The organism is Kitasatospora sp. NPDC096204 (assembly GCF_044763205.1).
Classification (GTDB): Bacteria; Actinomycetota; Actinomycetes; order Streptomycetales; family Streptomycetaceae; genus Kitasatospora.
On sequence record NZ_JBIWFT010000049.1, the window covers coordinates 1 to 56,318 of the forward strand.

A 56,318-nucleotide genomic window follows, 5' to 3' on the forward strand; every position below is an offset into this window, starting at 1 on the left:
CCTAGAGAAACGGCTCTCAGGCGCCCTCACCCATGTCCGCCCAGGTCAGACCCCAGATTCGTGACTCTAGGCCGCTGAATTACGCGGAACGCAGGGCGGGCGGCGGCGCTGATTGATGCGGCCCACGATCCGGGCGCCGGTGGCGTGGACAGCGGCGAGGAAGTCGTTGCCGTCGAACCCGCGATCCCACAGCACCAGCATGCTGGGGCCCAGATGGTGAAGCAGCCGGGTGGCGTAGGCAGTCTCGCCCACCCCGGTGGGGCCGAACACCGCGCCGATCACCGAGCGGGTTCCGGTCTCGACCAGCGTCATCAACTCGATCTGGGGATAGCCTCGGTGCGGGCAGCCCCCGAGCCAGGCCCGGTTGCGCTCGCTGTCGGGTGTCTTGATGGAACTGCAGCCGTCGAAGGAGACCGTGTGATAGGGGCCGAACCGCGCTCCGGGGGTGCGAGGTTGGGCCAGCGCTCCGGCCACTACCTCGAACAGGACCTTCATCGGGGCGCAGCCGATTCGGCGTCGAAGATCGCGCAGACCCTTGGCGGTCGGTGTCGGGTGCAGGCCGTCGAGGGCCGCGGTCATCTTGGCCCACACCAGTTCGTATCCGACCTCCGGGAACAGGCACATCGCGAGGAGGAAGTACACCCCGACCCGCGAGGGCAGGTCCCGCAGCCTCCGCTGGACCGCACGGGTCTCCTCCAGGACGGCGTCCACCAGCTCGAAGGGCAGCAAAGGGGTCAGGCCCCCGAGGTGCCCGGCAGCGAAACGCCCTGCGGCCAGGGTGATTTCCCGCGTGAGGGTGGTCAGGGCAGGTGGCGAGGCAGAATGGACAGACAACGCGGCTCCACGGGCAGGGCGTCTTGGTCGACACCTGCTCCAACGGGGCCGCGTTGCTTGTGTTCCGCGCACTGCGGTGTACCTCGACCCTTGCCTTGCACCCCGGCCGAAATCCTTAACTACCCGGCCTTGGAAGTTCCACCCTGGGGCTGGACACCGAGGACACCTACTGGTCGCACTGAGCCGAGACCCGACTTCGAGGCCGGGTCACCCCCGCGAGTGCGGGGCCGACAGCACATCAGCAGGTGCGGGCAGTCCGCGCGCGGGAGGCGTGCAGCCGTTCGCTGACGAGTTCCGGGCGAGGCCGTTCGCGCTCCTGCTCCCGCAGATCGTCCCCGTCCGAAACGGCCGCGTGGACGTGGCCGACCCGGCCCGAGTACTACTTCCACGGGCGGCGTCCCGGAGGCCACGGTCCGGTTGCTCGACGGAGTTCCCCGCCAGCTGTCGTTCGGTTCGTCCTGCGCGATCCGGAAGGAGCCCGTCAGGCTGACCGGTTCGCCGTCCGCGAGCGGCACGATGGTGATCGACACCGGCGCGTCCGGCCGGCTCTGGTTCGCCATCGACCCGGCGGGGCGACTCCGGTAGGTCACCAACAGCGCCCGCAGGACGCCCGTCCCGGGGCTGTCCGGCCGGTCGCGGCCGGACAGCCCGGTGTCGTTGACCCGATCCACGGGCCGGTCGGGCCGAGGTGCTCGGACAGCGCCTTTCGGGCGCGCTGTTACGCCGTTCCGGCGCAGTTGGTGAACGTCGGCCGGGTGCGGGCGCTGTAGATGCTCGCGCCGCCGTTGACGTCGTACTTGAGGGGCACGGTGATGGTGTCGTCGGCGGTCCACGGGAAACCCTGGGCGTCGAACGTCCAGGTTCCGGTGGCCTTGGTGGCCAGTTCGGACAGCGTGACCCACCCGTACTGGCGCGGGGGCACGCTCACGGTCAGCTTGTTGCCCATCTCCTGCTTGAGGTCCACCGTGGTCGCGCCGTTGACCTCGGCGGTGACTTCGAGCTGGAGCTTGGCGAGACCGATGTCGCCACCGACGCTCAGGCTTCCCCCGAGCTTGAAGCCGATGGTGTTGGTCCACCCCGTGGTGGTGCTCAGCGAGAACTCCCACGGGATCGTGGTGGAGGTGTCGTTGAACCAGATCGGGGAGACGCACGCCTCCGGCAGCGTGAACGGCGGTGTCTGGCTGGTCGTGGACCACGAGCAGGTCGAGGTGTCCTTGTTGCACCGGGCGGCCGCGTAGTCCACGGCGGTGTTCCACGCCGTCTGGTAGACCTCGGTGGGCAGCGTCCACTGCTGGTACGGCGTGTTGTCGCAGCGGTAGGTGTACACCCAGTTGTCGGTGCCGGGAGGTATCTGGACGGTCAGGCAGGAGTTGTCGCCGACCTGGCGGATCCTGAACGCCTTCTGTGCCGATCCGCCGACCGGTTGGAAGTACCACTGCTCGGACGCGCGTCCGTCACAGGGCTGTTGCCGCAGTTGGTAGCGGGCGGTGGTCAGGTCCATGCACTTGCCGGTGGTGGTGTTCACGATGGCGAAGCCCGAGCCGAGGCTGGTGCCCGTGTTGATCCGCCACGTCGTGGCGGACCCCGGCGCCGGGTTGACGGAGACGGGCGCGTTGTCGTCGTAGCTGCCGTTCTGGACGTCCAGCAGTCTTCCGTTGCTGACGTTGGTGAACGTCAGCTGGATCAGTGCGGTGACCGACTCGCGGCTCTCCTCGCGTGCGGCTGCAGGGGACACCATGATCCCCACCGCCGCGCACAACACCGCTGCGATGACGGTGGCCCTCCTCCAGAAGCTCCGTCTCGGCCTTGATGGTTCGGTTGTCACCGGTGCGTTCCTTTCGTAGCGCGTGTGTCAAGTGAACGGTCGTCCGACTCGCAGTCACGATCGAGGGGAGTCAGGCGCTCTTCGCGGTGGACTGCCGGGTCTCTACGGCCTGTGCCCGGGAGAATTGACCTTGTTCGAAAGGTTGTCCTTGCCTCCGAGTTCGGCGATGAGAGAGGCTTCCTCCTTCTCGCGAGCTCCCTTGCCACCCGGTACGTGGACGAGCAGGACGTCGTCCCCCTTCTCCGTCCTGCCGTCTCTGGCGTGCTCGCCCAGTCGACGGTCGAAGTTGTTGGTCTGTCCCACGTACATGCGCCCTTGCGGGTCCGCTCTGTCCTTGAACGCGTAGACACCCTCTTGCGGCAGGCTGCAACTGTTGTTGTGCACCAGGACGGGGGTGGGCCCTGCCAGTACGTAGTAGGTGTGGACGTGGCCGATGGTGAGGTTGTAGACGGTCTGGCCGTCGACGTCACCGCGATCGTGAACGCTGGTGACGGTCACGCCGTCGACGCCGCGTCCGCTGCGGATGCGGTCGCCGAGTCTCAGGTCCCCTGCGTCGGTCCAGCCCAGGCCGTCCACCCAGAAGGGGTGGTTGGCGGTCGCGGTGATCGTGGTCCCGGGGGTCCGGGCGTCGAGACCGATCTCGATGAGGTGTTTCGTGCCGTGGCCGACGATGACGTCTGTGACGGGTTCGTCCAGGGTCGCGCCGGTGGCGGGGTCGGTGGCTTGGACCCGGTCGCCGACCTGGATGACGCTGATCGGTTTGGTCGAGCCGTCGGCCATCACCACAGGGGTCTCCGTGGAGAAGGAGTTGCACTTCTCTGCGGCTTGCACGGCTTTGCCTACCGTCGAGGCTTCCTTTCCGGCGGTTCTGGCGAGAGTGCCGGCGAGCTTGCCACCGGGGATGGCACCGAGCGCGTCCATGGCGGCTTCCTTGTAGTGTCCTTGCGCCAGCTGCCCGGCCGCGGCTGCGCCGGAGGCGACCGTTCCGATCGGGCCTGGCACGTAGGCCACGACTTCCGCCGCTTTGGTGGCGGTGGAGACGACGGACTTCCAGCCGAAGGTACCGGCGAGGTCCAAGCCGTTGACCGGGTCCGCGTTGACGTAGTCGTAGTCGTTGGCCGATCCGCCCGCGACGGGGTCGACCTGGAGGAAGCGGCCGAGTACCGGCAGGTAGACGCGGGCGCCCATCTCGATGGCCTGGTGGTCGGCCAGGTGTTCCACCGGCCGTTCGTGCTGGCCCAGCCATCCGAAGTCCATCCCGCCGGCGGCGGTGGCGGGGATCGGGACGTCGGTGAAGGAGCCGGTGGCGGGGTCGATGTTCTGGCCGTAGGGGTCGTAGAGGCGGATGTCACCGGTGCGGGTGGCGGCCCCGTCCGCGGTGAACAGCACATCGCCGTGGATGTCGGGGTAGGACCAGTTGGTGCCGGCGTCCCGGTCGTAGTTCTTGGTCAGCAGCACGCCGCCGGGCAGTGCCACGATCCGCTGGAGCAGTCCGCCGTCCTTGCTGAGGATGAGGTCCGCGTCGTCGTGCCTGGAGCTGTAGGAGTAGCGGGTGGTCCCGTTCTTCGACACGTCCGTGGCACCGGTGACCGTGCGGGCGGTCAGTCTGTCGGCCGGGTCCCGGGTGTACGAGATCGTGGTCCCGGACGCGGTCGTGGTCTGGACGTGCCGTTTGGCGGCGTCGTAACCCAGGGTGTCGCCCCCGGCTTTGACCGTGTCGCCGAGGTTGTCGTAGCCGAATGACAGTGCGGTGCCGCCGCTGGTGGACGTCAGCCGGTCGGCACCGTCGTAGCAGTAGCTGGTGGCGACCGCCGGGGCACCGTTGAGGCTGTCGGTGGACGCGGTGCGATTGGTGTTCAGCCCGGCGGCCTTCGCCGTCCCGCAGCCGTCGGTCGGGTCGAACCGGTAGGTGAGCTGGTGGTGCGGGACGCTCGCCGCGACGAGCCGGCCCACCGTGTCATAGGTGTAGGCGTAGGTCGCGACGGACTTCCCGTCCGCGGTCACCACGTCGTCGGTGACACGGTTGTCACGGGACCGGGTGACCGTGTCGACGACCGTGGACGTGGCAGTCCTCCACGTCAACGCCGTTGCTTTGCCCGTGCTGTTGCGCATCAGCGAGTCCAGGCGGGATCCGTTGCCGTAGGCGACACCGACCAGTTCGGTGGCGGCGTCGTAGGCGGGCGTGGCGACGGTGGCCCCGTCCACCTTGACGTCGGTCAACTGGTTGGCGTCGTTCCAGGCGTACGCCACGGTGCTGGACACGCCCTTGACGGTGGTGGTGTCACTGACCAGCCGCCCGACCTGGTCGTACGTGGAGGTCGAGGTGACGCCGTTGGCGTCGGTGTAGCGGACCTCCTGGCCGAGGAGGTCGATCCCCGTGGTGATCGACCCGTTCTCGTCGGTCGTCTTCGAGATCAGCGGATCACCGCCGACCGCCCAGTCCGTGACGACCGTACGACCCGGCTTGCCCCCGTAGGCGGGAACGCTCTTCCTGACCACCCGTCCACGTGCGTCGTAGCTGTTGCAGGCCCACGGCTCGTCGTTGACGCGCTGGGCCACCACGCGGCCTGCCTCGTCGTACACCGTCTCGCCGGTGAGGGTCGGCCCGTTGCCTGGTTTGGCTGCGGTGGTGGTCTTGGCCATGCCGCCCTGGTTGGCGGCCGTCGTGCTCGGATCACAGGGGTTGGCACGGGTCTCGGAGTCGCCGTAGTAGACGGTCGTGGTGCGCTTGTCGGGGTCGGTGACGTCGCCGGCGGGCATGGCCGAGGCGAGTTTGCGCAGATAGCTCTCGCCGGGCCGCTCGTAGCTGGAGCGGGCGGTGAGGTCGAGCCCGCCGGGATCAGCCGTTGTGGAGACGGCGAGCCCGTACACCGGGTCGATTCCCGCCGCCGGATCGGAGAAGCCGGTAGCGGTGCGCCTGGACGGCGCCCGTTCCTTGTCGCCGCCGGAGGTGTCCTCGGTGGTCGTGCTGGTCGCCCAGCCGTAGCGGGGGGCGAGGTTCGTCCCGGGCACCGGGACCGGCGCGTCGGCGCCGGGCGGGGTCCAGGTGAAGGCCAGCGCGCCGGTCGTCCCGTAGCGGTTGTAGTAGTCGACCCTGACCCGGTGCCGACTGCCGGCCGTGGTGTTGGTGTACTTGCCGGTGACCGCGGTGGCGGGCTTGTCGCTCCAGCTGTCGACGGTCAGAACGTCGTCGACCCAGAGACGGACGCCGTCGACCGCGGTGAACCCGAGGCCGTAGTCCCCGGTCGCGGGGAACCGGACCTCGCCGGTGAACCGGCCCGACCAGCCACCGGTGTTGGCCACCGGCGGGCTCGCTCCCCACGACCGGGCCAGCGATCCGTCAGCGGAGCCGACCCCGGTGGCAAAAACCTTCGGAACACCCGCCAGCTCCGGGTTGTCGTAGAAGGCGGCCGACAGCCCCGTCAGCCCCTCGTCGTAGCTGGTGTGGCTGTGCGGCACCTTCGCCGCACACGCGGCCGTCGGGGTCGGTCCGCTGAAGCAGGACGCCGGTGCGGGCCCGTACTTGTCGACCGGGCGGTCGGCGTGGTCGTACACCGTGGTGGAGCGTCGGCCGGCACTGTCGACCGCGGCGGTGGCCTGGTCCTTGGCGTTCCACTCCGCGGAGATGCTCGCCCCGGTGACGTCGGTGGTGACCAGGGTGCGGCCGGCGTCGTCGTAGGTCACGGTGCGCGAACGGGTCGAGTCGTACACCCCGGCCAGCGCCACGGTGGCCTGCTTGCGGTCGAGGTAGTACTGGTAGAAGTGCTCGGCCCGCAGCCCGCTCGACCGGCCGTCCGGAGCCGGTGCCAGCACCTGAACCGCGCGCAGGGCGGGCGGGTCCTGGGGCTGTTCGACCACGGAGTCGTAGCCGATCACCGTGCAGGCGGCGGCGGTGTCGCCGGTGTTGGTGCACCCGTTCGCCGCGGACGGGGCCTGGCGGGCCACCCAGTCGTAGGCCAGACTGCCGCGGAGGGTGGCCAGCGGCCCGATGCTGTCCAGGGCTTTCTGCTTCTCCTCCTCGTTGTCGCCGGCCTGGTCGTAGCGCTCCTTGGCCGAGGCCCGGCCGACGTAGTCGAAGTCCTGCATGGCCGCGCCGGGATTCTCGATCCGGGCCAGGGTGCCCATCTGGTACCACAGCCGGGTCTCGCTGCCGTCCCAGTAGCGGATCCGGCACAGCATCTGCGCCGGGGCCGGGTCCGAGCCCGGCGGGCGGGGCACCCCGCCGTAACAGCTGTCGCCGCCGTCGGTGTTGTAGAACAGCTGGTGCGACCGGCCGGAGACCGGGTCCTTGATCCGGGTCAGCCGGGGCGGCGTCCCGCTGTAGACGTACTGCAGGGCCGCGGGCTTCGTGCCGTCCAGCACCGACTCCACGGCGGCCAGCGTGCCGTCGGGGTTGAACAGCGATACCGTGTCGCCCTCGGTGACCGAGATCCGGCCCGCGCCGTCGAAGGCGAGCACACCGTCCTCCCCGACCGGGGGCGTGTAGCCGCCCGTGGAGGCCTTGGCCCAGGTGTGCTTGCCGCCGGCGGCATCGGTGAGCACGACCGAGCCGTCCAGCATCTCGGCGTGGCTGTAGCCGCTGGACTGCGCCGACAGCGTCCACCCCGGCGGCAGCGACTCCGAGTCCGAGGAGAACAGCCATTCCGTCGGCACGATCCGCGGTTCGAGATTGTGGCTGCGCTGGTCGTCGGCGCCGATGCTGCTCTTGGCCCACAGCACCATGCGGGGGCGCTGGTCGGAGTGGTGGTACAACTCGACGCGGACGGGCACCAGCTGACCGGCTTTCAGCGTGACCTCCTGGGCCCTGTGCGGGCCGGGCAGCAGGAAGTCGTCGCCGGGATCGCCGGGGTCGGGGTTGTCGTAGACCAGCTTGTCGCCCAGCCAGACCCGCGCACCGTCGGTGTGCGCGCCCGCGAACCGGAAGTCCCCGGTCACCGGGGCCTTGAACTGCCCCTCCCAGCGCACGACGAACCAGTTCTTGTCCAGCGCGGGCGGCATCGGGTTGTCCCGCCACGGCAGGTTGTCCGGGTTGCCGGTCCACGCGATGCCCCAGTCCAGGTTGACCTGGGACTCGCCGCGCACCATCACCGGGGTCGCGTCCGGGGCGCCCGCGTGCCGCGAGTCGTTGAAGTACGAGGCGCGCACGCCGTGCGGGGCGCCCTGCCGGGAGTTGTACGCGAGGTTCACCCCGGCCGGTCCGCCGACGGTCTGGAACGAGGGCCCGGCGGCCTCGACGTGTGCGTTGCCGTTGAACAGGTTCACCGTCACCGGCCCCAGGTGGTCGGTCGGTGCCGGCCCCGGATCGCCCACCCGCTGGTTGACCGTGAAGTGCCCGACCCACTGCGGCGCCGTCGCCGTCGTCGCGCCGGGCGTCGAGGTGGCGGCCGTCCAGGTGTAGCGGCCGCCGTCGTGCAGCACGTGCTTGGGGACCGTCCACTGCGGCTGGTCGAGGCACCCGGAGTCCACCACGCTGCCCGAGCGGCCGTCGAACCCGGTGGAGACCTTGAAGCAGTACAGGACACCGTCGCCGACCGCGGCCACCTGCAACACCGGCGTCTCCGTGCCCACCACCGCACCGTCGACCGGGGAGACCGGACTGGTCTGCGGTGCCGGTTCTGCGCCGGACACCGGCCTCCGCGCGTCGGACCGGGTGTGCTCACCGGTCGCCAGGGGCTTGAAGTCGGCCGTCGGCTGCTCGGGTTCGGCCTGCGGTAGCCGCTTGCCCGCTGACGGCACCGACAGGATCGGCAGATCCCTCGGCACCGTCTTCGACGCCGCCGGCGCGGAGGCCGCCGACCCGGAGGCCGCCGGCACCGCTTCCGCCTGCGTCAGCGAGACCAGCAGCGCCATCGCCGGCGCGAACACGATCATCCGTAACCACGATCGCGCGGATGTCCGCGCTCTGCCGTTACCCCGGGACAAGACCCCTCCAACACTGTCGGCGTCCACCGGAACCCGCGGCCGACAGGCCGCGCGTCCTCCCACGCCCGCACCCGGTGGGTCGTTGGTCCGCCCGGGCAACGAACGACTGAGATGTTCCGCGACCTGACGGCCCGGGGGAGCGGATTCCGTAGACCTTGGCCGGAATCCCCGTACCGTCGGGCGCGCCACCGAACGCTCCCCCGGCGGACCGGCCACCATCACCGCACCGTTCCCGTCAGGGACATGTCCAAAATCGCGCGCTCCGGCCCGTGGAAGCGGAGCCGCCCACCGACCGCCGTCGGCACCACCCCGACTTGGCTTGAACCGCACGGCGGTTGCGCCGCCTGACGCCGTTGCGCTCCGTGGTCCGGATGAAGGCGCCCACGAAGGTCGGGTCGGCCCCGCCTGCGCGGGGGTGACCCGGTGGCCGGCAGCAGGTCGAGTTCGGGCAGGATGTCGGCCCCGCCAGCGCGGAGGCGGGCGAAGACGTCGGCGGTCGTGGGCTACCTGGCATTCGGCCCATCGGGCCTGCCCTCAAAGGGCGATCCCTGCCCGTTCCTGCCGCGGCACCGGCCCGAAATGGCTATGCACACGGTATGAGAATCACCTGCCGCGCCGCTCTCGGCGTCCTGTTGATGACCGCTGCCGCCTTGGCCCTGCCCGTCGGCCCGGCCGCCGCAGCCACCGGAAACCTCTACCTCAACAACGAAGAGGTCTACAGGAACCCCTCCGGCTGCTACCCCCTGGAGGACTCCAGCATCGTCGACAACAACACCGACACGGCCGTGACCGTCTACTCGGGTCCGGACTGCAACGGAGACGAGCTCGGCCGCATCAGCGCCGGTGACGATGAACTCACCACCGGCGCCCAGAGCCTCTACATCCCCTGAATCCCTGCCCCGATCTCGCCGTCAGCCCCGGACCGGCCGGGAAGTGGCGGTCGGGGCGTGGCTAGCGGCCCTGGCACCCCAGACAGCGACCCCGGGAATCGGCCTGCCCGTGCGAAGGTGACCCGTTCCCGGACCATCGCGGCGAGCGGTCGGTCGCGCTGCTCATCGCCGTCGAGTCCGCGCCTCCCGCATGGAGGTGGCCCGATCGGGCTCAGCCGTTTCGTCTCCGAGATCGGGTCCACTTCGCCGGCGCGGGAGGTGACCCTGGCGGTGGGGGGTGTGGCTATTGCGTGTCGGTGGCGATCACGGTCCATGCCTTGGCGGAGGTGTCGTCCAGTCGCAGGTCGAAGGTGAAGGCCATCGGCCCGCGCTTGCGCGCGTCACCGCGCAGTACCTGTTCGGTGCGGCGGTCGACTTCGTAGTAGACGCCCAGCGCGTCGACCGCGACGCGGAAGACGACCGGGTCGCGTGAGACCAGCGAGCGCACCGTGACCGACGTGACGGCGGCCTCGCGCAGGACGGTCCGACGGGCCGTGCGGACGGGGGTGAAGTCCAGGCTGCCGTCGTTCATGACCCACTCCTCGAGGAACCGCTCGACGGCGACCTCGAGGACCGCCCTGTCGAAGCGGCCGTCGAGGACGCTCAGATCGCCGGCGGCGGTGTCGGCGTCCGTGCTCCACGAGATGTTGGTGAGGGAGAGGATGTCGCTCGCCCCGGTGACAGTGCTCTTCTGCGCGACCTCGAGCACCGCGTCCCGGGCGACCTCCTTCTGGTCCCAGCCGTCGGTCTCGATGGCGCTGCTCAGATGGTGCGCCCCCTCGGCGGCCTGCTCGACCGAGGACACGATCCACTCGCCGGCCGCGCTCTTGCGCAGCGTCCAGTACTCGACCGGACGCGTCGAGCCGTCCTTGCGCACGGCCTGCCCGCCGTCGCCGCGGCGAACGTGGTCGCGGAGCGTCGCGGTGATCCGGAAGGTGACGGTGTCGTTCACCTCACCCGCCCGGTTGGCGACGTCGACCAGCTCGACCACCGGACCGTCGACGATCTCCACGACGTTGACCTCGCCACGCGACTCGTAGTCGCGCAGCTCCTCGGCCCACTTGCCGTACAGCACCGGGGACAGGATCCGCTGCAGCGTGGCGTGATCGTGTCCGGTCCAGGCCCGCTGGGCCGTCTCGTACAGCCACACCGCGCGGCGCTCGAGCGCCGCGCGGTCGAAGGTCGCATCGGTGTCGGCGATGGCATCGACCCGGGCCGAGACCCGGGCAGCGCGCTCGCGGGCCTGCGCGTCCGCGCGGTGCGCCGTACGGTCCGAGACCGTGTTCAGTTCGCCTGCCAGCGCCGCCTTGCGCCGCCGGGACCTGAGCCACAGGATCAGCAGGACCACGGCCACGATCACCAGCACGGCGACGAGCCCACCGCCACCGGCTCCGAAACCACTCCCGAAGCCGAATCCGAAACCGCCGCCGGTCGACCCGTGGAAGCCGCCACCGCCATGACTGCCACCGCCCCCGCCACCCCCGAACCCATGACCGCCACCCCCACCGCGGGCATAAGCAACCGTCGGGCCGCTCAGCGCGACTGCTCCCGCGACCACACATATCCACCGACGGACGAGCACCGGACCTCCTACCAGAACCGCAGACCTTCCAGGCGGGCAAGCGTACAAGTCGGGGGTACGCGGGAAACTTCGAGACCAACGGACCACCTCGGGAGGAGTGCGCTCCGCCCGCGCCGGGTAGGGCTGGCGAGCCCGCGGGAATCCTGGTGCTCGCCCGCACGGCAGCCCCCTACCGGGGCCCGGCGCCCACTGCGCCGCACTGCGCCCGGCCCTGGCAGCGCTGATCGACGGACTGGTGTCCCGGGCCGTGGCCGAGCGGTAGCGGCACCCGAGCAGTAGCCGAGGCCGGGCGGCAGCGGGCGGGCGGGCGGGCGGGTCAGCGCCCGGGCGGCGCGGCCGCGGAGAGTTCGGCGAGGAGGGCGCGCACCCGGTCCGCCCCCGGAAGGCCGTGTTCCCGCTGGAGGGCGAGGGCCTCCCGGCAGGCCAGCCGGGCCGACTCCGGGTCGCCCAGGGCCTGCCGGGCCTCGGCGAGGGCGGTGAGGGTGTCCGCCGTGCCGGAGTGGTCTCCCAGGTAGCGGAAGTGACCGAGGGCCCGCTCGTAGCAGCGGACCGCCTCGCCGGGCCGGGCCGAGCCCAGGTAGACGAAGCCCAGGCTGTCCCAGGTGTAGGCCTGGCCGGTGCGGTTGCCGACCTCCTGGAACAGCGCCAGGGCCCGTTCGCAGTCCGTCAGCGCGCCTTCGTGGTCGCCCAGCTGGGCCCGGTACCAGCCGATCGCGTTGTGGGCGCTGGCCTGCCCCGCTCGGTGCCCGGCCGCCCGGTAGTGGGCCAGGGTCCGCTCGGCGTGGTCGAGCGCCCCGCGGTGGTCGCCGGCCCGCTGCAGGACGAAGGCGACGGTGCGGTGGGTGTGCGCCAGGCCGGGGTCGTCACCCAGCGCCGCGTACCGCTCCAGCGCCAGGTCGAGCTGCGCCCGCGCCTCGTCGGTCCGACCGGTCCAGGCCAGCGCGAGGCCGAGGCCGTGGTGGCTGTGCGCCCGCCCCGCCGGATCCCCGGCGCGGCGGGCCGACTCCAGGGCGGTCCGCGCGGTGGCCACCCAGGCCCGCCAGTGGCCCACCCGCTGCAGGTAGGTGGCCATCGACCAGGCCAGTTGCCAGGCGTGGCCGTCGAAGCCGGACCGCGCGGCCTGCCGGACGGCGTCGAGCAGCACGGCCGACCGCGCGGCGAACCAGGCCTGGGCCTCCTCCTGGCCGGCCAGCCGCTCGGGGGCGGCGCGGGGCGGGCGGAGCACGATCGGGTCGCGGTGCGGGTCCAGCAGGCGGTCGGCCGCACAGGCGGTGTGCAGGTAGTGGTCGAGGACCCGCCCGAGGGCCGTGTGCCGGTCCCGCTCAGGGTCCTCGGCGAGGGCGCGTTCGGTGGCGTAGGCGCGCAGCAGGTCGTGGAACTGGTAGCGGCCCGGGGCGTGCTGGTGCAGCAGGTTGGCGGCGGTCAGCTCGGCGAGCGCCGACCGGGCGCCGTGCTCCGGCAGGCCGGCGATCGCCGCGGCGGCCGGCGCGCCGACGTCGGGGCCGGGGTGCAGGCCGAGCAGCCGGAACAGCCGCGCGGACACCGGGGACAGCGCCCGGTAGGACCAGGAGAAGACCGTCGCCAGGTCGGTGTGCCGGCCGTCCCCGGTGGACAGCGCCGCGATCCGGTGCCGCTCCTGCGCGAGCTCCTCGGCGAGGGCGGACAGCGGCAGGTGCGCGGCGGTGGCCGCGCGGGCGGCGGCGATGCTCAGGGCCAGCGGCAGCCGGGCGCACCGCTCGACCACGGCGGCCACCGCCTCCGGCTCGGCGTCGACACGCTCCGGGCCGAGCAGGCCCGCCAGCAGCTCCCGCGACCCGTCCGCGTCCAACAGGCCGAGGGTCAGCTGCCGGACGTACCCGTCGACGAGCAGGCCGGGCAGCTGCCGCCGGCTGGTCACGATGACCAGGCAGCTCGTGGTGCCGGGCAGCAGTGCCCTCACCTGGTCGGCGTCGTGGGCGTTGTCCAGGACCAGCAGCAGCCGCCGGTCCGCGACCAGGGTGCGGTACAGCCCGCTCTGGGCGTCCACGGTGGCCGGAATGCGCTCCGCCGGGACGCCGAGCCCCTCCAGCAGACCCCGGACGGCCTCCTCCGGGGACATCGGTGTGCCGCTGGGGTCGAAGCCGCGCAGGTTCACGTACAGCTGCCCGTCCGGGAAGCGCTCGCGCACCCGCCGGGCCCAGGACAGCGCGAGCGTGGTCTTGCCGATGCCCGCGCTGCCGGCGATCGACGCGACGGCCACCGCCGCGCCGTCCTGACCGGTCGCGTCGAGGTGCCGGTCCAGCGCCTCCAGCTCGCGGGCGCGGCCCACCAGGCGCCGTACCGGCAGGGGAAGTTGGCTCGGAGTGGTGGGCAGCGGCCCGGGGGTGGGAGCGGCCGGAGCGGGAACGGCAGAAGTGGGAGGAGTGGGCGTGCCGGGCGCCCGGGCGGCCGGGGCCAGCTCCGGGTCGGCCTCCAGGATCCGCTGGTGCAGCCGCCGCAGCGGAGCGCCGGGATCGATGCCCAGGTCGTCGGTGAGCCGCGCCCGGGCGGACCGGTAGTGGTCGAGGGCTTCCGCCACCCGCCCGCAGCGGTACAGGGCGAGCATCAGCTGCCCGCACAGCCGCTCGTCCAAGGGGTGCTCCCCGGCCCGCGCCCGCAGCCCGGCGAGCTGCTCCCGGTGCCGGCCGCGGCGCAACGCGACGTCGGTGCGGTCCAGTTCGGCGGCGAGCCGCTCCTGCGACAGGGCCGGACGCAGGGTGTCCAGCCAGGGCGACTCCAGGGTGCCGAAGGGCTCACCGCGCCACAGTCCGAGCGCCTGCTCGTACAGGTCGGCGGCCCGTTCGTCGTCGGCGGTGAGACGCGCCCGGTCGACCAGCTCCCGGAAGCGGTACAGGTCGACGTCCGAGGGGGCCGCGGTCAACACGTAGCCGTCGGGCCCGCGGACGATCGTCGGGCCGGTGCCGCCCCCGGTGAGGGCGCCGCGCAGGCGGGACAGGTAGCCGTAGAGGGTGTCGCGGGCACGGCGGGGCGGATGGTCGCTCCACACCAGGTGGACGAGTCGGTCGACGGGGAGCGGACGCTCCAGCCGGACCAGCAGGGCGGCCAGCACGCACCGCTGCCGGGCGTGCCCGAGGTCGACCGGCCGGCCGCCGACGACCGCCTCGACACCGCCCAGCAACCGGAACTCCACCACCGCGCCCCCTCGCGTACCCACCCGTTCAGGCTGGCACGAACTCCCCACGTGGCCAAGCGGATTGCAGATCTGCTGCAGGTTCCTCCCAGGTCGCCCTCCCAGGATGGTGCTCACCGCGGCGGCCACCGCCCGACCAGGGACGGCGGGCCGGCGCGGCCGACTCGACCCACGCCCGGGCACGGCCCCGGGCCGACGGAAGGACACCTGTGATGCGAGCACTTCCCACCCGCACCCGCGTCTCCCGGCGCGCCGCCCTGCTGGTGGCGAGCGCGGCCCTGGCCACGGGGTTCGCCGGGACGACCACGACGACGGCCACCGCCGCTCCGGCTCCGCTGGCGGGGACCTGCACCTTCGACAGCCCGATCCCGGCGCAGGTCGCCTACACCGGCGATGTCAAGATCGAGCTGCGCTACAGCACCACCACCCGCTGCGCCTGGGGCCGCATCACGAACGCCACCCCGGGCGACTCGGTGTGGACCCACCGCTCCTACGACGGCGGGAACTCCTTCGAGCGGCTGGACATCGCGACGGTCCAGTACGGCTCGGACACCCACACCGCCTCGCGGTACGACGGCGGGGTGCTGATGCGCGCCTGCGCGCTGAACCACCGCACGGGGCTGACCAACTGCACGAAGTGGTACTGAGCGGCGGGCTCCCCGTCACGCTCCGCCCGGCGCGGGGGGATCGAGGCGGAGCGTGACGGTGCCCGCCCACCGGCCCCGCCGGGCGTCGGGGCTTCCGGCGCCCGGCGGGTCGCGGGGCGAAGCCCGTGCGGTCATCGGCGGTCCTGCCGCCTCCGTCAGCTCTCCCGGGCCGACGATGATCAGACCGGTGCGGTACTCGGGCAGGTCCGGCAGGAAGGCCCAGGCGAGGGAGAACATCACCACCGGGCCGACCAGCCAGTTGATCACCAGTGAGGAGACCATCGGCCTGCGGTCGCCGGTGACGGCGTCGAGGCGGTCGTAGCGGACCTTCGCCAGCAGCGGGTACATCATGACCAGCGGGCCGAGCGCGATCGGCAGGGAGATCCCGCCGATCTCGACCTTGGCCGGCGCGTCGTTCAGGCCGGGGATCAGACGTCCGAGCCCGAGGCCGACGGCCATCGCGGCGAGGATCCACACCGCGAGGTAGCGGTCCGGGAAGGAGAGCCTGCGGACCGGTCCGGCCCCGGGGCGGCCCGGCGGAGCGGTGGTCCGGCCTCGGCGCGGTCCGGCGGGGCGGTGGTCCTGGTCGGGCTCACCGGCAGGACCTCTTCGTGTCGGCATTGGCTCGGGCGGTGGCGGCGAGGTCGGCGAACCCGCCCGACAGGGCCTCCAGGGCCTCCGGCCTGAGCCGGTAGTACGTGAACCGCCCGCACGGCTCGGTGTCCACCAGGCCGGCCTCGCGCAGCACCTTCAGGTGGTTGGAGAGGTTGGTCTGGCGGGCGCCGGTCTCCTCCACCAGGTGCGTGGTGCACAGGGTCTCGCGGGCCAGCAGGGTCACGATCCGGAGCCTGAGCGGGTCGGCCAGCACCCGCAACAGTTCAGCGTCGACTGATATCAGCATGAACTGATATTTTCACGTCAGCCGAGACCGGTGCCAGCGAGACCTGCCCCAGCGAGACCCGAGCACCAGAACGAAGGAACACCCACCGATGACCACCGCGCCGCTCGCCTCCGTGCTGTTCGTCTGCGTCCACAACGCCGGCCGCTCCCAGATGGCCGCGGGCTTCCTCGCCCACCTCGCCGGGGACCGCGTCGAGGTCCGCTCCGCCGGCTCCGCCCCCGGCGACCGGGTCAACCCGGCAGCCGTCGCCGCCATGGCCGAGCTGGGCATCGACATCTCCGACCAGCGCCCGAAGCTGCTCACCCCCGAGGCCGTCCAGTCCTCCGACTACGTCATCACCATGGGCTGCGGCGACGCCTGCCCGTACTTCCCCGGCAAGCGGTACCTCGACTGGACGCTGGAGGACCCGGCCGGCCAGGGCGTCGAGGCCGTCCGCCCGATCCGTGACGAGATCGAGCGCCTGGTGCGCGGGCTGCTCGCCGAGATCGGCGTCCGGCCGGCGCGCTGACCACCACGGCGGCGACCGGCCGCCCCGCCAGGTCACCGCACGTCACTGCACGTCACCGGGGAAATGGTCATCGATCCGACCGTCGGCCGGCCGTTTGGCCTCGGGCACGGCGGCAACCCGTAGGACCATGGCGTACCTCAGCGAACCCGTACCGACCGTTCCACAGCCCCGCCCCTGCGGCGAGCACCCGGATCCGGCCGGCCCCTGGCTGTTCACCCACGACGACGGCACCACCACCGCCGGACACCGGGCGGGCGCCGTGCTGTTCGGCCGTGACGGAACGCTGCTCCAGGGCGTCTCCTGCAACGGTGATCCCGCCATGGTCCACCCGATGACGGGGATCCGGGCCGCGCTCGCGGGACTGCGCGCCGCCGGCTTCGCGATCGGGGTGGTGAGCAACCAGTCCGGCGTGGCGCGGACTGCTCGACCGCGGGCAGGTGGAGGCCGTCCAGGCCAGGGCCGAGGCACTGCTGGGGACGGTCGACGTCTGGGCGGTGTGCCCGCACGGGGCGCACGACGGCTGCCCCTGCCGGATGCCGGCACCCGCCCTCGTCACTGCGGCGTGCCGGTCACTCGGCCTGCCGCCGTCCCGCGTCACGGTGATCGGCTGCGACGACTCCGTGGTCGAGGCCGCCCTCGCGGCCGGCGCACACGTGATCAGACTCCCCCGGCCCGACCCGGCGCACAGGCTCCCGCGCCCTCCCTGCCTGCTGACGGCCTGCCGGGCCGCCGCCGGCCCGGAGGAGGCGGCCGGTCTCCTGCTGCCGTGACGCCGCCCCGGCCCCGTCGCCCCCACGATCTGCCGGTAACCCCAGGACGGAGTACGTGAGATGAACACCGCTCCAGAGTTCCCCGAAGAAACGCCCGAGGCGCCCGACAGACCCGACGAGCGCTCGCCCGACGCGCCCGACGCACCCGACGAGCGGTCGCCCGACGCCAAGGACGCCGCGCTCGACGCGTTCCGCGCCCCCGACCCGGACGGACCGCTCACCACCGACCAGGGCGTGCGCGTCGACGCCACCGACGACTCGCTCACCGTCGGCGACCGCGGTCCCACCCTGCTGGAGGACTTCCACCTGCGCGAGAAGCTCACCCGCTTCGACCACGAGCGCATCCCGGAACGCGTGGTGCACGCCCGCGGCGCCGGCGCGTACGGCTTCTTCGAACCGTACGAGTCCCTCGCCGAGTTCACCTGCGCCGACTTCCTCCGGGAGGCCGGCCTCCGAACGCCCGTGTTCGTCCGCTTCTCGACCGTCCAGGGCCCCCGCGGCTCCGCCGACACCGTGCGCGACGTCCGCGGCTTCGCGACCAAGTTCTACACCCGGCACGGCAACTACGACCTGGTCGGGAACAACATGCCGGTGTTCTTCATCCAGGACGCGATCAAGTTCCCGGACTTCGTCCACGCCGTGAAGCCGGAGCCGCCGAACGAGATCCCCACCGGCGCCTCCGCGCACGACACCTTCTGGGACTTCTGCTCCCTCCAGCCCGAGTCCACCCACATGCTGATGTGGCTGATGTCCGACCGGGCCATCCCGCGCAGCTACCGGATGATGCAGGGCTTCGGCGTGCACACCTTCCGCCTGGTGGACGCCGAGGGGCGCGGCACGTTCGTGAAGTTCCACTGGCGGCCGCTGCTCGGCGTCTGCTCGCAGGTCTGGGACGAGGCCCAGCTCACGGCCGGCCGCGACCCCGACTTCCACCGCAGGGACCTGTGGGAGGCGATCGCGGGCGGCGACTTCCCGGAGTACGAGCTCGGCGTCCAACTGATCCCGGAACGGGACGAGTTCGCCTTCCCCTTCGACCTGCTGGACCCGACCAAGCTGGTGCCGGAGGAACTGGTGCCGGTCCGCCCGGTGGGACGGATGGTGCTGGACCGCAACCCGCAGAACTTCTTCGCCGAGACCGAGCAGGTGGCCTTCCACACCGCCAACATCGTCCCCGGGATCGACTTCACCAACGACCCGCTGCTCCAGGGCCGCAACTTCTCCTACCTGGACACCCAGCTGATCCGGCTCGGCGGACCCAACTTCGCGCAGTTGCCCGTCAACCGTCCGCTCACCGAGGTCCGCAACAACCAGCGCGACGGCTACGGCCAGCAGACCGTCCACCCGGGCACCAGCTACGCGCCGAACTCCGTCGGCGGGGGCTGTCCGGCGACACTGGGCGGCGGCCGGCTGGCCGAGGGGGTCTTCGAGCACTACCAGGAGCGGATCGACGGCAGCGCGATCCGTCGCCGCAGCCCCGGTTTCGCCGACCACTACGGCCAGGCCGGGCTGTTCTGGCGCAGCATGGCCGACTGGGAGCAGCGGCACATCGTCGAGGCCTTCGCGTTCGAGCTGGGGAAGGTGGAGGAGCGGGAGGTCAGGCGCCGGATGGTCGGCAACCTGGTGCACGTCTCGCTCGGGCTGGCCGCGGAGGTCGCCCGACGCGTCGGCCTGCCCGAGCCGGAGGCCGAACCCGAACCCGGTTCCGCACCCGGTTCCGCACCCGGTCCCGGTCCCGGTTCCGGTTCCGGTCCCGGTCCACGGGACGGGACGCGCGGGCCACAGGCCTCCCCCGCGTTGAGCCAGGAGAACCTGCGCGGCTCGGGCATCCGCACCCGCAGGGTCGCCGTCCTGACCGCCCCCGGGGTGGACCCGAACCAGGTCCGGGCCGCACACGACCGGCTGGCGGCCCGGGGCGCCGTGGTGGAGACGCTCGCCGCGCAGGACGGCTACGTCCTGGCGGGCGACGGCGCGCAGCTGCCGGTGGACCGGGCCCTGCCCACCACCGCCTCGGTGCTCTACGACGCGCTGGTGGTACCGGACGGCGGCGAGCAGGCGCTGCCCTCCGATCCGGACGCCGTCCGCTTCCTCACCGAGGCGCTGCGCCACGGCAAGCCCGTCGCGGTGCTCGGCAGCGGCGTCGAGCTGTGCCGGGCCGCCGGGGTCGGGGCCCCGGACGGGTTGGCCGGCGTCGCGGTGTGCCCGTCCGCCGAAGCGGTCGGGCCGTCGTTCTGGGACGGGTTCGTCCGGCTGGTCGAACACCACCGCTTCCCCTCCCGGTGATCCGTCGTCAACTCCGTGCCGGTGTTTCCACGTTCACCTCTCGAGGGCCGCAGGCCGGGGCCGACCGCCGCGGGGAACGTCACGTGCGTTCCTCCCGGTCCGCGGCTCCGGCCGCGGACGTCGCGGCGCTCCGGCTGCTCCGACTGCTTCGGCTTCTTCGGCTTCTTCGGCTTCTTCGGCTTCTTCGGCTTCCGACGATGTCCGGCCGCGCGGAGTGGAACGGGCTTTTCCGGGCAGACGCGACACAGCTCAACAAAACGCCCCCAGCAAGGAGAGGAGTCACACCATGGGCACCCAGGACAAGCTGCGCAACGCCGCCGAGAAGGCGCACGGCAAGGCCAAGGAGACCGCCGGACGCGCCACGGGCGACCGCGTGCTCGAGGCCGAGGGCCGGGGCAAGCAGATGAAGAGCGACCTGAAGCAGGCCGCCGAGAAGGTCAAGGACGTCGGAAAGGACTGAACGCGGTGAGCGACCAGGACCACCGGCCCGTACCGAAGGACCCCCCGGCGCCGGTCGAGACACCGGAGTCCCGGATGACCGGCGAGGGCGCGCCGCCGCCCCCGCCCGAGGAGGAGACGGACCCGAAGGGCGAACCGACCCGGCCGGCCCACGACCCGGAACCGCACGAGCCGCCCGACTGAGCGGCACCCCGGACCGAGTGGCCCCCGGACCGATCATCACAGGTTCCGGTACCGCGCTCGGACGAACGGGTGGTCCGCCACGGCGATCCCGCGCGCAACGGCGTTGCGCGCGGGACGCCGTCACCGGCCGGACGGTACACCTGGGGCCGCTCGCCGCGGCAGCGGTGCGATTCCGACGGCCCGGACGGGGGTGACGAGATGCGGACGGTGGCCGAACTCCTGATCTGGTGGGGGCTGTTGCTCCTGCTGAACGTCGTGTTCATCAGCTCGGTGACGCCGCTGGAGGTGACCGTGGGCGGCGGCATCGCCCTGCTCGCGGCACTCGGCGCGGTGGCCGTCCGGCGCGCCTCCGGCGCGGCCCCGGGCGGTCCGGCCCGCCTCGGCGCGGCACTCCGGGCCTTCCCGGGGACGCTGCTGGCCGACACCGGCCGACTGGCACTCGCCGTGGTCTCGCCCGGGCACCGCAGCTCCGGCTTCCGCGCCGTCCGCCTCGCGCCCGGCACCGGGCCCGCCTGGGCGGCCGCGCTGCTGTCCTCCACCCCCGGCGCCTACGTCGTGGACGTCGACGGCCAGACGCTGCTGGTGCACGCGCTCGGCCGTGAATCCTCCTCCCTGGAAGGCGCGTTGACGGAGGCCGCCGAGTGAACGCCTGGCTGCTGGCGGCGGCCGTCCTGGCCGTCGGCGGGATCGCGCCGTGCCTGCTGCTCGGACTGTCCGGGCCGACGCACCGGCGCCTGGCCGGGTTGAACCTCGCCGCCGTGGTGACCGCAGTCGTCCTGCTGCTGCTGGCCCAGGGCTTCGGCCACCCCTCCTACACCGACCTGGCGCTCGACCTCGCCGTGCTGGCGCCCGCCGGGACCCTGGTGTTCACCCGCTTCCTGGCCGGGGAGGAGCGCTGATGGGCCGGCACGCCGTGGCACTGGTCCTGCTCTGGGCGGGCACCAGCACGCTGCTGCTCTCCGCCGTCGCGCTCGCCGTGCTGCCCGGCCGGTACCTGCGCCTGCACGCCCTCTCCCCCGCCGCCGTGCTCGGCGCGCCGCTGGTCGCGCTCGCCCTCGCCGTGGACACCGGGCCGGGCCGGGCGGCGGTCAAACTGCTGGTGGTCGGCCTGCTGGTGACGGCCGGCGGCACCGTCACCACCATGGCCGTCGCCCGGGCCACCCGCCGCTCGGAGGCCGGCCGATGACCGACACCCTGATCGTGATCGCCCTGCTGCTCACCGCCGTCACCTCCACCGCGGCCGCTCTCACCCGCGATCCCGTCCGACAGGCCGCCGTCCTGGCCCTGCTCGGACTGAGCCTCGCGCTGCTCTTCACCGTGCTCCAGGCACCCGACGTCGCGCTCTCCCAACTCGGCGTCGGCAGCGCGATCACCCCGCTGCTGATCCTGCTGACCGTCCGCCGGGTGCGCCGCGAGGAGCACAGCGACGACCACCCGGACCGCACCGAGTGAACCGGACCACCCGGCTCGGGCTCTTCCTCCTCGCGGCGTGCGTGCTGGCCGCCGCCCTGATCGTCGCCGCCGGCGAGCTGCCCGGCTTCGGCGGCGCCCACCACCCCTACGGCGAGCGCGCGGTGGCGGCCGGGCTGGAGCGGCGAACGGCCAACATCGTCTCCTCCGTCAACTTCGACCAGCGGGCCTTCGACACCCTCGGCGAGGAGTCCATCCTGTTCGGCTCGGTGCTCGGCGCGGGCATCCTGCTGCGGCTGGCCCGGGACGAGCGCAAGCGCCGCGCCGCCGCCGAGCCCGTCCTGCCCACCACCCGGCTGTTCGGCGCCACCCTGCTGCCGGTCACCGTCCTGACCGGCGGGTACCTCGTCGCGCACGGCGCGCTGAGCCCGGGCGGCGGTTTCCAGGGCGGCGTCGCCCTGGCCACCGCCCTGCACCTGGCCTACGTCGCGGCCGACTACCGGGTGCTCAAGCGGATCCGTCCGCTCGCCGCGCTGGACGTCACCGACGCGCCGGCCGCCGGCGCCTTCGCCGCGCTCGGTCTGATCGGTCTCGCCCAGGGCGCCGGCTACCTCGCCAACACCCTGCCGCTCGGCACCTTCAACCAGCTCTCCTCCGGCGGGCTGGTGGCGGTGATCAACGCCGCCGTCGGGGTGGAGGTCGCCTCGGGCGTGGTGGTGCTGCTCGCCCACTTCCTGGACCAGGCCGTCGAGGTCGTGCCCCGAGGGGAGAGCGCATGACCGTGTTCCCCTACCTGGTGACCAGCCGCAACCTCGTCCAGGCGGTCGGCTGCCTGGCCGTCGCGCAGTCCTCGACGTACGTGCTGCTGCTCGCGGTCGGCTACCGCCGCGGCGCCACCGCCCCCGTCTTCTCCGACCTGCCGACCGACGCCCCGGTGGTGGACCCGGTCGTCCAGGCACTGACCCTCACCGACATCGTGGTCGGCGCCACCGTCACCGCGCTGCTCCTCTCCCTGGTGATCCAGCTGCGCAAGCGCCACGGCACGGTGGACCCGGAGGAGCTCACCGGGCTGCGGGGCTGACGTCCGGTGCTCCCCGCCTCCGACCTGCTGCCGCTGGCCGTCGCCGTCCCCCTGCTGGGCGCGGCCGTCACCGCCGTGGCGGGCCGTCGGCTGCCCCGCCTCGGCCGCGACGCGCTCGCCACCGCCGTGGCCGCCGCCGAGGTCCTCTGCCTCGCCCTGCTGTGGGCCCGGACCAGCCCGGACGGCCGGGCGGTCTCCTGGCTGGGCGGCTGGACCCCGAGCGGCGGGCACAGCGTCGGCGTCGTGCTGGTCGCCGACCGCCTCGGCAGCGGCCTCGCACTGCTCGCCGCCGTCCTCGTGCTGGCCGTGCTCTGCTACGCCTGGCGGTACTTCGACGAGCCCTCCGGCGAACGCGGCGGCCTGTTCCCCGCGCTGCTGCTGCTCTTCGAGGCCGGAATGTGCGGCTTCGCGCTCACCGGCGACCTCTTCGACGCCTTCGTCTTCTTCGAGCTGATGGGAGCCGTCGCCTACGCGCTGACCGGCTACCGGATCGAGGACCCGCGCCCGCTGCACGGCGCGACGACCTTCGGCCTGGTCAACTCGGCCGCCGCCTACCTCTCGCTGCTCGGCATCGGCCTGCTCTACGCCCGCACCGGCGAGCTCGGCATGGCGCAGCTCGGCGTCGAACTCGACCGGCTCGCCGCCCCAGGCCGCGGCCCGGACGCCCTGCTGGTCCTCGCCTTCGTCCTGGTCCTGGCCGGCCCGCTGGTCAAGGCCGCCGCGGCGCCGTTCCACTTCTGGCTGCCGGACGCCCACGCCGTCGCCCCGAGCCCGGTGTGCATGCTGCTGTCCGGGGTGATGGTCGAGCTCGGGGTGTACGGCGCGGCCCGGATCCACCGGGTGGTCTTCGCCGGCGCGGGCGGCCTACCGGACGCCGTCGTCCGGGACACCCTGCTGGCCGTCGGCGTGCTGACGGCCCTGGTCGGCGCCGTGATGTGCTGGCAGCAACGGCACCTGAAGCGCCTGCTGGCGTTCTCCACGGTCGGGCACGTCGGGCTGTTCCTGACCGGCGCGGCCCTGCTCACCCCGGCCGGACTGGCCGGCACCGCCGTGTACGTGGCCGGCCACGCCGGAGCCAAGGCCACGCTGTTCGGCCTCACCGGCGTGCTGCTCGACCGGTACGGCTCGGTGGACGAGCACGGGCTGCACGGCCGGGCCCGCGAACTCCGGTCCACCGGTCTGCTGTTCACGCTGGGCGCGCTGGCCCTGGCCGGGCTGCCGCCGTTCGGCACCGGCCTCGGCAAGGCCGTCACCGAGGCGGCCGCCGGACGTGAACTGGCCTGGCTGCCCGCGGTGTTCGTACTGGTGTCGGCGCTCACCGGCGGCGCGGCGCTGCGGGCGGCCCTGCGGGTCTTCGGCGGGTTCGGCGCACCGCCGAAGGAACACCCGGACGTGGCCGCGACCACCGGCGAGGGCGAGGAGCCCGAGATCCGCGAACCGGGCCGCCGGCTGCCCCCGCCGATGGTCCTGGCCCCCGGGCTGCTGCTGGCCGGCTGCCTGGCCGTCGGCGTGCTGCCCGGCGTCGGCCGGGCCCTCGCGGCGGGCGCCGCCGCCTTCACCGACCGCGCGGCCTACCTCGCCGGCGCCCTCGGAGGGCCCGCACCCCCCGCACCGCCGGCCCCCGAAGCCTGGTGGACGCCGTCCGGGACCGGGCTCGGCCTGCTCTCCGTCCTGCTGGCCGCCTCGTTCGCCGTCGCCGCCGTCCGCCGCGACCCGCGGCGCGGCACCGGCGGCCTCCACCGCGCCGTCGTCCTGCCGCTGCGCCGCCTGCACTCCGGCCTGCTGGGCGACTACGTCGCCTGGCTCGCCGTGGGCCTGGCGGCCCTGCTGGTGACGATCGCCGCCCAGCTCTGAACCCATGCCGCCGCGCGGCGGCCCGGTCGCCGCGGCGAGGGATCACCCCGCCTGGACGCGGCGGCCGGTGACGCCTGCCGGGCGGACGCGCACCCACAGGGGGCGGGGGCCGCCGGCCCAGGGGGCGGCGCCCGGGAGGGCGGAGAGGTGCCGCTCCTCCTCCGGGGTGTCGACGTGGTGGGCCTCGCCGAGGACGAGGACGCTCCAGCCCTGGCGGCGGTGTTCGTCGATGTGGTCGACCTCGAAGGAGACGGGCGTCCCCTCGTCGGGCGCGGCCGCGCCCCCGGGCGCGGTGCGGTAGGCGATCGTCCGGGCGTCCACCACGTAGTTGACCGGGAGCACGAGGGGCGACGACGAGCCGGGCAGGCCGATCCGGCCGATGCCCCGGGTGCCGAGCAGTTCCCAGCACTGCGGCTCGGTGAGGCGGCGGAGCCCGGCGCGCGGTTCGGCGTCGGTCTGCCCGGGTGGCGCGTCCGGGCGCCGCCCGGACAGCAGCTCGGGCCAGGTCATGCCGAGCACGGCGGTGACCCGGACGAACCCGGGCGGGTCGAACTCGGGCCCCGAGCAGAGGAGTTGCCTCAGGTAGGCGGGCGACATCGCGGCCCGGTGGGCCAGCATTCCCTCGCTCAGGCCGAGTTGCCGGCGCCGCTGGTCGATCCGGTGGGCGATGTCGGCCGGGTCGGGACGGTCGGTCATGGTGGCGGCTCCTGCGTACACGGCGATCACGTCCGGAACAGCGCGACCTTGAGGGCGCCGGTGTCGGCCGCGTCGGCGAAGACGTCGTACGCCTCCTGCATCTCGTCGAGGCCGAAGCGGTGGGTGACCAGCCCGCCGGTGTCGAGCCGGCCGGCGGCCAGCATGTCGAGCAGCATCGGGGTGCTGCTGGTGTCGACCAGGCCGGTGGTGATGGTGACGTCGCGGATCCAGAGGTCCTCCAGGTGCAGCACGGCCGACCGGCCGTGCACGCCGATGTTGGCGACCCGGCCCCCGGGGCGCACCAGGCTGGCGCACAGTTCGAAGGTCTCGGGCACGCCGACCGCCTCGATGGCGACGTCGACGCCGAGCCCGTCGCGGCCGAGCTTGCGGACGGCGTCGGGGGTGGCCTCGGCGGAGGTGAGGACGGTGTCGGCGCCGAAGCGCTCGGCGGCGTCGAGGCGGCTCCGGGCGAGGTCGACGACGATGATGCGGGCGGGGCTGTAGAGCCGCGCGGTCAGGACGGCGGCGAGGCCGATCGGTCCGGCGCCGACGATCGCGACGGTGTCGCCGGGGCTGACGCGGCCGTTGCGGACACCGACCTCGTAGGAGGTGGGCAGGATGTCGGCGAGCAGCAGGGCGTCCTCGTCCCGGACGCCTTCGGGGAGCCTGTAGAGCGAGGTGTCCGCGAAGGGGGTGCGGACGTACTCGGCCTGGCAGCCGTCGACGAGGTGGCCGAGGATCCAGCCGCCACCGCCGGTGCACTGCCCGTAGCTCGCGGCGCGGCAGTAGGCGCAGCGGCCGCAGGCGGAGACGCAGGAGATCAGCACCCGGTCGCCGGCCGCGACGGTGCGCACGCCGGGGCCGGTCTCGGTGACGGTGCCGAGGGCCTCGTGGCCGAGGACGCGGCCCTGCCCGACCTCGGGGACGTCGCCCTTGAGGATGTGCAGGTCGGTGCCGCAGATGGTCACCGCGTCCACCCGGACGACGGCGTCCTCCGGGTCGCGGACGGTCGGGTCAGGGACGTCGCCCCAGGTGCGCCGGCCTGGTCCGTGGTAGGTGAGCGCTTTCATGGCGGCGGTCGCTCCTCTCGGAGGGCTGGCCTGGGCGGAGCCGGACCGGTTCCGCTCGTACTTCCAGCGTTCCCCGCGGCCGGGCTCGTCGCCAGGGGGCCGGTGGGGTGCTCCCGGTGGGCCGATGGACCCCGTTGCGCGCTGCTCCTCGGCGGACGTGCCTACGCTGGTCAGTGGGCATCGGGGGGCGAGCCACGGAGGTCCCCTTGGGCAGCGCGTCGGAGAGTCCCGCCCCCGTGCCGAACGTGCGGCTGGACGAACTCCTGGAAGAGCTCCAGGCCCGGCTGGACGCCGCGCGCGGCACCCGGGACCGGGTGCACAGCCTGCTGGAGGCGGTGCTCGCGGTCGGGCGGGATCTGGAGCTGTCCCAGGCGCTGCGGCACATCGTGGAGGCGGCGGTCACGCTGGTGGACGCGCGGTACGGCGCGCTCGGCGTGATCGGCGAGGACCTGAGGCTGTCGCAGTTCATCCCGGTCGGGGTCACGGACGAGCAGGTCGAGCTGATCGGCGCGTTCCCGTCCGGGCACGGGATCCTCGGCGAACTGATCCGCCACCCCGCGCCGCTGCGGCTGGGCCGGCTCTCCGACCACCCGGCCTCCTACGGCTTCCCGGCCGGTCACCCGCCGATGAGCAGCTTCCTGGGGGTGCCGATCCGGATCCGGGACAGGGTGTTCGGCAACCTCTACCTGACCGAGAAGCGCGGCGGCGGCGAGTTCGACGCCGAGGACGAGTCGGTGCTCGCCACCCTCGCGGTGGCCGCCGGGGTCGCCATCGACAACGCCCGGCTCTACGCCCGGGCCCGCCGGCGGCAGCGCTGGCTGGAGGCGAGTGCCGAGGTGACCAGCAGCCTGTTGTCGGGCAGCGCCGAGCAGGAGGTGCAGGACCTGCTGCTCTCCCGCGCGACCGAGATCGCCGGAGCGGACCTCGCCGTGGTCGCCGTGCCGCTGCCGGAGACCGCCGAACTGGAGGCACGGATCGCCGTGGGCCTCGGCGAGCGGGAGCACCGCGGTCTGGTGCTGCCGGTGGAGGGTTCGTTCATGGGCGCGGCCTACCGGACCGGCGGGCTCGTGGTGAGCCCCGACGTGCTGAGGGATCCCCGGATCACGGCCGGCCCGCCCCGCTGGCAGGGGCTGGGGCCCGCGGTCGCGGTACCGGTCGGAACCACCGAGCGCGGGATCCGGGGTGTGCTGCTGCTGGCCCGGGCCGCCGGCGCACCGCTGTTCGAGGAGGAGGAGTCCGGTCCGCTGCTGGGCTTCGCGGGGCAGGCGGCGGTGGCGATGGAGCTGGCCGAGCGCCGCCGGGACTCCGAGCAGGTCGCCCTGCTGCGGGAGCGCGACCGGATCGCCCGCGACCTGCACGACCTGGCCATCCAGCGGCTCTTCGCCACCGGCATGACCCTCCAGGGCGCCACCCGCTTCATCGACCACCCCGAGGCGACCTCCCGCGTCCTGCGGGCCATCGACGACCTGGACGAGACCGCGAGGACCATCCGCGCCACCATCTTCGGCCTGCGCCTGCGCGAGAGCGGCCCGGCGGCGAGCGGTCTGCGTGCCCGCATCGTCGAGGTCGTCGACCGGGCCGCCCGCTCCCTCGGCTTCGCCCCGGCCCTGCGGATGACCGGCCTGCTCGACGTCACCGTGCCCGCCGATGTCGCGGACGCGGCGGTCGCCGTCCTGGAGGAGGCCCTGTCCAACGCGGCCCGCCACGCCGGTGCCGGCTCGGTGGACGTCACGGTGGCCGCCGGCGACGAACTGACGGTGACGGTCACCGACGACGGGGTCGGCATCCGCGGGAGCGGCCGGCGCAGCGGCCTCGCCAACCTCAGCGACCGGGCGGCCGCCCTGGACGGCACCTTCGCCACCCGGAGCCGCCCCGGGGGCGGCACCGAGCTGCTCTGGCGGGTGCCGCTGCGGTAGACGTCACTCCAACACCTCGGCGGCCGGCAGGCGAGGTGTCGGGGCGCCCTCGGAGCCGTAGCCGAGGCGGATCAGCATCTGGACGAAGCCGGGGCGCTGGTGCGGGTCACGGGCCTCCCAGCGCAGGTAGGGCCATTCCATGGCCTGGTGCAGCAGGGAGGCGCGGACGCCGTGGACGGTGGCGGCGAGCAGCACGTGCTCCAGGGCGAGGCCGGCCCGCAGCCAGTCCGCGGGGGTGTCGCGGTCGGTGGTGAGGACGGCGAGGCGGGGCTCGTGCTCGAAGCGGGCGGGGGTCTGGTGCTCGGCCGCGTGGATGGCGGAGAAGTCGCGCATCGGCAGGAGCCCGGCCGTGTCCTGGGGGCCGAGCGCGCCGACCGGGATGCCGTAGGGCGGAGCGTCACCGGTGCGGATCCAGCTGCGGCTCTCGGTGCGCTGGGCCTCGTCGGTGGTGTTGCGGCGCTCGGCCTCGGCGGTGAGGTGCAGCAGCCGGGCGGTCTCCGCGTGGTCGGGCAGGTGGAGCGCGGCGTCCTCGGCGCGGGCCGCATCGGTCAGTTCGCCGAGGACGGCCCTCGGGACCGGTACGTCGGTGAACGGTGTGCGGATGGTGTGCCGGCGCCAGATCGCGTCGTACAGCTTCTCGGCGTCCGGGGCCGGTGCGCCCGCCGGGGTGTCGAGTGCGACGGCGGCGAGCAGTTCGGGCTCGGCGGGGTCGGGCAGCAGGCGCACCCCGGGTGCCCAGCCGAGGTGACGGGCGGCGACCCGTAGGTTGAGGACGGCCGCGCCGACGGAGATGTGCAGCGCCCGGCCCTGTGGGTCGGCGGCCTGAAGGGCCCGGCTGTGGTCCGCCCGGACCTCCAGGGTCGAGGTGTCCGGCTGGAGCCGGAAGCGCCAGGGCTGGCTGTTGTGGATCGAGGGTGCCGCGACCGCCGCGGAGACGAGCTTCTCCAGCGCGGGAGCGTCGAGGGCCAAGGTGGACATGACCGCCTCCTGGGGTCCGTCGTCAGCCGGAGGCGGGCGGGTCGCCGACGCCGCCGTGCAGGGTTGCCAGTCGGGCCCGGTACTCGTCGGGGTCGATCTCGCCGCGGGCGAGGCGCTCGGCGAGCAGTTGCTCCGGGGTGGGCCGCGCGGGCGGCGGGGCGGCCGGCGGGGGCGACACCGCCGGGCCGTGCGGGGCGGTGCGGCCCAGGTACCGGACCAGCGCGATCACGCCGAGGACCACCAGCGCCCAGAAGAGCAGCATGCTCACGGTCATCATGCCGATGCCCCAACCGTTCATGCCGCCGTCGTCCCAGTACATCATCGCCGTCTCCTCAGCCGCGGCGGAAGGTCGGTCACCTCCACCATGCGACCGGGGCCCGCCCACCGCTTGGGCCGTTCGGCTCCTCCTCCGGGCCCGCCCGGCCCCCGCCGGGGCTCAGTGCGGGTGCGGGTGCTGGTGGTGGTGCTGCTCGGGCTCGGCGTGGGCGGCGATGACGGCGGCCTGGAGGCGGCGCTCGACGCCCAGCTTGGCGAGCAGGCGCGAGACGTGGTTCTTCACGGTCTTCTCGGCGAGGTACAGCTCCTGGCCGATCTGGCGGTTCGTCCTGCCCTCCCCCACCAGTGCGAGGATCTCCCGCTCGCGTGGGGTGAGCCCGGCGATCGCGGCGTCGGCCTCGCTCTCCTCGTGCTCCTCGTGGTGGCGCAGGCTCTCCATCAGCTTGCGGGTGGTCGCCGGGTCGAGCATCGACTGACCGGAGGCCACCGTGCGGACCGCGCCGACGAGTTCGGTGCCCTTGACCTGTTTGAGGACGTAGCCGGCCGCCCCGGCCATGATCGCGTCGAGCAGGGCGTCGTCGTCGTCGAAGGAGGTCAGCATCAGGCAGGCCAGTCCGGGTACCCGGTCGCGCAGCTCCCGGCAGACGCTCACCCCGTCGCCGTCCGGGAGCCGGACGTCGAGCACCGCGACGTCCGGGCGCAGCGCCGGTACGCGGGCGAGGGCCTGGGCGCAGGTGCCGGCCTCGCCGACGACCTCCAGGTCCGGCTCGGCCTCCAGGAGGTCGCGCACCCCCCGGCGGACCACCTCGTGGTCGTCCAGCAGGAACACCCGTACGGGCTGGGGCGTGTCCATGGCCTGCTCCTGGGGTGCGCGGGGCCGCTGACACCACCGATTCTCCGCGCCCGCCCCTGCCCCCGCCCGCGCAGCGCGCCGCCGCCACCGCCGCACGGAACGACGGCGACCGGGCACCGGAGGCGGCGGCGAGGCCCTCCGGGGAGCCTCCGCCCGGCTCGGGCCGGGAGCACCCCGCCGGCGGCGGGCACGGCCGGGTCCGCCGCCGGCTCAGGCCGGGGCGGCGAGCCGGAGCTCGACGCCGACCACGCCGGGCACCGAGCCGACCAGCCGTTCCAGGATCGGCGCGGACACGGTGTCCGGCAGCTCGCCCGTCAGGGTGATCCGGCCGTTCTCGGACCGGACGTCGGTACCCACACCGGCGCCGGGGCCGAGGGTGGCGACCAGTTCGAAGCGCACCCGGTCGGCGAGTTCGCGGTCGTCCTCGAGGTAGACCTTCAGCAGGTCGCCGCGGCTGACGATGCCGACGAGGTAGTCCTCCTCGTCGACCACGGGCAGGCGCTTCAGGTGGCCGCGCGCCATCGCCCGGGCAGCCTCGTTGAGCGGGCTGCCGGGGTGCACGGTGACCGCCGGGACGGACATCATCCGCCCGGCGGTCAGGGCGGCGGCGCGCGCGCCGTCGCGGTCCCCGGCGTTGAGCAGGTCGGCCTCCGAGACCACCCCGATCACCCGCCCGTCGCCGGTCAGGACCGGGACGGCGCTGACCCGCCAGCGCTGGAGGGTGTCGGTGACCTCACGGAAGACCGCGTCGCGGCCGACGGCCACCACCGCGTGGGTCATGACGTCGGCGACGGTGCTCGGTGTACGGGTCATGACGGCCTCCTACGATGCCGCGCGGTAGGCGCGGGGGTGTTCCACGGAGCGGTCGGTGTCGTCCTCGGTCCAGTCCAGGGTGGCGTGGACGGCGACCACGCCGTCCACGGCGCGGCAGAGCCGTTCGGCGACGGGGACCAGGCTCCGAAACCTCAACCTCCCGTTCAGGGTGACCACGCCGTCGTCCACCGCGACCCGGACGTCTCCGGGAGCGGCCCACAGGGCCTCCCCCAGCACGTCGTGGTTGATCTCGTCCCGGATCGCCGCGTCGTGGCGCAGGAAGACCTGCAGCAGGTCCCTGCGGCTGACGATGCCGACCAGGCGGCCGACCTCGTCGACCACGGGCAGGCGCTTGACCTTGTGCCTGTCCATGGCGCGCGCGGCCTCGGGGACCGACCAGCCGGGACGGGCGGTGACGGCGGGGCTGGTCATCAGGCCGCCGGCCGTCTCCGCCTCGGCGCGGGCGCGGTCCTTCTCCGCCAGCCAGCGGCCCGGGTAGCGTCCCTCCGGATCGGGCAGGACGGCCTCCTTGCGGATCAGGTCGGCCTCGGACACCATGCCGAGCGGGCGGCCCTGGTCGTCGACGACGGGGATCGCGGTGACGTCGTTGCGGTGGAACAGCGCCGCAACCTCCTTGGCCGGCGTGTCGGGCCGGGCGGTGACGACCTCGTGGGTCATCACGTCGTTGACGCTGCGGTGCTGCATCGTCCTCACTCCTCCTCCGGTGGTCCCGTCTTCACTGTCCGCGCCTCCGCAGCCCCCGGACAGGGCCGGTCGGTCCATGCCGTCGGGCCGTTCCGGCCCCAGGACAGCGCGGCCGGTCGGCAGGACGATGGGAGGGACGTCGGAGCCCTCGGGAGGCGGCCATGACGACGGACACCGGCACACCCAGGCCCGGCCTGCTGACCTTCCTCGGCGGTGTCGGCACCGTGACGGGCAGCAAGTTCCTGGTCGAGACCGACCACGCCCGCCTGATGATCGACTGCGGGCTCTTCCAGGGCCTGGCCGAACTGCGCCGCCGCAACCGCCGCCCGCTGCCCCTCGACCCCGCCGACGTCCGGGCCGTCGTGCTCACCCACGCCCACCTGGATCACTGCGGCTACCTCCCCCGGCTGGTCCGCGACGGCTTCCGAGGGCCCGGCCGCCCTGGACCCGGAGCCGTTCACCCTGGTCCACTCGCTCCAGGACTCCCTCGCCCTGGACCACACCCACGGCCCCGCCGTCATCGTCTCCGCCTCCGGCATGGCCACCGGCGGCCGCGTCGTCCACCACCTGCGCCGGCTGCTGCCCGACGCCCGCAACACGGTCGTCGTGGTCGGCTACGCCGCCGCCGGCACCCGCGCCCGGGACCTGGTGGACGGCGCCCGCGCCCTGAAGATGTACGGCACCTACGTCCCGGTCCGTGCCGAGGTCGTCGACGTCCCGGCCTTCTCCGCGCACGCCGACGCCCCCGAGATCATCGACTGGCTGCGCCCCTCCCCGCAGCCGCCGAGCGCGGTCTACCTCGTCCACGGGGAGCCCGAAGGCTCCCTGGCCCTGCGCGACCGGATCGACCGCGAACTCGGCTGGACGGCCGTGGTGCCCCGCTCCGGCGAGCGGGTGCTCATCCGGTGACCTCGGCCGGACGGCTGTGGTGAGGGGCGGAGCCGGCCGCGTCAACCTGGCATATTCCGTCCGCCGGAGCGGACTTGAAAGCATCCCCGCGGATCGGCAGAGTGATGGGCCAGTGAACCGGCACCATCGATACGAGGAGGATGCATGACGCAGACGCCCGTACCGTGGGGCATCGGCAGGATGGAGCCGTACGCGGCCACCACTGCCACGCTCCCGGCGCTCACGCCCGTGATCGACCCCGAGACGCAGATCGCGGTCGTCGTGGACGAGAACGGCCGAACGGTGGAACTGGGTTCCCACGGCACCAGCACCAGCGGGCTCACCCCGACCACCACCCGCCCCGGCGACGGGGCCGGGCCGGGCGGTGCGAACGACGCCGACAGCACCGAGTCCTACGACCAGGACCAGAGCGGCAGTTGACACATCGCCGCCGCCGGCCGGTGCTGGTGCTGACCAACCCCTGTGACGTCACCGCGGACGTGGTCCTGCGCGTCCTCGCGCACCGCCGCGCCACCGTGGTCCGTCTCGACCCCGGCACCGACCTGCACACGGGCGCCTCGCTGACCGCCTCGTTCCGTACGGGCGACCAGCGGGGCACCCTGCGCACCCGGAGCCGCACGCTCGACCTCACCGAGGTGGGGGCCGTGTGGGTGCGCAGGGCCTCCCCGTACGAGGGGCCGGTCGACCTCGACGGCCAGGAACGCCGCTTCGCGGCCTCGCAGTCCGCGTGGGGCGCGGGCGGCATCCTCGCCTCCCTTCCCGGAGCGCACTACGTCAACCACCCGTGGGCCAACCGCGCCGCGGAGCACAAGCCCGCGCAGCTCGCCGCCGCACAGCGCTTCGGATTCGCCGTCCCGGACACCCTGATCACCAACGACCCGCAGGAGGCACGGGACTTCGTGGCGCGCCGGCCGGCCGGAGCGGTCTACAAGCCCGTGTGGAACACCCCGTACTCCGTCGACGGTGAGCCGCGGGCCGTGTGGGTGCGGGAGGTCGGGTCGCAGGAGATCACGGACGCGATCCGGGCCTGCCCGCACATGTTCCAGGCCCGGGTTCCCAAGGCGTTCGACGTCCGGGTGACGGCCGTCGGCGACCGGCTGTTCGGCGTGCGGATCGACAGCCCGGACCTCGACTGGCGCCGCCGGCAGGACCTGATGACCTGCACACCGATCGCCGTGCCCGAGCCGGTCGCGAGGTCCGTGCTCCGCTACCTCGGCCACTTCCGACTGGTGTTCGGGGCGTTCGACTTCGCCGTGACGGGTGACGGCAGCTGGTCCTTCCTCGAATGCAACCCCAACGGCCAGTGGGCATGGCAACCGCCCGGGACCACCGACGGCATCGCCCACGCCCTCGCCGACGAGCTACTGAGAGGCCCTGACGCATGAGCACGTCCGAAGAGCTGCGCGCCGCCCTGGCGGCCGGCCTCGCCGAGAACGGCGCGCTGTCCGACCCCGCATGGATCAAGGCGGCCGAAGCGGTTCCCCGCGAGGTCTTCGCCGGGTCGTACTTCCTCCCGGTCGAAGGCAGCAACCCGACCGGCTACCGGGCGGTACGGCGGGGAGACCCCGGCTGGCTGGAGGGGGTCTACACCGACCGGACGCTCATCACCCAACTCGACGGTCGCACCGGAGCGGACGACGCGGGCGGGCAGCCGGTGGTCGGCGCCCCGTCGTCCTCCTCCACCCTGCCCTCCCTCGTCCTCGGAATGTGGCAGCGGCTCGGAACGGACACCGGACACCGCGTCCTCGAGATCGGCACCGGGACCGGCTACTCGACCGCCCTCGGCGCACACCGGCTCGGGGACGCCAACCTCACCAGCATCGAGTACGACCCCGAGGTCGCCGAACGCGCCGCCGCCGCACTCCGCACCGCCGGCTACGCGCCCCGCCTCGTCGTCGGCGACGGGCTGCGCGGCGACCCGGACGGCGGCGCCTACGACCGGCTGATCGCCACCTGCTCGGTCCGCTACCTGCCGATGCCCTGGCTCCACCAGGTGAGGCCGGGCGGGCGCATCCTGGTCACCCTGTCCGGCTGGAGCTACGCCTCGGGCCTGGCGGAGCTCACCGTGACCGGCACCGGCGAAGCCACCGGCCGGTTCCTGCCCGGCTACACCAGCTTCATGATCGCCCGCCCGCACGACCGCCCGCCCCACTCGACCGTCGCCATGCTGCCCGGCGACGAACGGCCGAGCCTGATCGACCCGGCCGTCATCGACACCTGGACCGGCAGCTGGGTCGCCCAGCTCGCCGCGCCCTCCGCCGAACGCATGGGCAGCGGCGCGACCCAGATCCTCTCCGACGTCGCCACCGGCTCCCAGGCCCGCACCACACCCCGTCCCGACGGGGGCTGGACCGTCACCCAGCGGGGCCCACTGCGGCTGTGGGACCGCGTCGAGGACGCCGTACACCTCTGGCAACGGGCCGGCGAGCCGCACCAGCAGGGCTTCGGGATCACGGTCTCACCTGCCGGGCAACGGGTGTGGATCGGTACGGAGGACGGCCCGGGCTGGGACCTGCCGATCTGAGCCGGGGCCCGGCTCCTAGGAGTTCCGGCCCCGTGCGGCGACGCGCCAGCGGCCCACGACCTCGCCGCCGCTGACGACCGCGACGTCGTCGACGAGGTTGACCGCCACGCAGACGTGGTTGGGGATCACCCGCAGCCGCTCGCCGAGGGCGGGCAGCTCGCCGCCGTCGGGCCAGACCACGGTGGCGTGGTGCTCGGACAGGGCCGTGATGCGGGCGTCGGGCTCGTCCATGAGCCGGCCGAAGCCCGTGGCCCAGGCGGGCCGGTCGCCACCGAGGACCTTGCTGCCCGCGTCCAGGACGATCCGCCGGGGTGCGGTGCCGTCTCCTTCGTGACGGCTGACGACGGTCGCCGCAACCGTCAGCGCGATGTCCGCGATCGCGCACCGTCCGAGTTCGAGCTGCTGGGCGTCACCGAACACGTAGACGCCCGGCCGTACTTCGGTGATCGCCGAGGTTCCCGCCAGCTCCGCGGTGGGGGTGGATCCGCCGCTCACCCGGGTGACGTCGAATCCCGCGGCGGTGAGCAGTTCGGCGGCCCGTCCGAGGGCCTGCTCCTCCTCCCGCGCCGCCTGCTCGGGCATGTCCGGCGCGTAGCCGTGGCCCGGGAACGTGAACACTCCCCCGACCCGGAACCCGGCGGCGGCGGCCGCGCGGGCCACCGCCACGGCCGCGGCCGGGAGGACACCGCTGCGGTGGTGGCCGCTGTCGATCTCCACCAGGACCTCGATGTCACCGGCCGCGTCGCCCAGCTGCCGACCGGCTGCCGCGACGGCTTCCGCGGAGTCCGCTCCGATCGCGATCCTGGCCCCGGCGGCGAGCCGCCGCAGCCGTTCCGCCTGACGGGGGCCGATCCAGAGCGGATAGGCGATGAAGAGGTCGGTGGCGCCGTGCTCGGCGAAGACCTCGGCTTCCCCGATGGTCGCCACCGTCAGCCCGACGGCCCCCGCGGCGAGCTGCAGCCCGGCGATCTCCGGCATCTTGTGGGTCTTGGCGTGCGGGCGCAGCCGCAGGCCCTTGGCCCGCAGCCCGGCCGCCATGCGGTCGACGTTGCGCCGGAGCACCTCCAGATCGACCATGATGTCCGGGGTGTCGACGTCCTCGGGGACTCTGGTCATCGGCTTCCTCGTCGTCTCGGACCACGCCCGCGCGGGCGCGCGGGCACGGGCAAATCTGCCACATGCCGGCGCGCCGGCTCGGTGCGGGGCCGGGACCGGTCAGTCGGCGGGCGGCGGGGCCGGGGACTGCCGGGCTCCGCGACCGGCCGTCGAGGATGCCGTGCGTCGCCGGGCTCACTCCTCTTCGGCGGCTGCCGGGCGGCGCAGCCTGCGCAGGTAGGGGTCGAAGGACGGACGGCGTTCCAGGCGTACCCGGGCGTCCACGCAGACGGCGCCGTCGGGGCGCAGGATCACGGGGTTGAGGTCGGCCTCGACGAGTTCCGGGAAGTCGTCGGCGAGGCGGGAGAGCCGGGCCAGGACGGAGCGGACCGCCGTGAGGTCGACCGCGGGCGCCCCGGCGTGGCCCGACAGCAGGGGCGCGCTGCGCAGCTCGTCGACCATGGTGGTCAGGTCGCGTTCGCTCAGCGGGGCGAGCCGGGCGGACCGGTCGGCCAGGACGTCCGCCGCGGTGCCGCCGGCCCCGAGCACCACCAGCGGTCCGAAGACCCGGTCCTGGACGATGCCGGCGAGCAGCTCGACACCGGGCGCGGCCATCGGCTGGACCACCGCTCCGGCCAGCTGCGGACCGAACCGCTCGGCGAACTCCCGGTAGGCGTCGCGTACTTCGCCGTCGGTGCCCAGCCCGGTGCGGACGGCGCCGAGCGCGCTCTTGTGCACCTGCCCGGGCCAGTAGGCCTTCAGGGCCACCTCGTGGTCGTGGCCGAGCAGACGCAGCCCGCGCGCGGCGGCCGCCGCCGTGTGCTCGTCGCGGGCCCACACCGAGGTGGTCAGCGGCAGTCCGTAGGCCTCCAGCAGATCGGCGGTGGACAGCGGGTCGAGCCAGCCGCCGTCGGGGTGGGCGGTGAGGTGTCCGTCGATGAGGCTACGGGCGGCGCGGCGGTCACAGTCCGGGGCGGCGGCGGGCGGGGACGGGGCTTCGGCGAGCCGGCGGGCGCGGTCCCGGGCGTGGCCGAGGGCGCGGGCGGCGGCGACGGAGTCCGAGTAGGCGGGCAGCACGCCGCCGTCGGCGCAGGTGCGGTAGCGCACGGGCACCTGCTGGTCGAGCAGCACGGCGGCGATCGGGACGCGGCGCCGGGCCGGGCCCTCCAGCAGGGCGCGCACCGGGTCCTGGGCGGGGGTGCTGCCCAGTGCCGTCGGCACCAGGCACACCAGGATCGCGTCGACGGCCTCCTGGCGTTCCAACGCCCGCAGGAAGAAGGTGAGTTCGTTCGGCCCTATCGCCGCCGTGGTGTCCACCGGGTTGCGGACGGAGGCGCCGGGCGGCAGCAGCTCGCCCAGTTCCGCCGGGAGTTCCGGCAGTTCCAGGCCGGCGTCGGCACAGGCGTCCGCGGCGAGGATGCCGATGCCGCCGGCGTTCGAGACCACGGCGACCGCGCCGCGCGGGGCCGGCAGCGGCTGGGAGCGCAGCAGGGCGGCCGCCTCGACGAGTTCGTCGATGCTGCGGGTGGCCGTGATGCCCGCCTGCCGGAACAGCGCCTCCCGGGTGACGGTCGGGGTGGCGGCGGCCGCGGTGTGCGAGGCGGCGCCCCGGCGGCCCGCGGTGGAGCGTCCGGCGTCGACGGTCAGGACCGGGACGCTCCTGGTCACCCGGCGGGCGGTGCGGGCGAAGGCCCGCGGGTTGCCGAAGGACTCCAGGTGGAGCAGCGCGAGGTCGGTGCGGCCGTCGGCCTCCCACCACTGGAGCAGGTCGTTGCCGCTGACGTCGTACTTGTCGCCGAGCGACACGAAGCTCGACACGCCGATGCCCAGCCAGGCCAGCCGCGCCAGCAGGGCGATCCCCACGCCGCCGCTCTGCACGGCGACCCCGGCGCTGCCGGGCCGCGGGAAGGCGCCGCCGAACTCGGCGTCCAGCCGGACGGCGGGGTCGGTCTGCGCCATGCCGAGGCTGTTCGGTCCGACCAGCCGCATGCTGTGCCGGCGGCAGGCCCGCATCAGCCCGCGGGCCTCCTGGGCGCCCAGCCCGGAGGTGAGCACCACCAGGGCCCGCACCCCGGCGGCACCGCACTCCTCGGCCGTCCCGGGGACGGCGCCGGCGGGCACGGCCAGCACGGCGAGGTCCGGCACGGCGGGCAGCGCGCGGACGGACGGGTACGAGGGCTCGCCGTCGATCTCGCCGGCGTGCGGGTTGACCGCCCACACCGCACCGGCGAAGCCGCCCCGCCGGATCTTCCCGAAGACGGTCCGGCCGACCGAGCCCTCCCGCCGGGACACCCCGACCACCGCGACCGAGGCCGGGCGCAGCAACGCGGCGAGGCTGGCCAGGTCGGCGCTGCGGCCACGCTCGTCCACCGCCGAGCGGTAGCGTTCGTCGCCCTCGTCCAGCGGCACCCGGATCCTGACCTCGCCCTGCGCGTACCGGCGTTCGACGGGCAGGCCGAGGTCGGCGAAGACCTGGTGGACGGCGTGGTTGCCGCCCAGGGTGTCGGCCTCGAAGAAGCGGACGCCGGCGGCCCGGGCGGCGTGCACCAGGTGCTCCAGCAGGAGGGTGGCGACGCCCCGGTGGTGCCAGCGGTCGGCCACCGCGAGGGCCAGTTCGGCCGTCTCGGGCGGGTCGTCCAGCAGCTCGCAGTCCGCTTCTCCGAGCAGTTCCTCCCCCACCCAGGCGCCGATCGCCAGCAGGCCGGTTCGCGGCGGCCCGCACAGCCGGTCGGCGGCCTGCCGCGGCGCGTTGCGGCTGACGCCGAAGAACCGCAGCCGGCGGCTCTCCTCGGACATCCCGGCGGTGTGCAGGTCGAGCACCGCCGGGTGGTCGTCCGGCCGCAGCGGCCGGAGTTCGACGGTGGTGCCGTCGGCCAGCAGGGCCTCGGCGCTGCCGAGCGGGTGGACGGTGGACATGGCACACCTCCTGTCTCCGTCTCCCAGGCTCCACGCCCGCCCCGGCCGGGGGAAGGGCCTACCGGCCCGGGCCGGTCGGGCGGCGGCGGACGGCGGATGACCGGCGAGCGGCAGGCGGACGGCGCGACGGCCCGGCGCCCCCGTGCGCACACTGGAGTCGAACCACTCGGCACGGAGGTCGGCCCGTGGCAGCAGACCCGACCGCGGGGTACCCGGACATGCCGGACCCGTGGACCCTCCGCTACCGGGGCTTCGACCCGGCCGAGGAGGGCCAGCGCGAGGCGCTGTGCGCGGTCGGCAACGGCTACCTGGTCAGCCGGGGCGCCGCGCCGGAGTCGGTCGCCGACGGGGTGCACTACCCGGGGACGTACCTGGCCGGCTGCTACGACCGCGCGGAGTCGGTCGTCGCCGGACACGTGGTGACCAACGAGGACCTGGTCAACTGCCCGAACTGGCTGCCGCTGACCTTCCGCCCGGTCGGCGGCGAGTGGTTCACCGGCCCGCCCGCCGAGCAGACCCTGGAGCTGGACCTGCGCCGGGGGCTGCTGACCCGCACGGCCCTGGTGGTCGACGGGCAGGGGCGGCGGACCCGGCTGGTGCAGCGCCGCCTGGCCAGCCAGGCCCGGCCGCACCTGCTGGCACTGGAGAGCACCCTCACCCCGGAGAACTGGTCCGGCCCGCTCGAGGTCCGCTCGGGACTGGACGGCCGCGTCACCAACGCCGGGGTCGCCCGCTACCGGGGACTGGCCGGGCGCCACCTCGTCCCGGCCGGTCAGGGGGTGGACGAGAGCGGTCTGCTCCGACTCGAAGCCGACACGGTCAACTCGCCGCTGCGGATCGCCCTGTGCGCCCGGACCGGGGCCGACCGCGAGCTCGCCCGGACGGCCGAGGTCCGCGACGGATGGGTGGCCCACCTCCTCACCCTGGAGGCCACCCCCGACCGCCCCGTCACCGTGACGAAGACCGTGGCCGTGCACACCTCCCGCGACCGGGCCGTCGAGACCCCACTGCTCGCCTCCCGGCTGCTCGCCGCCGAGGCCGGGGAGTTCGACCGGCTGCTCGCCGAACACGCCCTGCGCTGGGCGGAGTTGTGGCGCCGCTGCCGGATCGAGGCGGACTTCGACGGGGCCGGCCCGCTGCACCTGAACCTGTTCCACCTGCTCCAGACCTACTCGGAGCACTCCGTAGACCTGGACGTCGGCATCCCGGCCCGGGGGCTGCACGGGGAGGCGTACCGGGGGCACGTCTTCTGGGACGAGCTGTTCGTCCTGCGGCTGCTCAACCTCCGCTTCCCGGAACTCGTCCGGGCCGTGCTCCGCTACCGCCACCGCCGACTCGACGCCGCCCGACGCCAGGCCCGGGCCCTCGGGGTGCGCGGCGCGGCCTACCCCTGGCAGAGCGCCCGCGACGGCCGGGAGGAGTCCCAGCAGTTGCACCTCAACCCGCTGTCCGGCCGCTGGCTGCCCGACCACAGCCACCTCCAGCGGCACGTCGGCTCCGCCGTCGCGTACAACATCTGGCAGTACTACCAGTCCACCGGGGACCGGGACTTCCTCGCCACCGCCGGCGCCGAGACGCTGCTGGAGATCGCCCGGTTCTGGTCCTCCACGGCCGTCCACGACCCGACCCGGGGGCATTGGTCCATCCGTGGGGTGCTCGGCCCCGACGAGTACCACGACGCCTACCCCTGGGAGGCCCGGCCCGGCCTGGACGACAACGCGTACACCAACGTCCTGGCGTCCTGGGTGCTGGCCCGCGCCCAGGACGCCCTGGACGTCCTGCCCGGCTACCGCCGCGACGAGCTGCGCGAGCGCCTGACCCTCGACGCCACCGAGCTGGACCGCTGGCAGGAGGTCGGCCGGCACCTGCACGTCCCGTTCCACGACGGCGTCCTGAGCCAGTTCGACGGCTACGAGCGCCTCGCCGAACTCGACTGGCCCGCCTACCGGCGCCGCTACCCGGACCTGCGCCGGCTCGACCGGATCATGGAGGCCGAGGGCGACACCGTCAACCGCTACAAGGCCTCCAAACAGGCCGACGCGCTGATGCTCTGGTACCTGTTCTCCGCCCGCGAGGTCCGCGACCTGCTGCGCCGCCTCGGCCACCCCGCCGGCCACGAACTGCTGCGCCGCACCACCGACTACTACCTGCGGCGCACCGTCCACGGCTCGACCCTCAGCTCGGTGGTGCACGCCTGGGTGCTCACCCGCTGCGACCGGCGCGCCTCCTGGCACCACTTCCGTGACGCCCTGGTCGCCGACCTCAGGGACAGCCAGCACGGCACCACCGCCGAGGGCGTCCACCTGGGCGCCATGGCGGGCGCCGTGGACCTGCTGCAGCGCTGCTACACCGGCCTGGAGGTCCGCGAGGACGCCCTCTGGCTGGACCCGCGCCTGCCCTCCGCCCTCGGCCGACTGGAGCTGGACCTGCGCTACCGGGGCCACTGGGGCCTCAACGTCGCCGTCGAACGCCACACCGTCACGGTGAGCCTGCACCAGGACCGTCAGGAGCCGGTCCGCATCCGCCTGCGCGGCAGCACGGCCACGGTCCGGCCCGGCGAGACGAGGCTCTTCCACCTCTGAGCGACGGGGCCCTCGGAAGACGCGGCCTCGGAATGCACGGTCTCGGAAGACGCGGTCCGGGAAGACGCGGCCTCGGAATGCACGGTCTGGGAAGACGCGGCCTCGGAAGACGCGGTCCGGGAAGCGGCCGCTCACCGCCGCCCGGACCAGCGCGGCTCCACCTGCTCCCAGGCGGACTCCCAACCCCGCTCGGCCCGGCGGTCCAACCGGTGTCGGCACAGCGCGAACCAGCCGTCCGCACCGAGCGCGAGCACCAGGACCGTGCCCAGGCCCACCAGGACGGCGTCCGCGACGATCAGTTCGCCCGACCGGGGCGCGTCGACCGGCAGTCCGGCGCCGTTCAGCCCGACCGCCACGGCCGTCCCGGCCGGCGTGCCCGCCGGCACGGGGACGCTGCCGGCTTCCGGCCCCACCGGGTACGTCCAGCGGGCCGGGGCCTGCTCCCGCGCGAGACCCGCACGCGGGTCGACCGACTGGGCCGCACCCGTGGTGACGGCGGTGACGACGTGCCGGTCGCGGGCGACGTCCCGCGCGTCGGCCGTCTCCACGTGGTGGACGAGCAGGGCCGCCACCACCCCCAGGACGAAGGAGGCGAGCGCCATCAGGACCGCCGACGCCACCAGGCGGCTGTACGTGCGGTCGATCGGCCGGCAGAGCGGGTTGTGGTCCCGACCGGCGGCCCGGCGAACGTGCCCGCGCAGGGTCGTGTGCGAGGCGGGAGGCCTGTGCGTGGCGGCTGCGGCGGACATGACGCGTCTCCTCGGTGCCGGAACGGCTCTCTCACCGATCAGTCTCCCGGGCCCGCCGCCCGCCGCCGAGGGCCTGACGGCCCTGCTCCCCTGGGCCCCCGGGCCGCGGTCCACCGGCCGCTGGTCCCGGACCGGGCCGGACCGGTCCCGCCTCCGGGGACCGTCCGGCCCCTGCCGAAACGCCCGTTCGGTGGTGCCATGGAAGTACGGACGGCCCGGGCCACGGGCCCGGGCCCCGCACCGAGCCAGGGAGGCGGGCATGAAAGCCGCCGTGGGAGACCGCATCATCGTCCAGGGCACCCGGCCGGGCGCGGCCCGCAGGGACGGCGAGATCGTCGGCCTGCACCACCCGGACGGCAGCCCGCCGTACGACGTCCGCTGGTCCGACGACGACCGGGTCACCGAGTACTTCCCCGGGCCGGACGCCCGGATCCACCACTTCGCCCACGAGCCCACGGCCCCGGAACGCATCCTGCCGAACCCGCACCTGTTCGCCGACTGACGGACCGCCCTCGTGACCGTCACCGTCGATCCGCGGACGCGTGGGCTGACCGGCGCCGAGGCCGCCCGACGGCTCGCCGAGCACGGCCGCAACGAGGTCGCCGCCGACCGCCGGGTGCCGCTGTGGGCCCGGGTGGCCGCCCAACTGCGCGACCCGCTGATCACCGTGCTGCTCGCGGCCGTCGCCCTGACGCTGGCCATCGGCGACCACCCGGACGCGGTGGTCATCGCCCTGGTGATCGTGGTCAACACCACCGTGGGCGTGGTGCAGGAAGTCCGGGCGGAGAGCGCCGTCGCGGCGCTGTCCCGGCTCTCCGCCCCGGCGGCCCGGGTGGTGCGCGACGGAGAACCGCGCAAGGTCCCCTCGGCCGAGGTCGTCCCGGGCGACGTGGTGGCGCTCGCCGAAGGGGACATCGTGCCGGCCGACGCCCGGATCCTCGACGCCGCCGCCCTGCTGCTCGACGAGTCGATGCTGACCGGCGAGTCCCTGCCGGTGGCCAAGGAGGCCGCGGACGGCGTGCTGTGGGCGGGCACGGTCGTCCTGCGCGGCCGGGCCCTGGCCACGGTCACCGCCACCGGCGCGGACAGCGCGCTCGGCCGGATCGCCGCGCTGCTGCGCCCCCGGCCCGAACCCACCCCGCTCCAGCGGCGGCTGGCCCGGCTCGGCCGGGTGCTGGCGGCGGTGGCCGTGGGCCTGTGCGCGCTGGTCTTCGTCCTCGGCCTGGTCCGGAACCAGCCGCCCGGCGAGATGGCGGTCACCGCGATCAGCCTGGCGGTCGCCGCCGTACCGGAGTCGCTGCCCGCCGTCGTCACGCTCGCCCTCGCCCTCGGCGCCCGCCGGATGGCCGCCCGCCGCGCCGTGGTCCGACGGCTGCCGGCCGTGGAGACGCTCGGCTCGGTCACCGTGCTGGCCACCGACAAGACCGGCACCCTCACCGAGGGCCGGATGGTGGTCGAGCGCCTCTGGACACCGCACTCCACGGCGACCGTGACCGGCCTCGGCTACGGGCCCGCGGGCGAGGTCCTGCTCGACGGGGCCGCCCCCGGTGAGGCGAAGGCGCTGCTCACCGCCGCCGTCCTGTGCAACGACGCGGCACTGCGCCCGCCCGCGGCCCGCGACACCGAGTGGCGGGCCCTCGGCGATCCCACCGAGGCCGCCCTGCTGACCGCCGCCGGCAAGGCGGGGCTGGACCACGAACGGCTGCGGGAAGACCTCCCCCGGGTCGCCGAGACGCCGTTCGACAGCACCCGCAAGCGGATGAGCACCCTCCACCGCGGGCCCGACGGCACCCTGTCGGCCTGCCTCAAGGGCGCCCCGGAGGCCGTCCTCGACCCCGTCGTCCTCGCCGAGCCCCCGGAGCTGCTGGAACGGGCCCGGCACGCGGCCGCCGACCTCGCCGCCGAGGGCTACCGGGTGCTCGCCGTGGCGCGGCGGGACGTCGACCACGTACCCGACCCACCGGAGGCGGCCGAGCACCACATGCGGCTGCTCGGCCTGACCGCGATGGCCGACCCGCCCAGGCAGTCCGCGGCCGCCACCCTGGCCGCCTGCCGCCGGGCCGGCATCCTGCCCGTCCTGATCACCGGCGACCACCCCGCCACCGCCCGCGCCCTGGCCGTCCGGATCGGGCTGCTGGACGCGTCCGCCGGGCCCGGGGCGGTGGCGACCGGACGGGACCTCGTCACCGGCGCGGTCGCCGACCCGACCGGCACCCGGGTGTTCGCCCGCACCGATCCCCGGCAGAAGGTCGACATCGTCCAGGCCTGGCGCGCCCGGGGCGCCGTCACCGCGATGACCGGCGACGGCGTCAACGACGGCCCCGCCCTGCGACAGGCCGACATCGGCGTGGCCATGGGCCGGCGCGGCACCGAGGTCGCCCGCCAGGCCGCCGACCTGGTCCTCGCCGACGACGAACTCGCCACCGTGGTCGGCGCGGTGGAGGAGGGCCGCCGGGTCTACGACAACATCCGCCGCTTCCTGGTCTTCGGCCTGGCCGGCGGCGGCGCCGAGATCCTGGTGATGCTGGCCGGCCCGCTGTTCGGCCTCGCCCTGCCCCTGCGCGCCGGCCAGATCCTCTGGATCAACCTGCTCACCCACGGCCTCACCGGCGTGGCCATGGGCGCGGAGCCGGTCTCCCCCGGCGCGATGTCCCGGCCCCCGCGCCCACCGGGCCAGCACATCCTCGGCTCCGGCGTCTGGCAGCGGGTGCTGCTGCTCGGCCTGGTCGTCGCGGCCGTCTCCCTCGGCGCGGCGCTCCGGGCCCACGGCGACGACCGGCCCTGGCAGACCGTCCTGTTCCTCGCCCTGCTGACCGCCCAGCTCGGCACCGTCCTGGGCCTGCGCGACCGGCTGCTGACCCGCGCGAACCCCTTCCTCCCGCTGGCCGTCCTCGCCTCCGCCGCCCTCGCCGTGGCCGCCCTCTACCTGCCCTTCCTGCGCGACGTCCTCGCCACCGAACCGCTCGGCTGGGCCGACCTCGCCGCCCCCGTGGCCGCCGGGCTCGTCGGCTTCGCGGCCGCCCGGCTGTGCGGTCCCGGAGGCTGACGTCCCCGCCCGCCGGGCCCGGCCGGCCGCGTCCCGGCCCGTCCGCCACCAGCCTGCGCGGACGTGCCCGTCCTGCCGACCGGTCCGGGCCGAACGGCCCAACTCGGCGGTGGAGCTCGGGCGCAAGACTGGAGACGACGAAAGGTGGAGACCATGCACACCGTGATCGTGTACGAGAGCATGTACGGCAACACCCGGGAGATCGCCGAGGCGATCGCCGAGGGCGTGCACCAGGCCGATCCCGGGGCGGCCGTCGACTGCATCCCGGTGGCCGAGGCCCGCGCCGACGTCACCCGGACCGCGGACCTGCTGGTGGTCGGCGGCCCGACCCACATGCACGGCATGTCCTCCGGGCTCAGCCGCCGGATGGCCGCCACGGTGGAGGGGCACAAGGAGGGCGCGGAGGAGAAGGCGGCCGAGGCGCGGGAGACGGTCGAGGGTCCGGGCCTGCGGGCCTGGTTCCACGACCTCCCGGAGACCGAGTCCGGCACCCATGCCGCCGCGTTCGACACCCGGGTCGACATGGCCCGGGCCGGAGGCGCGGCCAAGGGCATCGCCCACCGGCTCTCCCACCACCGCTACGACGTGGTCGTCGAACCCGAGGGCTTCATCGTGGAGGAGAACGACGGGCCGCTGCGCACCGGTGAACTCGACCGTGCCCGCGCCTGGGGCGCGAGCCTGGTCTGATCGGGCGGGAGACCGCTCGGTGACGGTCGGCCTCGGCGTCTGATCGGGCGGGAGACCGCTCGGAGACGGTCGGCCTCGGCGTCTGATCGGGAGCCGACCGTCACACCCGCACGGCGCGCGCGGCGCCCACGCAGGGCGCACCCGGAGGCCTGCGGGCCGTCCGGGCCCGGCAGGAGGCTGCCCGGACGGCCGCGTTCCGTCAGGGCAGCGCGACGAACGGCGCGAGGAACGCCCGGGCCACCGGGGTGTCGAGCCGGTACGCGACGTTGGTCGCGTAGCACGGCCCGTCGCCCGTGATGGTCGTCGCCACCAGCAGCGACCGGCCATCGATCGTGGCGAAGTTCGGCCCGCCGGAGTCCCCCGTCACACCCCCGGGCACGGCCTCTCCCGCGGGCACGTGCGCCCCCGGGGCCTCGGAGCGAGACTGGTCGAGGGGCCGCAGGACGGGAGACGACGGGATGTCCGACGGCGGAGGCACCGGGTACCGCGCCCTGGTCGGCGAGCTGGCCGGCCTGGTACGGCTGGCGAACACCGCGCTGGGCGGCGCGACGGCCGTGCTCACGGACCCGGCCGACGGCGGCGCCGGAATCCCCGCCGCGGAGAAGGCCCTGGCGGAGCTGCTCACCCGGGTCGAGGAGGACGCCGCCGCGACGCCCGGCGGCCGGGCCGGCATCGTGGTGGGCGTCCATGTGGGGTGCGAGGTGGAGGCCCTCGGGCGGCTGGCCCAGCGGCTGCTGGAGGCGGCCTGGGCCCGCCAGGAGCGGGAGCCGTTCGACGAGCGGCTGCGGGCTCCCCTGGTCGGGATCGCCGACGCGGCGCTGGACCTGGTCGCCCGCTCCGCCGACGCCCTGGAGTCGGGGTTGCCCGAGGAGGTCGCGGACCTGCTGACGCGGCTGCACGAGCTCGGGCAGCGGCAACGGCTGCTGTACGAGCTGCTGCTCGGCGAGCAGGGCGCCGATCCGGTCGACGTCACCGACCTCGTGCTGCTGTCCTGCTGCTACCAGCAGTGCGCCGACCGCGCCGGGGCGATCGCCCGGCACGCGGGGCTGTTCTCGCACGCCGTCTGAACCGCTCAGGGAAGGCCCGCGACGGCGGTCGCCGCCATCAGCAGCAGGGCGGTGGGTTCGTGCCGTACGGCGCCCCGGTCGGTCACCAGCATCGGGCCGAGTACGGGGTCCGCGCCCGACGAACCGGTGCGCGTCAGCCGGTCGAGCAGCGCCAGCACGTTGTGCGCGTACGCCCGCGAGGCCGTCCCGGGCGCCTGCGCCGCGAGGTCCTCCGCGCCGATCACGGTGACCCCGCCTCCGGCCCCCGCCGTCGTCGTGCCCGGCGGGACGCCCTCGACGTTGCCGCCCTCCGGGCCGGCCGCGAGGTCCACCAGCACCGAGCCGCGCCGCAGCCGCGCGAGCGTCGCCCCGCGCAGCAGGACGGGCGGCGGCCGGCCCGGCAGGGCGAGGGCCGTCACCACGAGGTCGTACCGCGGGACGGCCTCGGCCAGCGCCGCCGACCAGGCCGAACGGTCCCGGTCGAGCGACTCCCCCGGCTCCCCCTCGTCCGCGACCGGGCCCAGCCCGGGCAGGTCCGACAGCCGAGCGCCCAGGGCCGCGGCCGCGGCGCGCTCGCGGTGGCGCGGTTCGACGGCGTCGACCGGGGCGCCGAGGCGGCGGGCGGTGTCGATCGCCTGGAGCCCCGCCGGGCCCGCGCCGACCACGAGCACCCGGACCGGGTCGAACAGGCCGTCCGTCGTGCCCCAGGGCGGCAGGCAGCGGTCCAGGTGCCCGGCGGCGAGCAGCACTGCCCGGTACCCGGCCACCCTGGCCTGGGAGGCCCCGGCGTCCAGCGGGTAGGCGGCGGGCAGGTCGGGGGCCAGGTCCAGGCCGATCGCCGTCACCCCGCGGTCCGCCCACTGCCGGACCAGGTACGGGATCCGCTGCGGCCGCAGCAGCGCGGCCAGCACCTGCCCGGGCCGCAGCTCGCGCGCCGGGTCGACGTTCGGCGGGTGGATGCCGAGCAGGACATCGGCACGGCGCAACAGCTCGGCGCGACCGGTGACGGTGGCGCCCACGGCGCGGAACTCCGCGTCGTGGTGGCCGGCCGGTGCACCGGCTCCGGACTCGACCAGGACGGTCACACCGAGTCGAGCGACGGCCGGGACGAGGTCGGGCACCAGGGCCACCCGGCGTTCACCGGGCACGGTCTCGCGCAGCACCCCCACCGTCGTGGCCGTCATCGCTGCCTCCAGGGGTCGGCCCTCCCGCCCAGTATGTTCCGTTTGCCCGGGTCGTTCGCCCGGTCGGATACTCGTGCGCGGGGCACTCGCGCGCGGGGCCGACTCACGCGCGGAACGCCACGCGCCCACGGGACGACGCTCACGCACGGAACGCCACGCGGCAGGGCGGAGGGAGCCGGTCATGGCAGCCAGGGGCTGGCAGTTCTGGGTGGACCGGGGCGGGACCTTCACCGACGTGGTCGCGCTGGCACCGGACGGCCGGCTGCTGACCCGCAAGCTGCTCTCGCACGACCCGGCCCGCTACCGCGACCCGGCCGTCGCCGGGATCCGGTCCCTGCTGCCGCCCGGCGCCGACCTCGGAGCGCACGTCGACTCCGTCCGGATGGGCACCACGGTGGCCACCAACGCCCTGCTGGAGCGCACCGGCGAGCCGACCGTGCTGTGCGTCACCCGCGGCTTCGCGGACGCGCTGCGGATCGGCTACCAGAACCGGCCGCAGATCTTCGCCCGCGAGATCGTCCTGCCCGAGCCGCTCTACGCCCGGGTGGTCGAGGTGGACGAACGGATCACCGCCGACGGCGAGGTGCTGCGCCCGCCGGACCTCGACCGGCTCGCCGAGGACCTGCGCGGCTGCCTGGACGACGGCATCCGCTCGGTCGCGGTGGTCTGCCTGCACAGCTACCTGCACCCCGCCCACGAACGGGAGATCGGCCGGCTCGCCGAACGGCTCGGCTTCGACCAGGTGTCGCTGTCCAGCGAGGCGAGCCCGCTGATGAAGGTGGTGCCGCGCGGGGACACCGCCGTGGTCGACGCCTACCTCGACCCGGGCCTGCGCCGCTACGTCCGCCAGGTCGCGGAGGAACTCGCCGGTGTCCGGCTGATGTTCATGCAGTCCAACGGCGGACTCGCCGAGGCCGGCCACTTCCGGGGCAAGGACGCGATCCTCTCCGGCCCGGCCGGCGGCATCGTCGGCATGGTGCGGATGTCCCAACTGGCGGGCCACGACCGGGTGATCGGCTTCGACATGGGCGGCACCTCCACCGACGTGTCGCACTTCGCGGGCGAGTACGAGCGGGTGGTGACCACCCGGGTCGCCGGAGTCCGGCTGCGGGCGCCGATGCTGGCGATCCACACCGTCGCGGCGGGCGGCGGCTCGGTGCTGCGCTTCGACGGCGACCGCCTGCGGGTCGGACCGGACTCGGCCGGCGCCGACCCGGGGCCGGCCTGCTACCGGGGCGGCGGGCCGCTGACCGTCACCGACGCCAACCTGCTGCTCGGCCGCATCCAGGCCGGGCACTTCCCGCGCGTCTTCGGGCCGGACGGCGACCAGCCGCTCGACACCGACCTGACCGGGCGCCGGTTCGCCGAACTGGCCGACGAGATCGGCGGCCTCTCGGCGGAGGAGGCGGCCGAGGGCTTCCTGCGGATCGCGGTGGGCAACATCGCCAACGCGATCAAGCGGATCTCCGTCCAGCAGGGCCACGACGTCACCCGCTACGCCCTGACCACCTTCGGCGGCGCGGGAGGCCAGGTCGCCTGCCCGGTGGCCGAGGCGCTGGGCATCCGCACCGTGCTGGTGCCGCCGATGGCCGGGGTGCTGTCGGCCCTCGGCATCGGACTGGCCGACACCACCGTCCTGCGCGAGCAGGCCGTCGAACGGCCGCTCGCCGAGGAGGAGATGGCCGCGGTACGGGCGCTGGCCGACGAACTCGCGCAGACGGCCACGGGCGAGCTGCTCGACCAGGGCGTCCCGCGGGACCGGATCAGGCTGACCCACCGGGCCCGGCTGCGCTACCAGGGCACCGACACCACGATCGGCGTCCCGCTGGGCGAACCGGCCGGCATGCGGGCCGAGTTCGAGGAGCGGCACCGGGCCACCTACTCCTTCCTGATGGACCGCCCGCTCGTGGTCGAGGCCCTCGCTGTGGAGGGCACCGGCCTGACCGAGCAGCCCGGACTCGACGCCCTCTCCCCCGCCGGCACCGCGGCCGAGCCCGCCTCCGTCCGCCTGTACACCGGCGGCGGGTGGAGTCAAGTCCCGTTGCTGGAGCGGGAGTCGATGCGCGCGGACGACACCGTCACCGGCCCGGCCGTGATCGCCGAGGCCAACGCCACCACCGTGGTGGACGCCGGGTGGGAGGCCACCGTCACCGCTGCCGGGCACCTGCTGGTCGAGCAGGTCGGAGCCACCGCCGAGAAGGCCGTCCCGACCACCGCCGACCCGGTGCTGCTGGAGGTCTTCAACAACCTCTTCATGGCGATCGCCCAGCAGATGGGCGCCCGACTGGAGTCCACCGCCCAGTCGGTCAACATCAAGGAGCGGCTCGACTTCTCCTGCGCGCTCTTCGACCCGGACGGCAACCTCGTCGCCAACGCCCCGCACATCCCCGTCCACCTCGGCTCGATGGGCACCACCGTCAAGGAGGTGCTCCGCCGGCAGGGCCCGCGGATGCGCCCGGGCGACGCCTACGCCGTCAACGACCCGTACCACGGCGGCACCCACCTGCCCGACATCACCGTGGTCACCCCGGTCTTCGACCCGGACGGGAAGGACGTGCTGTTCTTCGTCGCCTCCCGCGGCCACCACGCCGAGATCGGCGGCACCGCCCCCGGCTCGATGCCCGCCGACAGCCGTGAGATCCACCAGGAGGGCGTGCTCTTCGACAACTGGCCGCTGGTGGTGGACGGGCGGCTGCGCGAGGAGGAGACCGTCCGGCTGCTCACCGAGGCGCCGTACCCGTCCCGCGACCCGGACACCAACCTCGCCGACCTGCGCGCCCAGATCGCCGCCAACCGCAAGGGCGTCGACGAGGTCGGCGCGATGATCGACCACTTCGGACTCGACGTCGTGCAGGCCTACATGCGGCACGTCCAGGACAACGCCGAACAGGCGGTGCGCCGCGCCGTCGACGGCCTGACCGACGGCACGTACCGCTACGAGACCGACTCGGGCGCCGTGATCGCCGTCTCGGTGCGCGTCGACCGCCGGGAGCGCGGCGCCGTCATCGACTTCACCGGCACCTCCCCCCAGCTCGACGGCAACCTCAACGCGCCCTCCGCCGTCGTCACCGCCGCCGTCCTGTACGTCTTCCGCACGCTCGTCGCCGACGACATCCCGCTCAACGACGGCTGCCTGCGCCCGCTGCGGATCATCGTGCCGCCCGGCTCCATGCTCGCCCCCGAGTACCCCGCCGCCGTCGCCGCCGGGAACGTCGAGACCTCCCAGGCCATCGTCGGCGCCCTCTACGCCGCACTCGGCGTGCAGGCGGAGGGTTCCGGCACGATGAACAACCTGAGCTTCGGCAACGCGGAGCACCAGTACTACGAGACCATCGCCTCCGGCTCCGGCGCCGGCCCGGACTTCGACGGGGCGGACGCCGTCCAGACCCACATGACCAACTCCCGCCTCACCGACCCCGAGGTCCTGGAGTGGCGGCTGCCGGTCCTGGTCGAGGAGTTCGCGGTCCGCCCCGGCAGCGGCGGCACCGGGCGCCACCACGGCGGCAACGGCGCGCTGCGCCGGCTGCGCTTCCGCGAGCCCATGACGGTCAGCCTGCTCACCGGCCACCGCCGCGTCCCCCCGTACGGCCTCGACGGCGGCTCCCCCGGCGCCCTCGGCGAGAACCGGGTCCTGCGCGCCGACGGCACGGTCGAGGAGCTGCCCGGCTGCGGGAGCGCCGAGATCGCCACCGGGGACGCCCTGGAGATCCGCACACCGGGCGGCGGCGGCCACGGCAGCCCGGCCTGACCGGATCCGGGCGGCCCGACCGGTCCGGCCGGTCGGCAGCGGGACCGGCCGGGCCCCGCCAGGAGCGTGGCCGGTCCCGCCGGGGCGGTGACCGCCTTCGCCCGGTGGACGCGTCCGGCTGCCGCGAGCCGTCAGGCGTGGACGCCCAGTTGGGCCAGCAGCGTCGCGTTGTCCTCGATGTGCCAGTCCTCGGTGATCCGGTCGGTACCGACGTGCTGGATGTCGATGGCGTTGAACTCGACGCGCTGGCCCTGGCCCCGCACGCCGTCGAAGGTGCCGGTGAAGTGGCCGCGGAAGACCAGCCGGGCGGTGATCTTGTCGCCGCTGATGAGGAGGTCGGACAGCTCGCAGGTCAGGTCCGGCACCGCGGCACGGAAGTTCCTGGAGGCGAACAGCGGCCCTGCGGGGCCCTGCGGACGGCCCGGCGGCAGGGTGTTGTCGCGGAACTGCGGGCTGACCGCCGCGTCCAGGTAGCGCTGCTGCCCGGTGTTCCAGAAGGTGTACAACTGCTGGGCCAGGTGGACCTCCTGGGCCGCTCGCCGGGCGCCGACCGAGCGGTCCGCGGTGAGCGCCTTCGGCTGGACGAGACCGGGCGAACGGTCGATCAGTCGCTGCGGCCAGTCGTGGGCGGAGTCGTGGCGACCGCTGTCCTGGGCGGGGGCGGCCGCGGCGGTTCCGCCCGCCAGGGCGGCCACGGCCGCCAGGACGGCGGCGGTACGGATCAGGGTGCGCGAGCGCATGGGAACAGCTCCTCGGATCGGGGTGGGCACGCCCGGGGGCCGGGCGTGCCGGGGGGAAGGGGAAGACGACGCGGCAGTCGAGGTCAGGCGAGCCGGCCGCCGCCGTCGACGTGCAGCACCGTGCCGGTGACGTACGGGTTGTCGATGGCGTAGAAGACCGCCTTGACCAGGTCCTCCGGGGTGCCGACGCGCCGAGCCGGGTTGCGGTCGGCGACCCCGCGCAGGAACGCCTCCTTGTCGGCGCCCAGGCCGTCCCAGGAGCCGGTGTCGACGATGCCGGGGGACACGGCGTTGACCCGGACCGGCGCGATCTCCACCGCCAGCGCCTGCGCCAGGAAGGCCAGCGCGCCGTTGGTGGTGGCCATCACCGTGCGCGCCGGTGCCGGGCGCCACGCGGCCACGCCGGAGAAGAAGGTGAACGAGCCGCTCTCGGGGACCTGCCCGACCAGGTGCTTGGCCAGCAGCAGGGGGCCGATCACCTTCGCCGCGAACGCCCGCTGGACGTCGGCCGCGTCGAGCTCCCGCAGCGGGCCGTTGGCCGGGATCGCGGCGGTCGAGACCAGGTGGTCGAAGCGCCCGACCCGGGCGGCGAAGTCGGCGATCGAACCCTCGTCGGCGATGTCGAGGGCGATCACCTCGGACGGCCCGGTCAGCTCGCCGGCCGTCCACTCCAGCTTGCGCGGGTCCGGGCCGGCCAGCACCAGGGAGGCGCCGGCCGCCGAGGCGGCCTTCGCGAGGGCCCGCCCGGTGCGGGAGCCGGCGCCGACCACGACGAGCCGTCGGCCCTGGAGCGAGGCCGGGAGCGAGCTGGTGCCGGATGCGGACGCGGAAACGGACATGGGGAACTCCTGGGGATCGTCGGGGAATCGGGCCGTCCGCTGCTTCCCGCGGCGGCCACACCACGACCCTCTCCCGGCCGCCCGTGATGAGTCCAAGGCTTGTTTTCTACCCCAGCGATAAAATCCGTTCATGGCAACGCCGACACTCAGGCAGCTCGAGTACCTGACCACCGTGATCGACACCGGATCGTTCACCCGGGCGGCCGAACAACTGCACGTCACCCAGCCCGCGCTCTCCCACCAGATCCGCGCCCTGGAGGGCACCCTCGGCGGCCCGCTGCTGGAACGGCTGCCGCGCTCCGTGCGGCTCACCCCGATGGGCCGGGCGGTCCTGCCGCACGCCCGCGCCGCGCTGGCCGAGGCCGAGCGGCTGCACACGGCGGCCCGCCGGACGTCCGGCCTGGAGGAGGGCGAACTGGAGGTCGCCGTCGTCTACTCGGTCAGCCTCGGCATCCTGCCGCCGGTGCTCCGGGACTGGCACCGCCGCCACCCCGGCGTGCGGATCCGGCTGCGCGAGTACGCCCACACCGACCGGCTCCAGGAGGCCATGCTCGCGGGCCGCGCCGACCTCGCCATCGGGCCCACGCCGACCGGCTGGGAGGGCCCGATCCGGGAGCTCGGCGTCGAGGAGTTCACCATCGTGCTGCCCGCCGAGGACCCACTGGCCGACCGCCCCACCGGCACGGTCGAACTGACCGAACTCGCCGACCGCGACTGGGTCCACTACGCCCCCGACAACGGCCTCGCCGACCTCCTGGACCAGGTCTGCGCCCGGGCCGGCTTCCACCCCCGGGCGGCGATCCGCGCGGAGCAGACCTCCGCCGCACCGCTGCTCGCCGCGGCCGGACTCGGCCCCGCCCTGGTGCCCGCCAACATCGTCCCGGCCCACTTCGAGGGCGCCCTGCTGCGCCCGGCTCCCCCGATCCTGCGCACCCTGACCGCCTACACCCGCACCCGCCCGGACCCGCTCACCGTGGCCTTCGCCGACCTCCTGGCCCGCCGGGCCCGGGTCGACCCCGCCGGCCCCGGCCGGTCGGCCGGGTCCGCGTCGGACGGTCCTGGCGCGTCGGGCGGTCCTGGCGCAGCGCCGAACGCCTGATCACGCAGGAGACTTGAACGCGGACGTCCGACGTCACGGGCCGAGCGGCAGGAGACGGCGATGAGCACGACGGAACCCCTCCCCACGGAGACCGACGCCTGGGTGGTGGACCGCCCGGGGCCGGTCGGCGGTCCCGGGCCGGGACCACTGGTGTGGGAGCGGCGGCCACTGGAGCCGCCCGGGCCGCAGGAGCTCCTGGTGGAGGTGGAGGCCTGCGGGGTGTGCCGCACCGACCTGCACCTCGCTGAGGGGGACCTCTCCCCCAGGACGGCCCGGTGCACCCCCGGGCACGAGGTGGTCGGCCGCGTGCTCGCGGTCGGTGCCGGGGCCGAGGGGTTCGGCGTCGGGGACCGGGCCGGGGTGGCCTGGCTGGCCGGGACCTGCGGCCGGTGCGGCTACTGCCGCAGCGGCCGCGAGAACCTCTGCCCCGACTCCCGCTACACCGGCTGGGACCGGCCCGGCGGCTACGCCCGGCACCTCACCGCCGACGCCCGCTACGCCTACCGGCTGCCCGAGGGCCCGCCCGCCGAGGAGCTGGCCCCGCTGCTGTGCGCCGGGATCATCGGCTACCGCGCCCTGGAACGCGCCGAACTGCCCGCCGGCGGACTGCTCGGCATCTACGGCTTCGGCGCGTCCGCGCACCTGACCGCCCAGATCGCCCTCGCCCGGGGAGCCCGGGTGGCCGTGTTCACCCGCGCCGCGCCCGCCCGGCGGCTCGCGCTGGACCTCGGCGCCGGTTTCGCCGGCGACTCCTTCGACCCGCCCCCGGAACCACTGGACGCCGCCATCCTCTTCGCCCCGGCCGGCGAGCTCGTACCCGCCGCCCTCGCCGCCCTGGACCGCGGCGGCACGCTCGCCGTCGCGGGCATCCACCTCACCGACATCCCGCGACTCGACTACCAGCGGCACCTCTTCCAGGAACGCACCCTGCGCAGCGTCACCGCCAACACCCGCGCCGACGGGCGGGCCTTCCTCGCGGAGGCGGCCCGCACCCGCCCGGCCGTCCACGTGACCCGCTACCCCCTGCGGCAGGCGGACACCGCCCTCGCGGACCTCGCCGCGGACCGGGTCACCGGCGTCGCGGTACTCGTCCCGGAGTAGGGCCACGCACCGCGGCGGTACCCCGGAAGCGCGCGGCGACCGCCTCGTCACCGCACTGTTCGGCCTGCTCGGCGAACACGGTGTACCGGGCGAACGCCGGCGCCTCACCGGGCGGCGCGCACCGGAGGCACCTCGTTTGGAGCACGGCGCTCGATCGTCCACGATCGGATCGTTCTCCCGCCGACTCCCGGGGCGGGCGGATCACGGCCCGGTCCCGCGCCCCCGGTGCGCGTCAACCGCCCGGCGGACCTCGGCGACGACCTGCGGCACCGCAGCGGCGACGGCCGGGCTCAGGCCCTCGCCGATCGAGAAGTCCTGCCCCTCGACCGCGACGATCAGCAGCTCGCGCGGCAGCTTCCCCAGGGCCGCCGCCAGCGCGACACCGTGGCCCA

Annotated in this window: 47 protein-coding genes and 2 pseudogenes (1 of these 49 running past the window's edge); 27 read left to right on the top strand and 22 right to left on the bottom strand. The window is 74.4% G+C overall.

What is annotated here, in order from left to right:
* Positions 1 to 66: 66 nt before the first annotated feature.
* From ACIQ87_RS35655 to ACIQ87_RS35665, 3 genes are all read right to left on the bottom strand, one after another.
* Entirely contained in the window at positions 67 to 906 is an 840-nt protein-coding gene (locus tag ACIQ87_RS35655) for a transposase domain-containing protein (protein WP_402415295.1), read from the bottom strand.
* 646 nt (positions 907 to 1,552) lie between these two features.
* Entirely contained in the window at positions 1,553 to 2,572 is a 1,020-nt protein-coding gene (locus ACIQ87_RS35660; RefSeq protein ID WP_402415298.1) for a ricin-type beta-trefoil lectin domain protein, read from the bottom strand.
* Between the two features lie 189 nt (positions 2,573 to 2,761).
* Positions 2,762 to 8,530 carry a PA14 domain-containing protein gene (locus tag ACIQ87_RS35665; protein ID WP_402415300.1) on the bottom strand — a complete coding sequence of 1,923 codons (5,769 nt, stop codon included), beginning with the start codon at positions 8,528 to 8,530 and terminating at the stop codon, positions 2,762 to 2,764.
* A gap of 647 nt (positions 8,531 to 9,177) precedes the next feature.
* On the opposite strand from ACIQ87_RS35665, the gene ACIQ87_RS35670 reads away from it, so the two are divergent.
* A complete protein-coding gene (locus ACIQ87_RS35670) occupies positions 9,178 to 9,471 on the top strand; it encodes a hypothetical protein (protein ID WP_402415303.1) in 294 nt (97 codons plus the stop codon).
* 283 nt (positions 9,472 to 9,754) lie between these two features.
* On the opposite strand, the gene ACIQ87_RS35675 is transcribed toward ACIQ87_RS35670, so the two are convergent.
* The gene (locus tag ACIQ87_RS35675; RefSeq protein ID WP_402415304.1) at positions 9,755 to 10,876 is read right to left on the bottom strand and encodes a TIM44-like domain-containing protein; all 1,122 of its coding nucleotides are present in this window, start codon (positions 10,874 to 10,876) and stop codon (positions 9,755 to 9,757) included.
* Positions 10,877 to 11,408: 532 nt separating this feature from the next.
* Positions 11,409 to 14,285, bottom strand: coding sequence for an AfsR/SARP family transcriptional regulator (locus ACIQ87_RS35680; protein ID WP_402415305.1), 2,877 nt, complete (start codon positions 14,283 to 14,285; stop codon positions 11,409 to 11,411).
* 188 nt (positions 14,286 to 14,473) lie between these two features.
* Between ACIQ87_RS35680 and ACIQ87_RS35685 the strand changes: the two genes are divergently transcribed.
* A complete protein-coding gene (locus tag ACIQ87_RS35685; protein ID WP_402415307.1) occupies positions 14,474 to 14,908 on the top strand; it encodes a DUF2690 domain-containing protein in 435 nt (144 codons plus the stop codon).
* Between the two features lie 168 nt (positions 14,909 to 15,076).
* Here the strand turns inward: ACIQ87_RS35685 and ACIQ87_RS35690 are convergent.
* Positions 15,077 to 15,421 (bottom strand): annotated as a pseudogene (locus ACIQ87_RS35690) (arsenic resistance protein); the annotation flags it as partial.
* A gap of 79 nt (positions 15,422 to 15,500) precedes the next feature.
* Positions 15,501 to 15,809: an ArsR/SmtB family transcription factor gene (locus ACIQ87_RS35695; RefSeq protein WP_402415310.1), complete on the bottom strand. Its 309-nt coding sequence runs from the start codon at positions 15,807 to 15,809 to the stop codon at positions 15,501 to 15,503.
* 88 nt (positions 15,810 to 15,897) lie between these two features.
* Between ACIQ87_RS35695 and ACIQ87_RS35700 the strand changes: the two genes are divergently transcribed.
* The 12 genes from ACIQ87_RS35700 (at position 15,898) to ACIQ87_RS35755 (ending at position 24,354) form a co-directional block, all read left to right on the top strand.
* Entirely contained in the window at positions 15,898 to 16,317 is a 420-nt protein-coding gene (locus tag ACIQ87_RS35700) for an arsenate reductase ArsC (protein ID WP_402415311.1), read from the top strand.
* A gap of 437 nt (positions 16,318 to 16,754) precedes the next feature.
* Positions 16,755 to 17,087 (top strand): hypothetical protein, encoded by a 333-nt coding sequence (locus ACIQ87_RS35705; protein ID WP_402415313.1) that lies wholly within the window; start codon positions 16,755 to 16,757, stop codon positions 17,085 to 17,087.
* A 60-nt stretch (positions 17,088 to 17,147) separates the two neighbouring features.
* A complete protein-coding gene (locus ACIQ87_RS35710; RefSeq protein ID WP_402415316.1) occupies positions 17,148 to 19,367 on the top strand; it encodes a catalase in 2,220 nt (739 codons plus the stop codon).
* A gap of 286 nt (positions 19,368 to 19,653) precedes the next feature.
* Positions 19,654 to 19,827 carry a CsbD family protein gene (locus ACIQ87_RS35715; protein ID WP_402415319.1) on the top strand — a complete coding sequence of 58 codons (174 nt, stop codon included), beginning with the start codon at positions 19,654 to 19,656 and terminating at the stop codon, positions 19,825 to 19,827.
* 5 nt (positions 19,828 to 19,832) lie between these two features.
* Positions 19,833 to 20,009 carry a hypothetical protein gene (locus ACIQ87_RS35720; protein WP_402415322.1) on the top strand — a complete coding sequence of 59 codons (177 nt, stop codon included), beginning with the start codon at positions 19,833 to 19,835 and terminating at the stop codon, positions 20,007 to 20,009.
* A gap of 198 nt (positions 20,010 to 20,207) precedes the next feature.
* Positions 20,208 to 20,654 (top strand): hypothetical protein, encoded by a 447-nt coding sequence (locus tag ACIQ87_RS35725; protein ID WP_402415325.1) that lies wholly within the window; start codon positions 20,208 to 20,210, stop codon positions 20,652 to 20,654.
* The gene (locus tag ACIQ87_RS35730) at positions 20,651 to 20,908 is read left to right on the top strand and encodes a monovalent cation/H+ antiporter complex subunit F (protein ID WP_402415328.1); all 258 of its coding nucleotides are present in this window, start codon (positions 20,651 to 20,653) and stop codon (positions 20,906 to 20,908) included. Before ACIQ87_RS35725 ends, ACIQ87_RS35730 begins: the two co-directional genes overlap by 4 nt.
* A complete protein-coding gene (locus tag ACIQ87_RS35735) occupies positions 20,908 to 21,195 on the top strand; it encodes a monovalent cation/H(+) antiporter subunit G (protein WP_402415330.1) in 288 nt (95 codons plus the stop codon). Before ACIQ87_RS35730 ends, ACIQ87_RS35735 begins: the two co-directional genes overlap by 1 nt.
* The gene (locus ACIQ87_RS35740; RefSeq protein ID WP_402415333.1) at positions 21,192 to 21,461 is read left to right on the top strand and encodes a Na(+)/H(+) antiporter subunit B; all 270 of its coding nucleotides are present in this window, start codon (positions 21,192 to 21,194) and stop codon (positions 21,459 to 21,461) included. The genes ACIQ87_RS35735 and ACIQ87_RS35740 overlap by 4 nt, the downstream gene beginning before the upstream one ends.
* Positions 21,458 to 22,198 carry an MnhB domain-containing protein gene (locus ACIQ87_RS35745; protein WP_402415335.1) on the top strand — a complete coding sequence of 247 codons (741 nt, stop codon included), beginning with the start codon at positions 21,458 to 21,460 and terminating at the stop codon, positions 22,196 to 22,198. Before ACIQ87_RS35740 ends, ACIQ87_RS35745 begins: the two co-directional genes overlap by 4 nt.
* The gene (locus tag ACIQ87_RS35750; protein WP_402415337.1) at positions 22,195 to 22,500 is read left to right on the top strand and encodes a sodium:proton antiporter; all 306 of its coding nucleotides are present in this window, start codon (positions 22,195 to 22,197) and stop codon (positions 22,498 to 22,500) included. Before ACIQ87_RS35745 ends, ACIQ87_RS35750 begins: the two co-directional genes overlap by 4 nt.
* A 6-nt stretch (positions 22,501 to 22,506) precedes the next feature.
* Positions 22,507 to 24,354, top strand: coding sequence for a complex I subunit 5 family protein (locus tag ACIQ87_RS35755; protein ID WP_402415339.1), 1,848 nt, complete (start codon positions 22,507 to 22,509; stop codon positions 24,352 to 24,354).
* A gap of 42 nt (positions 24,355 to 24,396) precedes the next feature.
* Here ACIQ87_RS35755 and ACIQ87_RS35760 read toward each other — a convergent pair whose 3' ends face one another.
* Both ACIQ87_RS35760 and ACIQ87_RS35765 read right to left on the bottom strand, forming a co-directional pair.
* Entirely contained in the window at positions 24,397 to 25,050 is a 654-nt protein-coding gene (locus tag ACIQ87_RS35760) for a pyridoxamine 5'-phosphate oxidase family protein (RefSeq protein WP_402415342.1), read from the bottom strand.
* A gap of 26 nt (positions 25,051 to 25,076) precedes the next feature.
* Positions 25,077 to 26,120: a zinc-dependent alcohol dehydrogenase family protein gene (locus ACIQ87_RS35765; RefSeq protein ID WP_402415345.1), complete on the bottom strand. Its 1,044-nt coding sequence runs from the start codon at positions 26,118 to 26,120 to the stop codon at positions 25,077 to 25,079.
* Positions 26,121 to 26,326: 206 nt separating this feature from the next.
* Here ACIQ87_RS35765 and ACIQ87_RS35770 point away from each other — a divergent pair, with 206 nt between their 5' ends.
* Positions 26,327 to 28,036 (top strand): GAF domain-containing sensor histidine kinase, encoded by a 1,710-nt coding sequence (locus ACIQ87_RS35770; RefSeq protein WP_402415347.1) that lies wholly within the window; start codon positions 26,327 to 26,329, stop codon positions 28,034 to 28,036.
* A 3-nt stretch (positions 28,037 to 28,039) separates the two neighbouring features.
* On the opposite strand, the gene ACIQ87_RS35775 is transcribed toward ACIQ87_RS35770, so the two are convergent.
* The 5 genes from ACIQ87_RS35775 to ACIQ87_RS35795 all read right to left on the bottom strand — a co-directional run bounded on the left by ACIQ87_RS35775 (position 28,040) and on the right by ACIQ87_RS35795 (position 31,661).
* A complete protein-coding gene (locus ACIQ87_RS35775) occupies positions 28,040 to 29,014 on the bottom strand; it encodes an Acg family FMN-binding oxidoreductase (RefSeq protein WP_402415349.1) in 975 nt (324 codons plus the stop codon).
* 22 nt (positions 29,015 to 29,036) lie between these two features.
* Positions 29,037 to 29,336 carry an SHOCT domain-containing protein gene (locus ACIQ87_RS35780; protein WP_402415351.1) on the bottom strand — a complete coding sequence of 100 codons (300 nt, stop codon included), beginning with the start codon at positions 29,334 to 29,336 and terminating at the stop codon, positions 29,037 to 29,039.
* A 114-nt stretch (positions 29,337 to 29,450) separates the two neighbouring features.
* The gene (locus ACIQ87_RS35785; protein WP_402415354.1) at positions 29,451 to 30,143 is read right to left on the bottom strand and encodes a response regulator; all 693 of its coding nucleotides are present in this window, start codon (positions 30,141 to 30,143) and stop codon (positions 29,451 to 29,453) included.
* 210 nt (positions 30,144 to 30,353) lie between these two features.
* Positions 30,354 to 30,956, bottom strand: coding sequence for an HPP family protein (locus ACIQ87_RS35790; RefSeq protein ID WP_402415356.1), 603 nt, complete (start codon positions 30,954 to 30,956; stop codon positions 30,354 to 30,356).
* Between the two features lie 9 nt (positions 30,957 to 30,965).
* Positions 30,966 to 31,661 (bottom strand): CBS domain-containing protein, encoded by a 696-nt coding sequence (locus tag ACIQ87_RS35795; protein ID WP_402415359.1) that lies wholly within the window; start codon positions 31,659 to 31,661, stop codon positions 30,966 to 30,968.
* A 161-nt stretch (positions 31,662 to 31,822) separates the two neighbouring features.
* On the opposite strand from ACIQ87_RS35795, the pseudogene ACIQ87_RS35800 reads away from it, so the two are divergent.
* From ACIQ87_RS35800 to tgmC, 4 genes and pseudogenes are all read left to right on the top strand, one after another.
* Positions 31,823 to 32,570 (top strand): annotated as a pseudogene (locus ACIQ87_RS35800) (MBL fold metallo-hydrolase RNA specificity domain-containing protein).
* A 144-nt stretch (positions 32,571 to 32,714) separates the two neighbouring features.
* On the top strand, positions 32,715 to 32,990 hold the full coding sequence (gene tgmA, locus ACIQ87_RS35805) for a putative ATP-grasp-modified RiPP (RefSeq protein ID WP_402415362.1): 276 nt from the start codon (positions 32,715 to 32,717) through the stop codon (positions 32,988 to 32,990).
* On the top strand, positions 32,987 to 33,955 hold the full coding sequence (tgmB, locus tag ACIQ87_RS35810; protein ID WP_402415364.1) for an ATP-grasp ribosomal peptide maturase: 969 nt from the start codon (positions 32,987 to 32,989) through the stop codon (positions 33,953 to 33,955). The genes tgmA and tgmB overlap by 4 nt, the downstream gene beginning before the upstream one ends.
* On the top strand, positions 33,952 to 35,094 hold the full coding sequence (tgmC, locus tag ACIQ87_RS35815) for an ATP-grasp peptide maturase system methyltransferase (RefSeq protein ID WP_402415367.1): 1,143 nt from the start codon (positions 33,952 to 33,954) through the stop codon (positions 35,092 to 35,094). Before tgmB ends, tgmC begins: the two co-directional genes overlap by 4 nt.
* A 15-nt stretch (positions 35,095 to 35,109) precedes the next feature.
* On the opposite strand, the gene ACIQ87_RS35820 is transcribed toward tgmC, so the two are convergent.
* Together ACIQ87_RS35820 and ACIQ87_RS35825 are read right to left on the bottom strand one after the other, a co-directional pair.
* Positions 35,110 to 36,210 (bottom strand): alanine racemase, encoded by a 1,101-nt coding sequence (locus ACIQ87_RS35820; RefSeq protein ID WP_402415370.1) that lies wholly within the window; start codon positions 36,208 to 36,210, stop codon positions 35,110 to 35,112.
* Positions 36,211 to 36,384: 174 nt separating this feature from the next.
* Positions 36,385 to 39,105: a GNAT family N-acetyltransferase gene (locus ACIQ87_RS35825; protein ID WP_402415372.1), complete on the bottom strand. Its 2,721-nt coding sequence runs from the start codon at positions 39,103 to 39,105 to the stop codon at positions 36,385 to 36,387.
* A gap of 218 nt (positions 39,106 to 39,323) precedes the next feature.
* On the opposite strand from ACIQ87_RS35825, the gene ACIQ87_RS35830 reads away from it, so the two are divergent.
* Positions 39,324 to 41,687, top strand: a complete 2,364-nt coding sequence (locus ACIQ87_RS35830; RefSeq protein WP_402415427.1) for a glycoside hydrolase family 65 protein — start codon at positions 39,324 to 39,326, stop codon at positions 41,685 to 41,687.
* A gap of 131 nt (positions 41,688 to 41,818) precedes the next feature.
* On the opposite strand, the gene ACIQ87_RS35835 is transcribed toward ACIQ87_RS35830, so the two are convergent.
* On the bottom strand, positions 41,819 to 42,436 hold the full coding sequence (locus ACIQ87_RS35835) for a hypothetical protein (RefSeq protein WP_402415373.1): 618 nt from the start codon (positions 42,434 to 42,436) through the stop codon (positions 41,819 to 41,821).
* A 259-nt stretch (positions 42,437 to 42,695) separates the two neighbouring features.
* Between ACIQ87_RS35835 and ACIQ87_RS35840 the strand changes: the two genes are divergently transcribed.
* The 3 genes from ACIQ87_RS35840 (at position 42,696) to ACIQ87_RS35850 (ending at position 46,169) form a co-directional block, all read left to right on the top strand.
* Positions 42,696 to 42,938, top strand: a complete 243-nt coding sequence (locus tag ACIQ87_RS35840) for a DUF1918 domain-containing protein (protein ID WP_402415374.1) — start codon at positions 42,696 to 42,698, stop codon at positions 42,936 to 42,938.
* A 12-nt stretch (positions 42,939 to 42,950) separates the two neighbouring features.
* Positions 42,951 to 45,482: a cation-translocating P-type ATPase gene (locus ACIQ87_RS35845; RefSeq protein ID WP_402415377.1), complete on the top strand. Its 2,532-nt coding sequence runs from the start codon at positions 42,951 to 42,953 to the stop codon at positions 45,480 to 45,482.
* Between the two features lie 153 nt (positions 45,483 to 45,635).
* Positions 45,636 to 46,169, top strand: coding sequence for a flavodoxin family protein (locus ACIQ87_RS35850; protein WP_402415380.1), 534 nt, complete (start codon positions 45,636 to 45,638; stop codon positions 46,167 to 46,169).
* A gap of 199 nt (positions 46,170 to 46,368) precedes the next feature.
* On the opposite strand, the gene ACIQ87_RS35855 is transcribed toward ACIQ87_RS35850, so the two are convergent.
* Entirely contained in the window at positions 46,369 to 46,548 is a 180-nt protein-coding gene (locus tag ACIQ87_RS35855; protein ID WP_402415382.1) for a hypothetical protein, read from the bottom strand.
* Positions 46,549 to 46,627: 79 nt separating this feature from the next.
* Here ACIQ87_RS35855 and ACIQ87_RS35860 point away from each other — a divergent pair, with 79 nt between their 5' ends.
* Positions 46,628 to 47,236 carry a hypothetical protein gene (locus ACIQ87_RS35860; protein WP_402415385.1) on the top strand — a complete coding sequence of 203 codons (609 nt, stop codon included), beginning with the start codon at positions 46,628 to 46,630 and terminating at the stop codon, positions 47,234 to 47,236.
* A gap of 5 nt (positions 47,237 to 47,241) precedes the next feature.
* Here ACIQ87_RS35860 and ACIQ87_RS35865 read toward each other — a convergent pair whose 3' ends face one another.
* Positions 47,242 to 48,399, bottom strand: a complete 1,158-nt coding sequence (locus ACIQ87_RS35865; RefSeq protein ID WP_402415387.1) for an NAD(P) transhydrogenase subunit alpha — start codon at positions 48,397 to 48,399, stop codon at positions 47,242 to 47,244.
* Positions 48,400 to 48,580: 181 nt separating this feature from the next.
* Between ACIQ87_RS35865 and ACIQ87_RS35870 the strand changes: the two genes are divergently transcribed.
* Positions 48,581 to 52,147: a hydantoinase B/oxoprolinase family protein gene (locus ACIQ87_RS35870; RefSeq protein ID WP_402415389.1), complete on the top strand. Its 3,567-nt coding sequence runs from the start codon at positions 48,581 to 48,583 to the stop codon at positions 52,145 to 52,147.
* 131 nt (positions 52,148 to 52,278) lie between these two features.
* Here ACIQ87_RS35870 and ACIQ87_RS35875 read toward each other — a convergent pair whose 3' ends face one another.
* The gene (locus ACIQ87_RS35875) at positions 52,279 to 52,887 is read right to left on the bottom strand and encodes an ester cyclase (protein WP_402415392.1); all 609 of its coding nucleotides are present in this window, start codon (positions 52,885 to 52,887) and stop codon (positions 52,279 to 52,281) included.
* An 83-nt stretch (positions 52,888 to 52,970) separates the two neighbouring features.
* Positions 52,971 to 53,726 carry an SDR family oxidoreductase gene (locus ACIQ87_RS35880; RefSeq protein WP_402415395.1) on the bottom strand — a complete coding sequence of 252 codons (756 nt, stop codon included), beginning with the start codon at positions 53,724 to 53,726 and terminating at the stop codon, positions 52,971 to 52,973.
* Between the two features lie 130 nt (positions 53,727 to 53,856).
* Between ACIQ87_RS35880 and ACIQ87_RS35885 the strand changes: the two genes are divergently transcribed.
* Positions 53,857 to 54,825 carry a LysR substrate-binding domain-containing protein gene (locus ACIQ87_RS35885; RefSeq protein WP_402415398.1) on the top strand — a complete coding sequence of 323 codons (969 nt, stop codon included), beginning with the start codon at positions 53,857 to 53,859 and terminating at the stop codon, positions 54,823 to 54,825.
* Between the two features lie 60 nt (positions 54,826 to 54,885).
* A complete protein-coding gene (locus ACIQ87_RS35890) occupies positions 54,886 to 55,926 on the top strand; it encodes a zinc-binding alcohol dehydrogenase family protein (protein ID WP_402415401.1) in 1,041 nt (346 codons plus the stop codon).
* Between the two features lie 201 nt (positions 55,927 to 56,127).
* Here ACIQ87_RS35890 and ACIQ87_RS35895 read toward each other — a convergent pair whose 3' ends face one another.
* Positions 56,128 to 56,318, bottom strand: the 3' end of a protein-coding gene (locus ACIQ87_RS35895) for a hydrogenase maturation protease (protein ID WP_402415404.1). The gene runs 310 nt beyond the window's last position; 191 of the gene's 501 nt are visible here — the last part of the coding sequence; the start codon falls outside the window, past its right edge; the stop codon is at positions 56,128 to 56,130.

What these genes read in the sequence shown, in the direction of transcription:
- ACIQ87_RS35660 (WP_402415298.1), bottom strand. Translation starts at nt 2,572, where the DNA reads ATGGTGTCCCCTGCAGCCGCACGCGAGGAGAGCCGCGAGTCGGTCACC.
- ACIQ87_RS35665 (WP_402415300.1), bottom strand. Translation starts at nt 8,530, where the DNA reads ATGATCGTGTTCGCGCCGGCGATGGCGCTGCTGGTCTCGCTGACGCAG.
- ACIQ87_RS35670 (WP_402415303.1), top strand. Translation starts at nt 9,178, where the DNA reads ATGAGAATCACCTGCCGCGCCGCTCTCGGCGTCCTGTTGATGACCGCT.
- ACIQ87_RS35685 (WP_402415307.1), top strand. Translation starts at nt 14,474, where the DNA reads ATGCGAGCACTTCCCACCCGCACCCGCGTCTCCCGGCGCGCCGCCCTG.
- ACIQ87_RS35695 (WP_402415310.1), bottom strand. Translation starts at nt 15,809, where the DNA reads ATGCTGATATCAGTCGACGCTGAACTGTTGCGGGTGCTGGCCGACCCG.
- ACIQ87_RS35700 (WP_402415311.1), top strand. Translation starts at nt 15,898, where the DNA reads ATGACCACCGCGCCGCTCGCCTCCGTGCTGTTCGTCTGCGTCCACAAC.
- ACIQ87_RS35710 (WP_402415316.1), top strand. Translation starts at nt 17,148, where the DNA reads ATGAACACCGCTCCAGAGTTCCCCGAAGAAACGCCCGAGGCGCCCGAC.
- ACIQ87_RS35715 (WP_402415319.1), top strand. Translation starts at nt 19,654, where the DNA reads ATGGGCACCCAGGACAAGCTGCGCAACGCCGCCGAGAAGGCGCACGGC.
- ACIQ87_RS35725 (WP_402415325.1), top strand. Translation starts at nt 20,208, where the DNA reads ATGCGGACGGTGGCCGAACTCCTGATCTGGTGGGGGCTGTTGCTCCTG.
- ACIQ87_RS35735 (WP_402415330.1), top strand. Translation starts at nt 20,908, where the DNA reads ATGGGCCGGCACGCCGTGGCACTGGTCCTGCTCTGGGCGGGCACCAGC.
- ACIQ87_RS35740 (WP_402415333.1), top strand. Translation starts at nt 21,192, where the DNA reads ATGACCGACACCCTGATCGTGATCGCCCTGCTGCTCACCGCCGTCACC.
- ACIQ87_RS35750 (WP_402415337.1), top strand. Translation starts at nt 22,195, where the DNA reads ATGACCGTGTTCCCCTACCTGGTGACCAGCCGCAACCTCGTCCAGGCG.
- ACIQ87_RS35760 (WP_402415342.1), bottom strand. Translation starts at nt 25,050, where the DNA reads ATGACCGACCGTCCCGACCCGGCCGACATCGCCCACCGGATCGACCAG.
- ACIQ87_RS35765 (WP_402415345.1), bottom strand. Translation starts at nt 26,120, where the DNA reads ATGAAAGCGCTCACCTACCACGGACCAGGCCGGCGCACCTGGGGCGAC.
- ACIQ87_RS35775 (WP_402415349.1), bottom strand. Translation starts at nt 29,014, where the DNA reads ATGTCCACCTTGGCCCTCGACGCTCCCGCGCTGGAGAAGCTCGTCTCC.
- ACIQ87_RS35780 (WP_402415351.1), bottom strand. Translation starts at nt 29,336, where the DNA reads ATGATGTACTGGGACGACGGCGGCATGAACGGTTGGGGCATCGGCATG.
- ACIQ87_RS35785 (WP_402415354.1), bottom strand. Translation starts at nt 30,143, where the DNA reads ATGGACACGCCCCAGCCCGTACGGGTGTTCCTGCTGGACGACCACGAG.
- ACIQ87_RS35790 (WP_402415356.1), bottom strand. Translation starts at nt 30,956, where the DNA reads ATGACCCGTACACCGAGCACCGTCGCCGACGTCATGACCCACGCGGTG.
- ACIQ87_RS35795 (WP_402415359.1), bottom strand. Translation starts at nt 31,661, where the DNA reads ATGCAGCACCGCAGCGTCAACGACGTGATGACCCACGAGGTCGTCACC.
- tgmA (WP_402415362.1), top strand. Translation starts at nt 32,715, where the DNA reads ATGACGCAGACGCCCGTACCGTGGGGCATCGGCAGGATGGAGCCGTAC.
- tgmC (WP_402415367.1), top strand. Translation starts at nt 33,952, where the DNA reads ATGAGCACGTCCGAAGAGCTGCGCGCCGCCCTGGCGGCCGGCCTCGCC.
- ACIQ87_RS35820 (WP_402415370.1), bottom strand. Translation starts at nt 36,210, where the DNA reads ATGACCAGAGTCCCCGAGGACGTCGACACCCCGGACATCATGGTCGAT.
- ACIQ87_RS35825 (WP_402415372.1), bottom strand. Translation starts at nt 39,105, where the DNA reads ATGTCCACCGTCCACCCGCTCGGCAGCGCCGAGGCCCTGCTGGCCGAC.
- ACIQ87_RS35830 (WP_402415427.1), top strand. Translation starts at nt 39,324, where the DNA reads ATGCCGGACCCGTGGACCCTCCGCTACCGGGGCTTCGACCCGGCCGAG.
- ACIQ87_RS35835 (WP_402415373.1), bottom strand. Translation starts at nt 42,436, where the DNA reads ATGTCCGCCGCAGCCGCCACGCACAGGCCTCCCGCCTCGCACACGACC.
- ACIQ87_RS35840 (WP_402415374.1), top strand. Translation starts at nt 42,696, where the DNA reads ATGAAAGCCGCCGTGGGAGACCGCATCATCGTCCAGGGCACCCGGCCG.
- ACIQ87_RS35850 (WP_402415380.1), top strand. Translation starts at nt 45,636, where the DNA reads ATGCACACCGTGATCGTGTACGAGAGCATGTACGGCAACACCCGGGAG.
- ACIQ87_RS35860 (WP_402415385.1), top strand. Translation starts at nt 46,628, where the DNA reads ATGTCCGACGGCGGAGGCACCGGGTACCGCGCCCTGGTCGGCGAGCTG.
- ACIQ87_RS35865 (WP_402415387.1), bottom strand. Translation starts at nt 48,399, where the DNA reads ATGACGGCCACGACGGTGGGGGTGCTGCGCGAGACCGTGCCCGGTGAA.
- ACIQ87_RS35870 (WP_402415389.1), top strand. Translation starts at nt 48,581, where the DNA reads ATGGCAGCCAGGGGCTGGCAGTTCTGGGTGGACCGGGGCGGGACCTTC.
- ACIQ87_RS35875 (WP_402415392.1), bottom strand. Translation starts at nt 52,887, where the DNA reads ATGCGCTCGCGCACCCTGATCCGTACCGCCGCCGTCCTGGCGGCCGTG.
- ACIQ87_RS35880 (WP_402415395.1), bottom strand. Translation starts at nt 53,726, where the DNA reads ATGTCCGTTTCCGCGTCCGCATCCGGCACCAGCTCGCTCCCGGCCTCG.
- ACIQ87_RS35885 (WP_402415398.1), top strand. Translation starts at nt 53,857, where the DNA reads ATGGCAACGCCGACACTCAGGCAGCTCGAGTACCTGACCACCGTGATC.
- ACIQ87_RS35890 (WP_402415401.1), top strand. Translation starts at nt 54,886, where the DNA reads ATGAGCACGACGGAACCCCTCCCCACGGAGACCGACGCCTGGGTGGTG.